We start from the raw sequence: 55813 nt of genomic DNA, 5'->3' as shown, positions 1-55813 counted from the left end.
CCACAGCGGCCTCGAGCGCTTCCTGCCGGCGGCCGAAGACGAAAACGAACGCGCCCTCCTCGATGAAGCGCTGAGCCGCAGCGCGGCCGATACCGGTAGCGCCGCCGGTGATCACGGCGGTCTTGCCATTCAGTCTGTTCATGTCATGCATCCTTGGAAACGAAAGCGACAAACAGGATTCTCCGGCTCTTGATTCATGAAGCCAATTGACTAAACATGCATACTTTTCATCTAGTTTTTAGATAGCCATGCTCGACAACGTCACGATCAATCAACTTCGGGCCTTCGTCGCCGTGTGTGATCAGGGAAGCTTTTCCGGGGCCGCACGCGAGCTGAGGCGTGCGCAGTCGGCGATCAGTCACGCGATCAACGCGCTCGAAAGCGCCTTCGATGTGGTGCTGTTCGAGCGCAACACGCGCAAAGCGACGCTGACGGCTGCTGGTCGCAGCCTCCTGCCTGATGCTCGCGGTGTGATCTCGCGCACAGAGGAAATGAAGATGCGCGCGGTTGCCATTGCTGAAGCTGGGGTCCCACAGGTCTCGGTCGCCGTGGATACCTACTTTCCGCGTGCGCATTTGATCGAATGCCTGCGCACCTTGCAGGCGGACTTTCCAACGGTTGCAATCAATCTGCGCATGACGACCATGCAGGACGGCGAGCGTTTGGTTCGCGAAGGCATGTGCGCGTTGGCGGTGACGATCACGGACGTGCCGGAGCTGAGCCCCGGCACCATAGAAAGGCAGCATCTATGTGATGCGCAAATGGTGACCGTCTGTGCGCCATCCCATCCACTGGCCTCAATCGCGGGGCCGATCCCGCGGGAGGAATTTGGCCGGCACATCCAGCTCGTCGTAACCGACAATCAGCCCGATGCGGACAAGACCCAACAGGGGGTCGCCAGCGAACGCCAGTGGCGGGTGAATGACCTCGGCGCGAAGCACGATCTGCTCAGGGGAAGCTTGTGCTGGGGGCACATGCCGCGCCATCTGGTCGAGGAAGACCTCGTGAAGGGAACACTTGTCGAACTCCAACGGCGCGCATGGCACATGCGCCCCCTCACGTTCATGGTCTCGCAGCGGCGCGGGTACTCGTTTTCCGAATGCGAGACACGGCTGGTCGAGCTTCTCGGCAATCGTCATCCTTCGCAAACGCTGGGAAGACCCAGGCCAGCGTAACGCACGGTCGCTGATGGCTTTGCTGGGAGACGCTGTCCGCACCGGGGCATGTGCACCGCCCTCTGAGCGCGGTCGCGACGACGCTCAGTGTCGCGACCGGGTCCAGCGACACCAGTCGTGGTGATCAAGGTTGCGCAGCAGATCGGCGCGGCGCCGTTCGCGGCGGTAGTGCGAAATCACGCCACACGCGGCCATCACCAGCACGATCAGGCCCACAGCCATACCCAACCACGATTGGTCCACGTCAACCTCCTCTGACACACCCGGATTGCCACCCGCCAGCGAAGACGGCTCGATCAACGAATATAGTTCGTCTCGACAGGATGTCTGTGCACCAGTCAACGTAGCCGTGCAAAACGAACACAGCACGAAGTCGCCACGTGGCGTCGCGCGAGGAAACAGAAAGCGCGGCCCAGCAAACCTATGCAAAGAGAGCCAAAGGTGCCCCGGGGCACACCATTCATTGCGCGGTGACTTGCCAGCGCAGAACCGGTTGCGTGGCCCCGCGCGGCATCACCCACGGGCCGTTCCGGCTGAAGTCCCAGCCCACGAAGCTGGCTGGATTGCTCATCTGTGCGGATGTGAGCCCGTTTGCTGCGGGCAAATGAAAGTTGGACAGTGGCTGCTACCGTGCCGCGGTCAACAGCGGCACAAGAAAGGCGCGCACAATAATGGGTCGCTTACCTGGCCCCAGAGGAGACAGTCATGTCGCTCGATCGCTATACCCTGCTCGGTCGTTCCGGCCTGCGCGTGAGCCCGATGTCGCTCGGCACGATGACGTTCGGCACTGAATGGGGCTGGGGCACCGACGAAGCAACGGCGCAGCGGCTCTTCGATCTATACGTCGACGCAGGCGGCAACTTCATCGATACGGCTGATCTCTACACGGAAGGCACGAGCGAGCAATGGGTCGGCCGCTTCACAGCGGCGCGCGCGATGCGCGAGCGGCTCGTGATCGCGACGAAGTACTCGTACAACGCGCAGCCCGGCAACCCGAATGCGGGCGGCAACCATCGGAAGAACCTGCTTCGGGCACTCGAAGGCTCGCTCAGGCGGCTCGGCACAGACTACATCGATCTCTATTACCTGCACACGTGGGACCGCATGACGCCCGCCGACGAAGTGATGCGCGCCATGGACGACGCCGTCAGCGCTGGCAAGATCCGTTACGTCGGCCTCTCGGACGTGCCAGCGTGGTATGCCGGTCGGGCGCAGACGCTCGCGGACTGGCGCGGTTTCGAACCGGTCGCTGCAATGCAGTTGGAATACTCGATGATAGAACGCAACGCGGAACACGAGTTCGCCGACCTCGCCACACACCTCGGCATGGGGCTCGTGGCGTGGAGCCCGCTTGGCATGGGCGTGCTGTCGGGCAAATACCGTCCGTCGCAAGACGCCCAGAATCAGACCGCTGTAACGGGCAGCGGTCGCCTGCAGACGCTAGGTACCGCGCCGCCGCCCGGATTCGACAAGCTATCCGCGCGCAACTTTTCGATCGTCGCCGAGCTGGAGGCAGTCGCGCACGCTGCGAATCGGCCGATGGCTCAGGTCGCCCTGAACTGGCTGTATCAGAAACGGGGGGTTGCGAGCATCGTCGTCGGCGCGACGAAGGCGGCGCAGCTCGAACAATCGCTCGGCGCACTCGACTTCGTGCTGGCGCCCGAGTTGATTGCCAGGCTCGACGCGGCTTCGGAGCCGCCCCACCCGTTCCCGTACTACATGTTCGCGGATGGTCATCAGGCGCGCATTCACGGACAGGTCGATGTGGCCGCACAACCGCCGAATCATGCCGACTTTCAGCGAGTGCCCGCGCCGCCGCCCGCCGCCAAGTGAGCAGCACACCGCGCGACAGGAAGCTAGACGGCGTGGGGCATCCGTTTCACCGGCGCCAACGCGCACTTACCGTCGCAACAACCACAAGAGCACTGACACCACGACCGAAATCACGATGCACGTGACGATCGGAAAATGGAAATCGATACCGCCGCGAACGATATGTATGTCGCCAGGCAGCCGGCCGAACGGGATGCGCGCGAACCAATGCCGTCCGAGGCCGGCAAGCAGGCACAGCACGCCCAAAATAACGAGGAAGCGGTTCATGGTGCCCGGTCACTCACGAAAAAAACCAATCATGTCGAAGTCCCCTATCAAGCATGGCTCAAGCGACCGCGTCCATTCTTCCCGGATCGCCTGCTGACAGCCGCGCCATCGACGCGCTCAAAGGAATGCGCCGCAGCCATCCCATGAGCACGCAGCACCTCGGCCAGCGAATCGCGCAAGAGTGCGATCGGCCGCACGAGCCGTCCCGGTAGCGGGTGGTGGACGAGCCAGACCTCGACGCCTGATTCGAAATCCGTGACATCGATCACCTGCAACACGTCGCGAAACGGGCTGCGCGCAAGCACTTCCGGCGAGACGATCCCGATTCCGAGTTGCCGCGCGACAAGCGATAGCTGTAAGTCGGAGCCGAAAGCCTCGACGGCGACGTTGAACGGCAACCCCGCCCGCGCGAGCGCGCGCGACAGCGCCGAGCGCATGCCGCAGCCGTCCTGGTTGAGCACCCACGGATGCTGCGCGAGGTATTGCAGCGTGACGGGCGCTTTCGGCAGCCCAAGCGAACGCGCCGCGACGACGGCAGTCGGCATGAAAGCGAGCCGCGTACCAACCAACGCCTCGGGCAGCGCGATATCACCGGGCATCAACACGACAGCGGCATCGACCTGCGCCAGTTCGACCGATTGCAGCAGACGCGGCGACCAGCCCGCCGTCACACGCAGCGTCAGCTTGGCGTAGGTGCCGCGCAAGCGGTCGAGCGGCTGTTCGAGCGCGAGGTCGGAGAGGAACGGCGGCACGCCGATGCGCAGTTCGCCTTCCGGCTCGCTGTCGGGGGAAGCGACGGCCAGCAGTTCGTCGACGGCGCCGAGCACGTTACGCGCAAGCAGGTAGACCTCCCGCCCGGCAGCGGTCGGCTTGAGCGGCTTTGCCTGACGGTCGAGCAGCGCAAGAGCCAGCGTGCTTTCGAGGCTCTGGATGCGGCGCGTCAGGCCGGGCTGGGTTAGATGGAGCCGTTCGGCTGCACCGACGATCGACCCACATTCAACGACGGCCACGAACGCCTGGAGATCACGCGTATTCAAAACAATCTCGCATAATCATTATCAAGATGTTTCAATTGTCGCATAACGAAGCAGCTTCTAGCATAGACCACAAGTCCTTCAACCGGAGCGTCGTCATGGACCGCCCCGCAGATCTTTCATCCTGCAGCGTCGGCCAGCCGCACGCTGAACGCGCCGACGAGCGCCAGGCCGGCCAGCTCACCACGCCGATGACGGTTTTTTTCGGCACTGCAGTCGGTCTCATCATCATCAACCTGTTCGCCGCGCAGCCGCTCACCGGCCCGATTGCCGCCACGCTGAATCTTCCCCATGCGCTCGGCGGCCTCGTGTCGATGCTGCCGCAGCTCGGCTACGCCACTGGGCTCGTGCTTCTCGTTCCGTTGGTCGATCTGATCGAGAACCGCCGCCTGATCGTGCGGACGCTGCTCTGCTGCGCATTGCTCCTCGCTGTGCCGATGTTCGCGCGTTCGGCGTGGGTGTGCCTTGCCGCGCTATTCCTCGCGGGCGCGACATCGACCGTGATCCAGATGCTCGTGCCGATGGCCGCGTCGATGGCGCCCGAGGCCCAGCGCGGCCGCGCCGTGGGCAACGTGATGAGCGGCTTGATGATCGGGATCCTGCTGTCGCGGCCGCTCGCCAGTGTCATCGCGGCTTGGGCCGGTTGGCGCGCGTTCTACGGCACGAGCGCGCTAATCAATGCGTTGCTCGCGGGTGTGCTCATGCGGCGCCTGCCCTACCGCGCGCCGCCGGTAATCACGCGCTACGCTGCCTTGCTGCGATCGCTCTGGACCCTTCTCGCGCGTGAACGCATCCTGCAGCGGCGCGCGATCTCCGCCGCTTTGGCGATGGCGGCGTTTAGCGCGTTCTGGGCGTCGGTCGGACTACTGCTCGCGCAGCCACCGTTCGAATTCGGCCTGCACGGGATCGCGCTTTTCGCGCTCGCGGGTGCGAGCGGCGCAGTCGTCACGCCGCTCGCCGGCCAGGCGGGCGACCGCGGGCACGGTCGCAGTGCGCTGCTGTTCGCGCACCTGTTGATCATCGCGGCCCTTGTGCTCATCGCCGTGGCGGGATCGGGCGGATTGGGCTTCGCTCCGCAGGCCCACCCCCGGCTCGCGATCGCGGCGCTCGTCATCGGTGGTGCGGCGATCGACACAGGCGTCGTCATCGATCAGACGCTTGGCCGCCGCGCCGTCAATCTCATGAATCCCGCCGCACGCGGGCGGCTGAACGGACTGTTCGTCGGTGCGTTCATGGTCGGCGGCGCGCTCGGGGCGGCGCTCTCGGGCGCCGGATGGGCTCTCGCGGGGTGGCGCGGGGTCTGTGGCGTGGGTGTTGCATTCGCGGGAGCAGCCTTTGCCTATGGTGTCGCGGGCCGCTCCAACCGGGTGGGAACCTGAGATCTGCAACGCGGTTGAACGCGCGTGGCCGGGCGCGAGCAATGCTTGTCTGCTCGCAAGAGGGTAGTGCTATGGGTGCATCATTTGGCCGCTATTGGGCCGCACTGCGTCCAACGATCGAGCGAGACCGTCATCTCGTATCGTGCTTGATGCAACAGGTATAGGCCGACCCTGAGCAGCCTTCGGTTCTCTCAAGAGTAGTCGCTCAGAGATGTTTCGATACTTGACGCGACGTTCTACTCGACTAAAGGTACTTGAATTTTATGATCTGCACTTTGCTAGTGAATCGGGCAGCTTTGAACTGAACACAACGCCATGCAAAGACACTCTCGATCTCCATCCTGAATGGAACGTGTTTCATAGTGGCCGATCCACCCAACCAGATCTTCAGGCCGGGCGCATTCCCGCCGCTAACCACGGAACCGTTCAGCCCGAAACGGACGCGCATCCGCACAGGTCGGTGCCCCGGTCATCATCTCCGCCAGCAGTCGACCGGTGACGGGCCCCAGGGTCAAGCCATGGTGGTTATGACCGAATGCAAACCACAACCCGCGATGACGCGGCGCGCGCCCAATGACGGGGCGCATATCGGGTGTGCAAGGACGCAGGCCGAGCCACGGACTCGCGTCGAGTCGCTCACCGAGACCGAAGCTCGGCCTGGCAATGCGCTCCGCGCGTTCGAGCTGGATGCCCGTCGGCCTCGCGTCACGCCGCGCGATCTCGACCCCCGTGGTCAGCCGCAACCGCCCTTCCATCGGCGCCACCACGTAGCCCTGCTCCGCGTCGACGAATGGCATCGACAGCATCTGGCGGGTAGGACGGTAGTGCATGTGATAACCGCGCTTCGCGCGCAAAGGAATGCGGTAACCAAGCGGCGCGAAAACGCGGTCAGACCATGAACCGAGCGCCACCACGACTTCTTTAGCGCTGATCCGGCCCGACGATGTTTGAACGCTCCACGCGCCCGCTTGCGCCGTTAGCGTGGCGGCGTCGCCGGTGAGCACCGTTCCGCCGCCCGCTTCGAAAAGACTCGCATAACCTTTAGTCAGTGCCCCGGGATTGACGATGCTTTTCGGGTCCTGCCAATGCAACGCGCCACAAAAGCCGTCCGCGAGGCCCGGCTCGCGCGCGGCCAGCGCCGCCGAATCCAGCACCGCGACCCGCAAGCCATAGGTCCTGACAGTCAATGCGGCGGCCGCCGCCTGCCGCGAAAATTCCGCTGGGGTGCGATAGGCGTCGATCCAGCCGCTGTCGCGAATGAGATGGCCGAGTTGCGCGCGCTCGATGAGCCGATCGTGTTCAGCTACGCTTTGCTGGATCAACGGCAACATGTCGCGCGCGGCGGCCATCAATCGCTCGGGCGACGATTCCCACCAGAAGCGCGCGAGCCAGCTCGCAAAGTGCGGCAACGCCCGATAGTCCCAGTACAGGTCGGTCGAACGATTCTTCGCATAGCGCAGCAAGGTGCCGAAATCGCGCGGAAAACCGTAGGGAACGACCGACGAGCTTTCAATCAGCCCCGCGTTGCCGAAGCTGGTCTCTTCGCCCGGAGCGCGCCGATCAACCAGTGCCACCCGGCGGCCGCGATCCTGCAACTGCAGCGCGGACGATACGCCGACAATCCCAGCGCCCAGCACTATCACATCGAAATCCATAAACTCGCTTCGCTTTTTCTATCAGGACTGGACGCCGGGCTGCCGCATTTTGCGCAGCGAGCCGGCGAGAAACCTCTGGCGCCGGCTCGTGGACTCGTTACTTCGCGATGATGTCGTTGTTGAAATACTTCTGCGAAAGACTGCTCAACGTGCCGTCTTTCTTCAGCGCGTCGAGCGCGGCATTGACTTTCGCGACCAGCGCCTTGTCGGCCTTGCGCAAGCCCCAGCCGGTGCCTTCGCCGAGCGTTGCCGGATCGCTGAGCGGCTTGCCGACGATCGCATACTCGTGGCCCTCGGGCTTGCCGAGGAAACCGTCCTGCGCAGTTTGCGCTTCCTGAACGGCAGCGTCGAGGCGCCCGCCAAGCAGGTCCGCGTAGACCTGATCCTGGTCCTGGTACGACACGACCGTGACGCCGGCATTCGCCCAATGAGCTTTGAGGAAATCCTCCTGCGACGACCCCTGCAACACGCCGACCCGTTTGCCTTGCAGACTTTTCACGTCGGGCAACAGGCCGGAGCCACGTCGGGCCACCATCACGATCGGCACGATATAGATCGGCTTCGTGAATTCAATCGATTGCTTGCGCTTGTCCGTGATGTTCATCGCGGAATTGATCACGTCGAATTTACGGGCTTCCAACGCGGGAATCAGTCCATCGAACGCATTTTCGACCCACACGCACTTCACGCCCAGCTTCGTGCAGACCGCATTGCCGACGTCGACGTCGAAGCCCTGCAGTTGCCCGCTCGGCGACTTGCTTTCGAACGGCGGGTAGGCTGCCTCGATGCCGAAGCGCAAAGTGTCCTGAGCCTGCGCGCCGACGGTCCCTAGCGAGCCCGCCAATGCAGCAGCGACGATAAGTGAAAGTTGAAGCTTCCGAAACATAAGAGGTCCCCTGGATATTTGGGCGACGACAATTGAGGGCATGCGCGACGGTTGACCGGCCCGCTCCGAGACATCGCATGAGGCAGATGACGCGCCGGCCTTACACGTGCTCTGGATTGACAGTCTATTCTGGACAGATATAAAAGCAAGCAATTTTCAAAATAAATGTCCAGACTGGACAGTTTGACTTAGAATCATCTGACCGCCGGAGCACCGGCACCGTTGTGGAGCGCAGTTCAATGATCCAGTCAGAAAACGCAATGCCCCTGATCGTCGACCAGCAAACCGTTCGCGAGGCGCTTCCTCACCTCGACGTGCGCAGCGTGCTGGCGCAGATGTTTCGCGCGCTCGGAAGCCACATGGCAGTGCAGCCTCCGCAGACGCTGACTCTTTTCCCGCAGAACGCTGGCGACTTCATCACATATCTGGGCGTGATGGCGGACGCGAAGGTGTTCGGCGCGAAGCTGTCGCCATACATCGTCACGCAGGCGAAGCCGATCATTACCGCGTGGACGGCATTGATGTCGATGGAAACGGGGCAACCGCTGATGTTGTGTGATTCGGGTCTGCTGACGATCGAGCGCACCGCCGGAGCGACCGCACTCGCGGTGCAGCAACTCGCCGCCGATCATGCGCGCCGGCTCGCGATTGTCGGCGCGGGGGCGGTCGGACAGGCTCATTTGCGCCATCTCGCGTCGACGCGGCCGTGGCAGTCGATCCGGGTGTTTTCGCCCGGGCTTGCGAACGACACCGAAAAACGTGTGCAGCTCGCAGCGCTCGATGAAAGAGTCTCCATCTGTACAAGGATCGAAGACTGTGTCGCCGACGCCGACGTCGTTGCGCTGTGTACCTCGTCCGGCACCCCGGTGCTGCACGAAAACATGCTCGACAAGCCAGCGCTCATCACGTCTATCAGCACCAACGTGGCGAACGCTCATGAGATTCCGCCCGCATGGCTCGCCGACATGGACGTCTATTGCGACTACCGCCGCACCACCCCAGCCAGCGCGGGCGAGATGAAGCTCGCTTCCGAATACCATGGCTGGCGTCCCGAAGCCGTGCTGGGCGATCTCGCCGAACTCATGTGCGGCGAAGCGATCAAACCGTCCTATCGAAAGCACGTGTTTTTCCGCTCGATCGGGCTGGGTCTTGAAGACGTCGCGATTGCCTATGAACTGTTCAAATATCTGACTGCTCGCGCGGGCACGTAAGTAACCCCCACGATCTTGCCGACGCGCCAGATCGCGCCATGCCGCCGGAGCAATGGCAAAGGGTCTTCGCCGACATGCGGGTCGTCGTGCCATCGAGCAGAAGTACCGCATCGCTCGTGGCAAAATGCCGAACGTTTTCGGACCTTCCATACCGACGCCCACCCAAGTGGACCTTCAGAAAGCTGCAAGCATCTCTCCCTATGCGAAAGCCCAAGACAACGGCCGCACGTCGGCTACTTCTGGACCGCTACAGCCGCGTCGCCGATGGCATTGCGCTGTTGTTTTTCCCGTACGTCGAAATCGTCATTCATGACCTGCAAAGTCAAACGATCGCCTACATCGCCAATAATCTGTCGAAACGCGAACTCGGCGACGACTCCGCGTTGGAAGAGATCGACCATTCCGCGGAGTCCGGTACCGTCGGGCCGTATGAAAAAATCAATTGGGATGGGAGGAGGATGCGGTGCGTCAGCACGGTGTTGTTCGACGATGCCGGCAGCGCTGTCGGCGTGATGTGCGTGAACTACAACATCGCCGTCTTCGAAGACATCAAACATGTGATCGATCGTGTGATCTCCGGCGCCGGCGTGGTGAAGCAGCCCGAAGAGCTGTTCAAGGACGACTGGCAGGAACGCATCAACACGTTCCTTCACACGTGGCTCCAGGAACGTCAGTTGGCGCTGAATTCGCTGACTCGCGACCATCGTCGCGAGATCGTCGAAGCGCTGTGGGCCGAAGGGGCGTTCAAGGGGAAGAGCGCTGCCAACTACGTCGCGAATGTGTTGGGGATGGGACGTGCCACCGTCTATCAGCATATTAGAGATTTGCGAGGCGCGGCGAGCTGATACGGGGCAGACAACACCGAAATCCACACGATGGCGAACGGCCATCCGCGCGGTCTCCCCGCCGTGCTGAAGCTGCCGTCGCGGCACCGAGTCGCGACACGTAACGACCATGCTCGGGTTAATCGAAGCGGGGCTCGGCGTCGCCGCCGTGCCGTCGATGGCCATGCCCGGACATGACCACCCGATCCTCACGAGTGTGCCGCTCGTCGAACCGGTGGTGAAACGACGCGTGGGAATCGTAAGACGGCGCGGACGGCCGCTCACACCGGCCGCACAGGAGTTTCATCGGACGATCATCGAGATGAAGCGCGCCGGAGCCGCAAGCGGTGATGCCGTGAGCAATAACGTAACGGCGACAGTCAAGACAGGAAGGAAGACCGCATCGTGACGTTTCAGACAAGCCTTCCCGTGGTTCCGCCTCAATGCGCCAGGACGGAATCGAGCCCGGTCGATTTCACTTCTGCCTGTACACCGGGTGAAGCAAGATAGTCGAGAAGCGCCTTCGCTTCCTTCGGATGCAGCGCACCGACGGGAATGCCGGCGGCGAAACGCGTGACGGACTGCAGAGACTCGGGAATCTTGCCGACGAACGTGGCGCCCTGGACGGGCAGCAATTCGCTCACCTGCTGGAAGCCGATTTCGTAGTCCCCGCTTGCCACCACCGACGCCACCGGAATCCGCGGGATCATCTTCGCCTTCGACCGGACCTGGTCCTCGATGCCCAGCTTCTTGAACAGCTCTCGCTCGATATAGACGCCGCTCGCACTGTCCGAGTAGGCGATCGACTTCGCCTGCAACAGGGTCTGCCTGAGACCCTCGGGGGAGCCGATGTCGGGCTTCGCCGCCCCTTCGCGCACGACCATGCCGATGCGCGAATCGGCCAGCTCTACCCGCGATCCGGGGATGACCTTGCCTTGCTTGATCAGCTCGTCGAGTGCGTAGCCGACCATGATGACGGCGTCCGCGGGCTCGCCGCGCTCGAGCCTGTTGGGGATCGCTTCGGGCGATTTGCCCATCGAGGGTCCGAGCGCGGTGTCGAGCGTGTTGCCCGTCTCGGACGCGAACCTCGGGCCGAGCACCTTGTACGCGGCGGTAAAGCCGCCGGAACTCATGACGTGCAGGTCGGCGGCCTGCACGTTCGCCGCAGCGGCCGAGCTTGCGACGAGCGCCGCCGCGCAAAGTTTCAGAAGCAGATTTCTCATGGTTAAGGTCGTGTGCGGTTGCGATGGATGCGGGGGAAGCGCATCAGTGCGCCGGCGTCAGCGACACTGCGCGGCGGCGATAGAGCGCGAACGTCGCCAGAAGCGCGCACGCTGCGGCGAGGCTCATCCAGTATCCGGGCGCGGCCTTGTCGCCAGTCATATGAATAAGCGCCGTCGAGATCGCGGGCGTGAAGCCTCCGAACACGGCCGTCGCGAGACTGTAGGCGAGCGAGAAGCCGGCAACGCGCACCTGCACCGGCATCACTTCCGTGAGCGCGACGACCATCGCGCCGTTATAGATGCCGTACATGAACGAGAGCCAAAGGAGGACGAGCAGCATGTTGACGAAGCTAGGCGCGTGAGCGAGCAGCGACAGTGCCGGGTAGGCGGTCGCGATCGCGAGCACCGTCATGGCGACGAGGAGCGGCCGGCGGCCGAGCTTGTCGGAGAGCGCACCGCCGACCGGCAGCCACACGAAGTTCGATACGCCCACACACAGCGTCACGAGCAGGCTGTCGGCGGTGCTCAGGTGCAGGACCGTCTTGCCGAAGGTCGGCGCGTAGACCGTGATGAGGTAAAAGCTCGTGGTGGTCATCGCCACCAGCATCATGCCTGCGACGACGACGGCCCAGTTCTGGACCAGCGTGCCGAATACTTCCTTCATGGTCGGACGATGCTGGCGCGCCTTGAACTCCTGCGTTTCCTCCAGATTGCGACGCAGCATGAAGATGAACGGCACGATCATGCAGCCCACCAGGAACGGCACGCGCCAACCCCAGGCTGCGATGGCCGATGCGCTCAGCCACTGATTGAGCGCGAAGCCGAGGCCCGCGGCGACGACGATCGCCACCTGTTGGCTCGCGGACTGCCAGCTCGTGAAAAACCCTTTGCGGCCGGGCGTGGCCATCTCGGCAAGATACACCGACACACCGCCCAGCTCCGCGCCCGCCGAGAAGCCCTGCAGCAGCCGTCCGAGCAGCACGAGCGCGGGCGCCAGGAGTCCGATCGTCGCGTAGCCCGGTACGAACGCGATCAGGATCGTGCCGCTCGCCATGATGGAAAGCGTGACGATGAGGCCCTTGCGGCGGCCGACGTCGTCGATGTAGGCGCCGAGCACGATCGCGCCCAGCGGCCGCATCAGGAAGCCGGCCCCGAACACGGCGAACGTCATCATCAACGAGGCGAACTCGCTGTGGGCGGGAAAGAAAACCTTGGCGATCTGCGTGGCGTAGAAGCCGAACAGGAAGAAGTCGAACTGCTCCAGGAAATTTCCGGCCGTTACACGGAAAACTGCGGCGGCCTTCGAACGTCCGGTCGAAAGGTTAGTCGAGGGGTGCATCAAGGTGTCTCCTGAAATCTTGAAAAGACGCGGTGGTCCGGCCGATTGTGGTTCTGGCAATATTCGCCCGGAGGCGGCAAAACGATAAGTGCAATTTTCGGAACGATTGATGTTATACCGTTATCAATCTCGGCCCCTGCCGTCGCCACCGAGCCGCGCAACGCGAGCACGGCGGCGACCGTCAGAGGCTTATCACTGCGTCGACATTGACGCACCTGTCCGCCTTTGCCAGGCGCCGTGCCGAACACGACGTTCATGCCCGAAAACGCATGGCTCACCGGCGTCACCTCCGACGATTCGCCGCCCAGAATCTTGAGCACGCTCTCCTTATGCCACGCGCGCTTGCGGGTGCGCCTCGCGCGCGCCGATACGCGCCGCGACCTGCGCGTCCGCCCGATTGCATCCACGCATCGGCCTTGAGTGCGCACTGGATCACTTCGCGCTGTGCTTTTGAACCGTTTTCTCGGGCTTCTGATGACGCATAGTTGCGCAAGAAGACCAAGAGTAGAAGTGCGATTTCTGGAATCATTGATGCATGGACGTTATCAATGCCCATGCATCGACCGGTTGAATCGCCAACGCATAGCGGCCTTTGGCACTCGGCCAATGACCGTAATGGCCGAGCTGCTGCCTCTGATCCGCCCTCATGAATGACCGGACCACCTCGTTATTTGTGGCTGAATTCCCAACGTCGCGACCGGCGGCAATGCTACGAAGACAAGTTATAGCGACAACTGGGCAGTGCTCCCATTTTTGATGGGCGGTTTTCATCGATAGAAATGTGCCGGTGCCTAGTTGCGTGCGCCGTGACCGCCGCTGTGGCCCCCGCCCTGCTCGAACTGAGTGCTGCGACCGTGGAACCCATGGTGAAAGCCGTCGCCATGGTCAAAGTCGTGGAAGCGGCGGACACCGCCGCCAAGGAATACGCATGGCTGGCCGCGAGACGGACAGCCGGCATAGAACTCACACGGATAAGCCGGATACGCCGCGCACGTGTTGTAATAACCTGGATCCGCGGCGCAATCTATCGCGCCGAGCAGCAGCACGGCAAAGAGAAACTTGGCCTTCATGAGGCAAACCTGCCATACCCCGTTCTCTCAATACTCGCCACCGCTATTCACAGCCGTTGGCATGGTGGCGTCGTCACCCGATGGCATATATTGCGTGACAGGTGGCGCGTTTTGCGTGTCGGTGCCGCTGTTATGGTCCTGGATGGCCTATCCGCAGCGGCTGCATCGATGCAATGAATAAAGTGTAGACCATTCGATCCAGTGGATTGCCTTCGGGCACCACGGATCAATAACAGCCGGTCGCGTCTGGTGAGTCCCGCGACCGGCTGAGATGAGGTCCTTCGTCTCGAACTTGAATATCGTCAATGGTCAGCGACTCGCTCCCTGGAGCCTCTTACCGGAGCGATGATCCCGAAAAGTCCATTGGTCTCCTTGTTAGGACCGGCCGAGAAGTACAGCGTGTCCGGGCTCGAATTGCGGCCGCCACCGAGTGTCAGAGTCCACAGACCGTCGATTGCCAGTGGATTGCCGAACTCATTCTCCAACTGATCGACGAAAGCGCCGTCATTGCCGAAGACATTGATTCGACCATCGCCGAAGTTGCCAATGAGAATCTTGCCGCTGAAGCGGCCGAACGCAAACGATGCACGGGCGATCCCCCATGGCGAGTCGAGCGTCCCTCGGCTTGCAAAGCGACGCAGCAGGTGGCCGTCGGTATCGAATACGTCGACGAATCCACGACCGCGTCCTGCATCGTCGTCGTGCTTCTCTTTGTTCTGCTTTGCGTAGGTGACGAAAAGATCCCCATCGATATTCGCGATACCGAACGGGGCATAGCCGGCAGGGATGTTCGGGTCGACGAAGCCGCCGTCGGTCGTCGCAGCCGTGAACTGGCCGTCTGAACCGTTCGGCCCAAATACATCGATCCGACCCGAACGGAAGTTCGTCGCAAACAGGAATCCGCCTTGCGCATTGACTCCGAAGACGAGCCCCTTGTAGACAGCCCCGCTGTCCGCGGAGGGATTGGAAGAGTTATCGACCGCGATCACGGCGTTATTCGGCGGATTCAACCCACCGGCCCAAGCGGAAATCGTGCCATCTTCAGTTGCGAAGATGAACACGGCCGGGATCTTGGTGCCTGGCACGAGAAACGCAGACGAGGGATTCCACACAATCCCGGTTGGCGCCGCGGGCGTGGGATTCGGTGGCGACTTGGGAAGGACGGGATGACAGGCGCCGCCCGGTATGACGTTGCCTGGCAGCGGGATCGCGACCTGCAGCGTCGTCACCTTGGTCCCCGCGCCGTCATATAGCGTGGAGCAGCCGGTGGCATTGTCGTTGATCCAGAATGGACTTCCTGCCGGACTAAAGGCAATACCCCAGGCGTTCTGCAGGACACCGTCGACTTTCGGGGCTGCGCCTGCCACGTTGGACACGAGCGGTGTGACGACATAGGCGTCATCAGCAGCGGCATACCCGATTGTGAAACCGGCGGCGAGCGCGATCGCAGCCGCCGCTTTGAGACCACGCGAGATCTGAGACATAGCTACCCTCCTCGTCACTGGCGAGACATCGCCGCAAGCTAAACGACCGCAGGAGTTCGAATATTCCCGCTCTACACGAAGAATTCCGAGCGGTGCGAAAGTCCGCACTGGATGCGCCACACTCACGCGACGCATGCGCCGGGAGGCGGCACGGAACTGAGCATCGTGCTGGACAACCTGCGGCACCCTTCAGCGTCGACAACGACGATCTATCTGCATAGCGATGAAGTGAAGCGGGCACGACAAATGAGCGAGTTCGGCAGGTGGCTAAAGTGCCTTGCTAAAACCCCCATCGTGCACTAAAAAACATCTACCTAGCTCGTATGTCTACTGGCCGCCCAGCCAATGCAGTGGGCGCCTCCACCTCAGCGAACGCGACAGTCTATGAGTCTTCTTGAGCTCAGAGGCGTTTCCAGACATTTCGGCGCCATTCAGGCCCTGATCGACGTGACGCTCAGCCTGGAGCCGGGCGAGGTGGTCGGCCTCATGGGCGATAACGGGGCCGGCAAATCGACATTGGTGAAGGTGGTCGCCGGTAACTTTCCGCCTTCGCACGGTGAAATGCTCATCGATGGAAAGCCCGTGCATTTCACCAAACCGATCGACGCCCGCGCGCGCGGCATCGAGGTCGTCTATCAGGACCTCGCGCTTTGCGACAATCTGACCGCAGCCGCCAACGTCTTTCTTGGCCGCGAACTGCGGATCGGGTTCGGACCTGTCCGCGTGCTCGATCACGCGACCATGTATCGGCGTGCGGGTGATCTGTTCAAGCAACTGAAGTCCGAGACGCGCCCGCGCGACCTCGTCAGGCAAATGTCGGGCGGGCAGCGGCAAGCGGTGGCCATCGCCCGCACACGCCTCTCTGAAGCGAGGCTCGTCCTCATGGACGAGCCGACCGCCGCGATCAGCGTCCGCCAGGTCGCCGAGGTGCTCGATCTCATCAAACGCCTGTCCGAACACGGCATCGCCGTCATCCTCATCAGCCACCGCATGCCCGACGTATTCGCCGTCGCCCACCGGGTGGTTGTCATGCGGCGCGGGCGCAAGGTCGCGGACAAGAAAACCGAGGAGTCCTCCCCGGAAGAGGTGACTGGTCTCATCACCGGCGCCATCGCCGCTGCCTGAAACTGCCTTGCATCGGAGCCCCACTTTGAACGACGCGTCGCGAAGGCCCCCCACAATGCCGCCATTGCTCGATGATCCACAGTCCGCGAGGACGCATACTCGCTGGTCGGGACTACTCGCAAGCCAGGTGTTCTGGGTCGTGCTGGCAACGATCGTCGCCTGTATCGCCCTGTCGATTGCGACCTCGACCTTCGCGACTTCCGAGAATCTGTTCAACGTTACGCGAAACTTCGCCTTCGTCGCCATCGTGGCGCTAGGAATGATGGCGGTGATCGTCACGGGCGGCATCGACATTTCGGTCGGCTCGACCATCGGCATCAGCGGTATCGTGCTCTCGGTCGTCATGAACGCGGGCTACCCGATCTGGGCCGGCATCGGCATGGGACTGTTGACCGCCGGGCTGGTCGGCCTCGTCAACGGCCTGCTCATCGCCTATCTCGGCATGCAGCCTTTCGTCGTGACGCTCGCGATGCTGAGCGTCGGCCGCAGCCTCGCACTCGTGATTTCCCGCAGCCGGACCATTTTCGATTTCGGCCCCGACGGCAGCAAACTCCTCACGCTCGGCGGCGGCGCGACGCTCGGCGTCGCCAATCCGGTGTGGTTCCTGATCCTGCTTGGGCTGTTGTTCTGGTTCGCGTTCGGCTGGACGCGCTGGGGCCGCTACGTCTTCGCGATCGGCGGCAACCGTCATGCGGCGACTCTCACCGGCGTACCGGTGCGCCGCATCGTTTGTAGCGTCTACGTGCTCTGTGGCCTCATGGCGGGCGTCGCGGCGATTCTCGAAGTCGGCTGGCTAGGCGCAGTCACGACCGGCCTCGGTACCGGCGACGAGCTGCGCGTGATCGCGGCCACCGTGGTCGGTGGCACCAATCTGATCGGCGGGGTTGGCAGCGCTTTCGGCACGATCGTCGGCGCGGCGCTCATCGAGGTCATCCGCAACAGCCTGATCCTGCTCGGCGTCGACGCGTTCTGGCAGGGCACTGTCGTCGGCAGCTTCATTGTCGTCGCGGTGCTCTTCAACCGGCTCGGTGGCGAGCGGCAAGGGGATTGAAATGTCTGTGGACGCACCGGCCGCTTCCGGACCGGTGCCGCGGGAGGCGGGACGCGTTACGAAGACTGTGTAAGCCGACATGGGTACCGCAGAGCCGGCGCCCAACAGGAGGAAGCCATGAAAAAACTGTTGATGTGTCTTGCTGCGGCTGGAGGACTCGCGATGCTGGCGTCCCCGGGCTTTGCGGCCGATAAGACCCTTGCGCTGGTCGTGAAGGGTCTCGACAACCCGTACTTCGACCTGATGCATCAGGGATGCGAACGGGCGAACAAGGAACTCAACAAGCAAGGCTACAACTGTTATTACACCGGTCCCGCGACCGCGGCCGACGAGAGCGCGCAAGTGCAGATCATCGACGACCTGCTGACCAAGGGCGTCGCGAGCATGGCGATCTCGCCCGCGAACGCGCCGGCCGTGGCGGAGGTGCTGCGCCGCCGCGGCGGATCGGTCCCGGTCATCACCGCGGATGCCGACTTGCTGCCGAAGGATGCGTCACTGCGCAAAAGCTATGTCGGCACCGACAACTACGAGCTGGGCGCCAAGCTCGGCGAGCAGCTGAAGATGCTGATGCCGAAAGGCGGCAATGTCTGCCTCGTGATGGGCAATCCGGCTGCGGAGAACATCAACCAGCGGGCCCAGGGCGCGCGCGATGTGCTCTCCGGGAAGAAGGGCATCGCGAAGCTCGCTGGCGAGAACGGGTGGCATGAGATCAGTGGCTGTCCGCTCTACGTGAACGACGACGCCGCGAAGGCGAATCAGATGATGCAGGACACGCTGACCGCCAACCCCACGGGTCTCGACGCCTTTCTACTGGCGGGCGGCTGGCCGCTCTTTGCTCCGCAGGCCTTTTCGCAGGTCGTCGCCCCAATCATGGACAAGATCAAGAACGGCAAATTCGTGATCGTCTCGGCTGACACGCTCGGGCCCGAACTGCAGGCGCTCAAGGACCGCAAGGTGAATGTGCTCGTCGGTCAGCGGCCCGAGGAAATGGGCTACCGCGCCGCGATGGTCATGCGCGACCTCGCGCAAGGGAAGTCCGTGCCTCCGGTCATTCACACCGGACTCGACGTCTGCACGTGGAAGAACGCCGACACTTGCCTGAAGCATTGAAAGCCGGCGACCACGGCGACGACGAAGCGGCTGAAAATGTGGGATTGCGCAGCCAGTTCGTCTGGATAGCAAGTAGTAAGCCCCGATCGTGCCTTGATTGTAAGTTGCGCCGTTGACGCCAGATCCTATCGGCGCACGGAGCATACTTCGCGAGTCCCGGATGAAATGGCCATCGAAATGGATGAGCGCGCTCCTGGCAGTCATCGTGGTCGCTGCACTGCTTGCCGTCCCGTTGCCTGGGTCGGTCAATCTTACGACGAGGATTGCCACCGTGACCTCGATCGAGCGACCGGATGCGGTGGTTTTCGACTACGTAACGACACCTGCTCACTGGCCCAGCTGGCACCCGTCTTCGCTATCGGTAAGAGGGGCGGTCGACCACTCGTTAAACGTCGGTGAACAGGTTGCTGAAGAATTCCGCGTGGCGGGTCGCCGGGGAAGCGTCCTGTGGACCGTTTCCGTACGGGACCGTCCGCACAAATGGGCCATTGTCGGCACGATAGACGGGAAGCCTGCAGGCACAGTGAGCTACGCGTTGACGCCCGTAGCGTCAGGAACACGATTCGTGCGCGAGTTCGTGTACCGCGCGCCGACACTATGGTTTGCGGTGTTGAATGTCCTGTTCGTTCGAACGCGAATCCAGCAGGAGTCCGACGAGGCAGTCGCGCGACTTAAGAAAGCGTTGGAAACAATGCCGTAGCCCGGATTTTTCCGAATCTTTTTGTTCGCACACATTCCACTACAGAACCTGGAAGGCGGCGAATGCGCCGCCCGCGAACACTTGCTGGGAGAAGATCTGCCAGATGCCGCCCACTCGCACGCCAATCATGCACATGTATTGGAGTGGATTCGCGCCAGCGCCGGGCACCGGGTAGCCGTTTGGAAAGCCGGGGATGTTGCTGTGCCCTGCGCCATACACCATGAAAGGAGCGGCACCTGCATGATTCGCGAAATCGCCGGCGCCAACGTTAGCATTCATTCCGCAGAGCTGCTGGGCCATGGTCGGGCCGACATGCGGGTTCGGATGTCCCGGGATGCTGGGCGAAATATGAGCGCCATAGATCACCCCTCCCACGTCCTTCATGCAAAAACTGCAGCCGGTAAACTGCGTCGTGACCATCACGTCGGAGCCATCGAGACGTGTACCGTCGATGGCGCCAAAGCTGGCAGCACCCGGCGGTGGCCCCGGATTTACCACGATTCCTCTACCGGGGACGGCAGTCCAGTGCACGGCGCGCACGCTTGCTGCGGAAAAGCCATACGCGCCTGCAGGAACCGGAAAGCCCGCGACGGGCACGAACATGTAGCGATCCTGGGCCGCGTCGTAGGTGAAGTAAAAGTTCACGAGATTGCGGTCTAGCGCATCCGGCGCATAGGCCGTCGAACCACGAACCATGATCTTGTTGTCCGTGAGAAACTGCAGCGGCGCAGCCGGGATAACCGTCGTCAGCAGATTTCTGCTGCCGTGGTCGCGCGCATGATGTGCATCCTCTACTATCCTGGCCTTCTGCAACAGACGGCGATACTCAGCTGCCAACAATCCGGCACCGAGCGTCGTGGCCCGATTTGCAAGCGGGTTGTTTCCAATGGCATGCCACAGGAGATAAATGGCGCGTCGCATTTCGCGCTGGGTCTCGTTACCCGCGTTGTGCACATTCTTCATCGACATCCCGTTTGAGAAATTCACGTAGCCGGGTTGATGTGCGTTGGCCGGGGGATAATGATTCTGAATATAGGAAGTGGCCAGAGCGTGCGCGCAGGCGTTCTCGGCGAAGGTTCCGATTGCCGAGGTTTGAATGAATCCAAGCGTGTCGTTGATCCTCACAGTCACGTCTTTCATGGCTATTCCCAAAGTGTCGTGTGCCGCAGCAATGGTCTCGCACCGATCCGTCCGCCCTCATGCATCGCCACGGTGATTCAAACCACGTGAACGAAATCCAGGTACTTGTCCAGGATGTGAAGATGATCGCTCGGCGTCTGGATATCTTCTGTCACGGCGATCATCATCCCGTCCCTACCCTCGCGCTTGAGGTTTTCGCTAACGGCGTCATGATCACTGCCGGTAATGGTCACCTTCGACGACCGCTTGATCCCGATGGTGGGATTCCGCTTGCCGGTATGAAACGCAAACGTGCAGAGATCGGAGGTTGGGCTAGGGGTGAAGACTTTCCCCTTTCGCGCCTGGAAGGCCTGCTGATTGACCAGATCCCCGCTGTGTTTGTTTTTGACGATGACATCGGCGTTGTGGTAGTCGAGCACATAGGTCGCCACGTCCGCGCATCCCACTGCATTCTGAATCTGGCTGATGTTGTGATATTCCTTGCTGCCCACGTTCCAGCCGGCGATGTAAAGCTCGTAGACCCTGTCACCGCCGATCAACGTGACGGCGCGCGCGAACAAAGTGTTTGTGCTGCCGCGCCAGCCCTGGGTTTTATGAACGCCCACGAGCCGGTCGGCGAGTACGCAGATAATCGCAGAACAGGTCGACATCGTGGGAAATGCGAGCGCAGTACCCTCCCCCGTCTGATCATCGTGAATCGACATCACGGTCCTGGTAACCGGCATGACGTTCTCCTCGATTCCCCCTGAATCTTCATCGCCGCGGGGCGGCTCGCTGCGTCAATCAGACTTCTCTTCCGCCTCGATCCAGGCTTTGGTGGGTCTGGTCCGGTTATCCGTCGCCACGACCCCCACGCATTCGAACTTGCTGTTCTCCTGTTCGAGGCAATTCTGCAGATTCTCGGCGTCCGTCGTCTTTGCATCGACCAGCATGCCGGGCGGGATAAAGCCATTCAGATTCTCAACCACCGGTTTCAGGGCTTCATAGACGAGGCTGTAGCGGTTTCCCTTTTTCAAGGCCAGGAAATTTTGCGGACCCAATAGAAAGTTCTTCGCCTGCTGTGATTGCAAGGACATGTTGTGCAGCGCGGCGTGCAGGCAGGCCGCCTGAAAACAGTATGTGACGAACTGCGAGCAGCTGATTCCCTTGCGACTCGAAAGCTTCACGCCCGTGATCCCGCGGTGCCAGGCGCGCACCGCGCGGACCAAAGAGTCGGCAGTCCAGGCTTCATCGGTCTGGTATTGATCTCCACGCCGTCCGAAGGGAACGGTCGCTTTCACGACCTGATTTTTCGTTTCTGCATATTTCACCATCGCAACCACCATGGGATCGTCACTGCGCGTGGCCCATCTTGCGGCGAACCACGCTGCCGCCTGCGCCACGGCGGAACTCTCGTAACGATAGACGAGGTACTTGAAGTCGTCGTCGGTGACTGCCAGCGCACCGACGGACTGCTGCACGACGCCCTGCAGGTTCCCCACGTCCTTGCTGTGGATGACGGTTTTTCCCCCGGCGTCAGCCACCCAGATCAGCGCATGCTTCGCTTCGTCGGCACTGTCGTCGTACTCGATAATGATGTCGCCGGCGGAAAAGTCCATATCTCGATCGGCTGATCAGAGCGGCCGTTGCTGTTGCGGAAATGTGTGCCTGAAATGGGTGCCTGAATTGCAGCGGCACCGTCATCGTATGCAGAGGTCGGCCTTGATCAGAATCGCCGGCTTGATCCCGCCACGCTGGACGATCTGAACCACGGTTGCACGCCCCTGCCCCGCCTCCGACGAATATTCAACGGGTTCCTCCACGACGACACCTTCGCTAGCATCGATACTGTGACGAAAGCGCACCGCCTTGCCTTCCTTGGTGGTGGTCACTTTGAATTTACCGTCACCGATGTCTGTCACGGAATGGGTAATCTGAAATCCTGAGCACGGCGCAGCCGTCCACGGTTTCGTGCCATAGACGAAGACCTGGTATAGAACCATTTCACCCGGGCCGGTTAGGGCGATCTCGGCAGGAAAGCCGTGCTCATCGTTGCTTTTTCCCAAGTATGTCTCCACCTTGCTGGAAACATGAAAACCTCGATTGGCGAAACAACCTGTGGCTTTTAACGGCGCGGATATGAGCTCGTTGCTGTACACCCCCGCGAGATGCATAAGATTGCCATCGGCAGATTCCCAAAGCATCTGCACATCCATTCCACATTTATCCTTCATCACCGTAAGCGGCACGAAGTGGTCAAAACTGTAGTTGCAGGGATAACTGAAGACTGTCTTTGGGATGGTGATGGTCAGCCCAAGTTTGTTGGGTGTAGACATGTCCGCCCCTTCCGCTGAGTACCACACGGCCCGCACTTAAGCCCGGATAAAAGGATAGGTAAACTGCTCCGCCCAATCAACAAGATCAGACGTTTGGGCGTCGGCGGCTGCGAAGGCGGCCAGAAATGCATTTTTCGCCTTCGCAGGCGGCATACGTTCCGCATAACTTATGCTTGTGCCGCCGGAACGAACGACAAGCGTGCGCGTATGCCGGGTCGGAAAAATGTTGCCAGTGCCCCCAAGGCAGCGACGCGTCGCGTTGCGCAAGCGGTATGCGCCGATCCGCCCGAGTCTTTTAGCCCTCGCGCCCCACCACGTCTTTCGGGCTGATCGTGTAGCGCAGCATCCTTTCGCGCGATGCTTCGAGCAGACGCGTCATCGCGGCGGACGCGGCCTCCGGTTCGCGCGCAACGATCCGGCGACGCACCGCGTCATGCAGCTCGATATCTTCGCTCGGCCGCGCCGCCTGCCGCAGCAGCATCTCGGACGACACCCGCAACGCCGCCTTGATCGCACTGCCGATCGTGATGAACATGCCGTTCTGTGACATCGCGATGATCGCCATATGAAATTCGAGCACCGCTTCGCTCACCGCGCGCACATCCGAATGCGCCGACGGCGAAGCATAGGCGCTCGCCAGCTCGCGGTAGCGGCGCTCGATCAGCTGAAGGTCGTCGTCGCTGCCGTGCCGCGCCGCGAGAAAGCTCGCGCGCGGCTCGAAACAGATGCGCATCTCGAAGATGTCCTCGACGATCTTCGAGTCGAATTGCGCATTGAGCCGCCACGCGAGCACATCACGGTCGAGCAGATTCCAGTCCGAGAACGGCAACACGCGCGTGCCGATCTTCGGCGTCACTTCGATCAGGCGCTTGCCGGTGAGCTGTTTGATCGCTTCGCGCACGGTCGTGCGACTCACACGGTACTCGGTGCACAACTCGCTTTCGACAGGGAGCAGATCGCCAGGGCCGAATTCGCCCGAGACGATCCTCATGCCGACGATCCGCGCAACCTGCGCGGTCATCGTCCCTACGACGGGCTCACGCTCGAACATCACCCCTCCTTCGTAGACTTCTCGTGCGAACCACCTAGCCGCGCTTTGCCGCGGTCGTGACGATCACGTTCCACGAGCCCGGCTTCAGGCGCGCCGTCAGTTTTTCGCCATCGACCGAGATCTTTTCGTTGGTCGCAGGCACGACCGTCAACGGCGCTTCGCGCGTATTCACCGCCTTCATGTTCGGGTGGTGAAGTTCGAGCGCGTGATCGAGCGTGCGCTCCACGCCGAGGCCGCGCAATTCGATGCTGAGGTCCATCTCGTCGGTCAGGTGCCGGTTCAACGCGAAGATCGTCGTGGTGCCGCTCGCGCGGTCGTCGACCACGGCGGCGCACAGGTAGGCGATCTCGGGAAAGCTCTCGGCCGCGTAGGCGGGCGATTCGATCACCGGCTTGAGCACGCGGCCGTGACCGAACTTCGACGCCTGCGAGAACGGATAAAAGATCGTCTGCCGCCACGCGGCTCCGCCCGGCTCGGTCATGATCGGTCCGATCACGTTGACGAGTTGCGCAAGGCACGCCGTTTTGACGCGATCCGCGTTGTTCATCATCGTGATCAGTGCGCCGCCGACCACCAGCGCGTCCTCGGCGTTATAGACCTCCTCGATCAGGCGCGGCGCGCTTGGCCAGCCCGGCTTGCGCAGATCGTTGATCGAGCGCGCCTTGTACCAGACATTCCATTCATCGAACGACAGCATGATGCGTTTGCTCGAATGCTTGCGCGCCGCCACGCTGTCCGCAACGGCAACGATCTCCTTGATGAACAGATCCATCACGTCGATGTTGCCGAAGAATTCCGCGGTCGAGTCGTGACGGTTCTCGAAGTACGTGTGCAAGGAGATGAAGTCGACCTGATCGAAGCAGTGTTCGAGCACGCGATCTTCCCACGCTCCATAGGTCGCCATGTCGTGAGTCGACGAGCCGCACGCCGCGAGTTGAATGGTGGGATCGACCGCGCGCATCAGCTTGGCGGTTTCGAGCGCGACGCGACCGTACTCGTCGGCGGTCTTGCGGCCGATTTGCCAGGGGCCGTCCATCTCGTTGCCGAGACACCAGAACTTGATGTCGTGCGGCTTCGCGTAACCATGTTCGTGGCGCAAGTCCGACAGCGCGGTGCCGCCGGGATGATTGCAGTACTCGACGAAATGGCGGGCTTCGTCCGGTCCACGCGTGCCGAGATTGACCCCGTACATGGGCTCGATATCGAGCTCGCGGCACCAGTCGATGAATTCGTTGGTGCCGAACTGATTGGTCTCGACCGAATACCATGCGAGATCGAGCCGCTTGGGCCGCTGCGCCTTCGGGCCGACACCGTCTTCCCAGTTATAGCCCGACAGGAAGTTGCCGCCGGGATAACGGACGATCGTCGGCCCGAGTTCGCGCGTGAGCGCCATCACGTCTTTTCGATAGCCACGCTCATCCGCGTCGGGGTGATCCGGCTCATAGATGCCGGTATAGACGCAGCGGCCCATATGTTCGACGAAAGTACCGAACACGCGCCGGTCAAGGTCAGCGACGACGAAATCCCGGTCGACGACAAGGCGGGAGGTAATCATTGTGATAGGTCCTGTGGTGAGGTCGCCTGCGCGTGCCGCCCGATGCGGCACGCCGGCTTGTGAGCTCGAATGGGTTCGGCGAGGTTCCGTTGAGTTCGGGACAGGCGTGCGGCCACTACCTGGACAGCAGCTTGTTGACGCGGTCTTGCGCATCCTGTTCGACGGCGGCGATCGGCTTGCCTGAGGTCAACATGTTGCTGACCTCGCTGCCGACGATCTCCTGAATCGCGAACTGACGCGGCACCGTGTTCGGCAGCGCATAGCCGATGGACGAGATCTCCTTGATGTCCGCGCGATGCGGCAACGCGTTGAACGCCGCGCTATCGATGACCGACTGCCGCGCCGGCAGATGCCCCGTGCGGGCCCAGTCGGCGTCGTGGTCGTAGAGGAACTTGAGGAACACGAACGCGGCGTGGCGGCTCTTGTCATCCTTCGCGCCGCCCTTGAGCATCACCCATGAGTGGCCATCGGCCCACACCGCTTTCTTCTGGAACAGGTTCGGGAACGGCACGACCTCATAGCCGTTGTTGGCGAGCGGCGAATCGGTTTTCTTCGACAGGTTGGTCAAGTCCTCGATCACCCATGTGCCGCAGATCAGCACACCCGCTTTGCCGTTCATGAACGCCTGATTCGCTGCACCGTAGTCGAGGTTCGGGGTGATGTCGCCCGCCTTCATCAGCCCATCCAGCAATTGCAGTGCGTTGGTCACGGGCTTGACGCGCGGATCGATTTTTGTCGGGCCCGACGGAAAGAGCGTGCCGTTCTGCTGATAGACCATCGTGTACAACGAACGCGTCTGCGCGGCGCTCTCGTTGGCGATCGGCATTGTGATGTACGGCAGACCGGTCTTGTCCTTGAACTGTTTCGCCTGCTTGAGCAGTTCGTCGGGCGTGGTCGGCAGGATCGGCTTGCCGCTCGCGTCGACGAGACCCGCCTTCCTGAACAGATTGATGTTGATATGCCAGAGCCACGAATGCGTGTCGAACGGCAACGCGTAGGTCTTGTCGTCGAACGTGACGCCGCGGCGCGCGTGATCCGTGAAGTCCTTCGTATCAATCCCCACCGACTTGAACCCGACGTCGAGCGGTTCGACGAGCTTGCGCTTCACATAGTCGCCGAGCACGGCTTCGTGCATGACCGAGATCGTCGGTACGTCGTGACTCAGAATGCGCGCGTCGATCTGCGTATAGTAAGGAGACCATTCGATGATCTGCGGCTTGACGACGATATCTTCCTTGTTCGTCGCATTGAACTCATTGACCAGCGTCGTGATGATTCCGCACTCACCCGCGGCCTTGCTCACGTCGTTCACATTGCCGTATTCAGCGTCGCAGGCGCCGAAAAAGCGCGACAGCGTAATTTCGGTTTTGGCCTGAGCGGGAGCCGCGAGGCCCGCCGTCAGGCTCAGCAAGGCAAGCAAAAGCGCACCGCGTACGAGCGATCTCTTCATGGTTGTCTCCTGTCGAATACTCGATGAGCCGCGTATTTCCGATCGACAGCGCGCGGCCGCTATGGATTACCGGCGTGACCGGTTCTTTTCAAGCAAGGCGCCGATGCCGGGAAACATCGGTGTGCCAGCGGTTCAGCGCACCGTGGTGCCCGCCACGGCGGCCACGATGTACTTCTGGAAAAACAGGTACAGCACGAAGATCGGCAGGCCGGCGAACACGGCTTGCGCCATCAGATAGCCAATGCCCTCGGACTGCGCGAAATTGCCTTGCGTCGACGCGAGGCCGATCGTCAACGTATACATCTCCGGCTTCGATGCCGACACGAGCGGCCACAGGTAGTCGTTCCACGCGCTGAGGAAGGTGAAGATCGCAAGCGTCGCCTGTGCCGGAATCGACAGCGGCAGCACGATGCGCCAGAACACCTTGAAGCGCGACGCGTTGTCGAGCAGCGCGGCTTCCTCGATTTCGACGGGGACGGCCTTGAAGTACTGGGTCATCAGGTACACGCCGAACGGTGACGCGAGCCTCGGCATGATCAGTGCGCCATAGGTGTTGTGCCAGTCGAGCGACGCGAACAGGCTATGCAGCGGAATCACGAGCGCCTGCTCGGGAACCGCGAGCCCGGCGAGGCAGATCACGTATACCCAGCGCTTGCCTGGGAACGTCGTGCGCGCGAAGCCGTAGCCGGCCAGCGACGCGATGACGAGCGTCAGCAGCGTCTGGCCCAGCGCGACGATCGCGCTGTTGATCAACCAGCCGCCGACGGCTGACGTACCGATGATGCTGGCGTAGTTCTGCAGCGTGAACGGTGGCGAGAACAGCACATCGGTATGCTGCTCCAGGAAGGCGTTCGGCTTGAACGACAGCGCGAACACCCAGACCAGCGGCGCGATCCAGACGAGCGCGAGCAGCACCACGGCGCCGAGCATCACGCGTTCGCCGAGACGGCCGGCCAACGACCCGCGCGAACGTTCGGGCCCAGCTGGATTCGAAGCGGACTGCATTGCGGCGGTACTCATGCGGGGTCCTTTCTGCGTACGATCCATGACTGCACGGCGATACCCAGCAGCATCAGTGCGAACAGCACCTGGGCCGCGGCAGCCGAATAGCCGAACAACCATTGGCGGAAGCCGGATTCGTAAATGAACTGGACGAGTGGTCGCGATGCATTGTTCGGTCCGCCGCCGGTCAGCAATTGCGCCTGACCGAACAGCTGGAACTGGAACACTGCTTCGATCACCGCAACCAGCGCAACGGTGCGCCGGATCGACGGCAGCGTGATCGCTACGAAGGTGCGCCAACGGCTCGCGTTATCGAGCGCAGCCGCTTCGTATAGCTCCTGTGGGATCTGCTGGAGCGCGGCAAGAAACAGCATCATCGGCAGGCCCACGATCCACCATACGGTGACGATCGCGATCATCGGCAGCGCCGTGGCTTCATGGACGAGCGGCACGTACTCGGGGATGTTGAGCGCGCGGCTGACATCGGCGAGCAGCCCATGGCCCGGCATCAATACCAGCTTCCAGACGAGCGTGACGATCGTCACCGACAGCACCGACGACCCGAAGAATATCGCACGCAGCGCGGCGCAAAATCGGCCCGGCCGATTGAGCACGAGCGCGAGCGCAAGACCGAGCGCGACGAACATCGGCACGGTCATGAACACGAAGTAGAACGTGTTGCGCACGGCGCCGCGAAAGATCGGATCGGACGCGAGGTCGAGATAGTTCTTCAGGCCGATGAACTCGGACGTGTCGCCGAGCAGATCGACGTTCTGCAAGCTCAGCCACCAGCCGTACACGAGCGGCACCACCAGCAACAGCACGTAGACGATCACGAACGGCAACACGAACAGCCCGTTCGACCAGGACGCGAGGGGATAGTTGAAACGGCGCCGCCGCGCTTTCGGCAGACCGGCCGTCAGCGGGCGATCAGCCGCCATGATGCGCGCTCCCGCTGGCGTCGAACAGGTGCAGATGGGCAGTATCGAGACTCATACGAAGCGGGTCGCCGGGCTGCAATTCGTACTCGCGCGGAATCTCGATGACGATCAGCTGATTGCTCGCCAGACTCACGTGCGCGAGCGAACGGTCGCCGAGCCGCTCGATGAATTCGGCGCGCCCATTGAGCGCGCCGGCGGCGTCGATCACCACATGCTCGGCGCGGATGCCGAGCGTGAGTTGGCCCGGCGGCAATCTGCCGGCGGCGATCGTGGTCGGCAGCACGACGTTGTCGACCGGCAGGCGCACGCACAAACGGCCGCCGTTTTCGCCGGCCGGTTCGACATCGATGAAGTTCATTGCTGGTGCGCCGATGAAGCCGGCCACGAAGCGCGTCGCCGGACGCCGGTAGATATCGAGCGGCGCGCCGATCTGCTCGATGCGGCCGCGGTTCATCACGACGATGCGTGTGGCGAGCGTCATCGCTTCGATCTGATCGTGTGTGACGAAGACCATCGTCGAGCTGAGGCGCCGATGGATCCGCGCCAGTTCGACCCGGGTACGCGTGCGCAACGCCGCATCGAGGTTCGACAACGGCTCATCGAACAGGAACGCTTCCGGTTCCTTGACCACCGCGCGGCCAATCGCGACCCGCTGACGCTGACCACCCGACAGTTGCGCGGGGCGGCGCTTGAGCAGCGCATCGAGTTCGAGCATGCGGGCGGCCTCGGTAATGCGCCGGTTGATCTCGCTCGCGACGACGCCCGAGTTGCGCAAGCCGAACGCCATGTTGTCGTAGACCGTCATGTGCGGATAGAGCGCGTAGTGCTGAAACACCATCGCGACGTCGCGCCTGGCCGGCGGCAGGTGCGTGACCTCGCGGCCACCGATGCTGATCTGGCCTTCGCTGACGGCCTCCAGCCCGGCGATCATGCGCAGCAGCGTCGACTTGCCGCAACCGGACGGGCCGAGAAAGACGAGGAATTCGCCTTCATGGATGTTCAGGTCGAGACCGGTGATCACTTCCGTCTCGCCATACCGCTTTGTCACGCCGTTGAGCTGAATGCCCGTCACCGTGCCTCCTTGGGTTATGTCCCGGAACTGCCGTCTCTTTCTGTATTTGTCTGCTTTGATATTATGAAAATATAGTAATTTCGAACGGTTTGATTCGTCCAATCCCTATTTCGATATTGATCTGTTCGGATTTGGTATCGGGATATGCTTATTGAATTGCCCATGCAATACGCAATTCGAAAGGAGAACTTGCCGTCCATGCGGCCGCGCTACCTACGCCAAAAAGAAGCACGAGGATCGTAAATGATGATCTGAATGCGTTTTGCGAAGTCGTTGGAGAGATAACTGTCCGCGACGCCGTCCCGAGGCCTAACGGAGTTCTATGTCCCAGATCGACTGGCTCAGCCACCTGCTGCAAATGATCACCGTCACCGGCCGGCTGGAGGTTCGCTGCGTCTACGGTGCGCCATGGCGCGTGGCCTGGGACCAGTCCGCGGCGCATGAGATTCCTTACCACGTCGTGCTCAAAGGCCGGGCAGTGATCGAGGATCCTGAGACACAGACGGCCACGGAGCTGGTAGCCGGCGATATCGTGCTGCTGCCTCACGGGTCGGCGCATGTGCTGCACGATGGCAGCGGACACACGCCCGGGCCTACTTGCGAACGCCATGATTCCGCCGGTTTGATGTTCAGCGAGAACAACGGCCAGGGCGAGCATCTGGACATGCTGTGCGGGCGTTTTCTCATCGGGCCGCCTCATGATCGGCTGATACGCAATTACCTGCCGACGAATCTGGTGGTACGGACCATGGAAAGTCATGGTGAAACGCGTATCGGGTCTGCTTCGAACCACCTGGCCAATTTCGTGGCACTGATGCGCGAAGAGTCCACGGGCGACAAGGTCGGTGGCTACGCGGTCCTCAACGCCCTTTCCTCGGCGCTTTTCACACTGGTATTGCGCGAGGCGAGCGAATCCGAACACGCGCCGGCCGGCCTGTTGGCGCTGGCCGGCCATCCACGATTGGCGCCAGCCATTTCAGCCATGTTCGCCGATCCGGCGCGGCCCTGGAACCTGCCTGAGCTAGCCGACTTATGCAGCATGTCACGCGCCACCTTCATGCGGCACTTTCAGGACACGCTGGGGCGCTCGGCCCTCGAGCTGCTGACCGAGATCCGGATGAGTCTGGCTGCCAACGAATTGAAGAAGCCGATGATGACCACGGAGGCCGTGGCCGAGTCGGTGGGGTATCAATCCGTATCGTCATTCCGCCGTGTGTTCACCGAGAGGATGGGCATGACGCCGGGTCAATGGCGCCGTATCGCCCGCAACGGTCAGTAACGGCAAGTCGCGGCCACGAATCGTCGCTTCGCGTTCTGTGTGCGACCCGATGAGGCGTTAGACGGGTCGGCGCCGCCGCTCATTCGCGCGAGCGACCCTCGACGCGTCCGTCCATACCTGCAGCCCGCAAACCTCGATCTCGACGAGACGAGATGCGCCGTGTCGACTTGATCCTTTTGGACATTTTATTGAGTAAATCCAGTCTCGAAAGCGGCATCGAGCAGGCCTAAAGTGAAGGCTCCCAAACCAAATGTATCAACGGCACCGACGTCGACTTCCCGCCGCTCGAGTAAGCCGCCTTGCCGCGCGCAAGGCTATCGGCTCGCCAGCAAGTTGGAATTACCGGATGGCTGGGCATAGAGCGAAAGCATCCGTGTACCTGAATCTATCCATCTACACACAGGACTTCTCATGAAAAACGAAATCACCATGACCAATCCCGTCATCGAATGCATCCTGAGCCGCAGCGCGGCCAAGTATTACGACCCCGCCGCGACCCTGAGCGACGACCAGATCCGCGAACTGGTACGAATCGGCACCAGTGCGCCGACATCTTTTCACTTGCAGAACTGGCGCTTCATCGCCGTACGCACGCCCGAAGCCAAGGCCCGGCTGAGTCCAATTGCGTGGAACCAGCCCGCGATCAAAGATGCAGCGGTTACTTTCATCGTCTGCGGCCAGCTGGTCGAAACCAGTGTGATACCCGAGCGTCTGGCACCACTGGTGGAAGCGGGCGTGATGCCGGCAACCATGGTGCCGGAGTGGGAAATCCCGGCGCGCAATCTGTACATGGCGTACCCGCAGCGACGGCGAGACGAAGCTGTACGCACCGCCACTTTCGGCGCGGCGGCGATGATCTATGCGGCCCGCTCGATGGGCCTGGGTTCGACGCCGATGATCGGCTTCGATGACGAAGCCGTGCACCGCGAGTTCGGACTGGCCGAGGACGAAGTGCCGGTCCTGCTGTTGTCCGTAGGAGCGGAGCGTCAGGGAAACTGGGCGCAAAAGCCGCGTCGTCCTGTGGCCGACGTATTGGATCTGGTATAGGCGCGGACCGAGCCGCCTCGAGTACAAACAGGGACCACGGCGCGAAGCAAATCAATGAGCGGTCCTCGCACGGACCTTTGCCGATCAGTAAAACCAGCAACTTGATAAGGACGACTACGATGCCAAGAACTACTGCTCTAACGCCGCAACAGGTACCTGCGGATTCCAGGCCGACGCTCGACGCGTTCACCAGAAACATCGGCTTCACCCCGAACATGATGGCGAGCTTCGCGCAAAGCCCGATCGCATTCAACGCATGGGCCACCCTGCTCGGTTCGCTGAGCAAGGCGCTCGACGTGAAGACGCGTGACAGCATCGGCCTCGCGGTCTCTGAAGTGAACGGCTGCAACTACTGCCTGACGGTTCACAGCTTTACGGCCGAACACATGGCAAAGCTGTCGGCCGATGAAATCATTCTCGCCCGCAGGGGCCACGCCGCGGATCCGAAGCGCGACGCCGCTGTCCAGTTTGCGCGCAAGGTCATCGAGGCCCGCGGCAAGGTCAGCGACGCCGATCTGCAAGCCGTCCGCGATGCCGGCTACACGGACGCGAACGTGATGGAGATCGTCGCGCTGGTGGCCATGTACTCGCTGACGAACTTCTTCAACAACGTGTTCGATCCCGAGAAGGACTTTCCCTCGGTTACGCCGGCCGGTTCGATCTGAACGCTAATCCCCCGTTTGCCAGCGCATTCGAACATGACGATAGACCACTCACAAGGAGATGGACGATGAAGGCGATCATTGTGACGGACCAGGCCGCGGGAACGGCCGGGATGCAGCTGATGGACCGGCCTGAGCCGGAGGCAGCGATAAACGACGTCGTCGTTCGGGTTCATGCTTCCGGATTCACCGGGGATGAGCTGACGTGGCCCTCGACCTGGACCGATCGCGGCGGCCGTGACCGGACGCCGGTGATTCCCGGGCAAGAGCTGGCTGGAGTGGTCAGCGCGCTGGGCTATGGCACGACGGGGCTGTCGGTGGGACAGCGGGTGTTCGGCATCACGGACTCGCATCGCAGCGGCACGCTGGCCGAGTACGTGGCAGTCGAGGCACGCAATCTCGCGCCGCTGCCGGGCGACGTCGACTACACGGTAGGCGCGAGCGTGGCGATGCCGGGCCTGACCGCGTGGCAGGGGCTGTTCGATCACGGTCGCATCCAGGCGGGACAGAGCGTCCTCGTGCACGGTGCGGCAGGCGCTGTCGGCTCGATGGTCACCCAGCTCGCACGTGAGGCCGGCGCCTACGTCATCGGCACCGGACGCGCAGCCCACCGGCAGGCGGCGCTTGACTACGGCGCGCAGGAATTCGTCGACCTCGAGAACGACGTCCTCGAAGACGTCGGATCGATAGATCTGGTTTTCGATGTCTTCGGTGGCGATATCGCGAAGCGGTCGGCTGGCCTGATTCGAGCCCGCGGAACGCTAGTGACCATTGCTGGCCCGACCGATGCACGTCCCGCCGACGGTCTGGCGATCGACTTCGTCGTCGTGCCTGAGCGCGCCCAACTGACCGGGATCATCGATCGTGTGCGTGACGGACGGCTGCGCGCGAACATCGGCAACGTCTCGACTCTCGACGACGCCGTCGCCACCTTCAATGGACCCAGGCGGACCCACGGGAAGACGGTTATCCGCGTTCGCCCATGATGGGTCCACGAGAAATAGTAAGCCCCGACATCCGTACCGGCGCATCAGCATTCCACCGATGAAGCGAAAGAGGAAAGCAATATGAAGCAGGCCCCCCAGATCGGCGACAGGATCACCGACAAATCAGCACCACCCGATGAGCGCATTGTCCGGAACTGGATCGGGCCGGACGCGTTCGAGCATTGGTCCGAGTTGCAGAGCTGGATCGCGGCATCCTACCCGGGTGTTTTCACGCCGGATTGGCTCTATGGCGGCAAGAAACGCGGTTGGTCGCTGCGCTACAAGAACACCAGGGCGTTCTGCACGTTGCAGCCGGCATACGGGCTGTTTTCGGTTCAGGTGGTACTGGGGCGAGCAGAGCGAGAGAAGTTCGAGGAGCGGCGTTATCTCTGGAGCCCGCAGTTGGTCAAGCTCTACGATGAAGCCCGAGCATACCCCGACGGGAAATGGTTGACCGTTGCGATCTCATCCGCGGAGGTTCGCCATGAGGTGATCGAGCTTGTGAGTATGAAGCGCCCTCCACTATCAGGCGGTTCGATGTCGCGCAAGTTCTAAAACCCGCGCCCACACTTTCGGCCTCGATTGCATCGACGTTAAGTGGCCACGAGCCCAACGCATCGAGCCGGGCGAGCGCGGTCTCGAGTGAGCCAATGGCCAGGGGCAGGCGGGCCGATCTTAAAGGAGATAGTTCTCGTGAAGGCAATCACTGTGACGGATCAAGCGGCGGGAACGGCCGCGATGAAACTGTCCGAGCGGCCCGAACCGGCGGCGGCGATAAACGACGTTGTTGTTCGGGTTCACGCGTCGGGATTCGTCGGGACCGAGATGGCGTGGCCCTCGACTTGGACCGATCGCGGCGACCGTGATCGAACACCTTCGATCCCCGGCCACGAGCTGGCCGGAGTAGTCACCGCTCTCGGCTATGGCACGACCGGGTTGTCAGTCGGACAGCGAGTGTTCGGCCTCGCAGACTGGTATCGAGACGGCTCCCTCGCTGAATATGTGGCGATCGAGGCCCGCAACCTTGTGCCACTGCCGGGCGATGTCGACTTCACAGTCGGCGCGAGCCTGCCGATCTCGGGACTGACCGCATGGCAAGGTCTGTTCCAGCACGGGCGCCTTCAGGCGGGTCAGCGCGTTCTCGCGCACGGTGCGGCCGGCGCGGTCGGGACGATGGTGACTCAACTCGCGCGAGAGGCCGGCGCTTACGTCATCGGCACGGGACGCGCCGCTGACCGTCAGAAGGCGATCGAGTTCGGCGCGCAGGAGTTTGTCGACCTCGACCGCGGCAGGTTGGAAGATGTGGGCGGAGTCGATCTGGTGTTCGATGTCATCGGCGGCGACATCGGGAAACGGTCCGCGGGTCTGGTTCGAGCCGGCGGAACGCTCGTGTCCGTGGTCGGGCCAGCCGAGGCGCGACCGGCCAATGGTCTCGCGGTCGACTTCGTTGTCGAGTCCGATCGTGCGCAACTGAACGAGATCGTCCAGCGCATACGGGATGGACGACTGCGGACGAACATCGGCAAGATCGCGACTCTCGACGAAGCCGTCGCCGCTTTCAATCCGACTGAGCGGATCAGCGGGAAGACGATCATCCAGGTTCGTCCATGAGAAGTCGCGGAAGGTCGAGCGGCGCTGCTCTGCACCTTGCCCCGCCATTCGTGCGCGCGGAACAGGAAGGTTACCGGCGGGCTTCCGTTGCCATGCGGACTGCAAGGCCTGCTAGCACTGTGCCCATCAACCAGCGTTGAAGCGTAATCCACGTCGGGCGGCTCGCGAGAAATCCGGCAATCGAACCAGCCATGGTCGCAATGGCTGCATTCACGCAGACGCTGATCAGGATCTGCGTTGCACCCAGGGCGAGTGATTGATGAAATACGCTGCCGTGCGACGGATCAATGAATTGAGGCAATAGCGACAGGTAAAGCACGGCGATTTTGGGGTTCAGCAGATTGGTGGTGAACCCCATCAGGAACAGTTTGCGGCGGCTGTCCACGGGAAGATCGCGGACCTGAAATGGTGAGCGTCCGCCGGGCTTGACTGCTTGCCACGCAAGATAGAGCAGATACATCGCGCCGCCAAAGCGGAGGGCATCGTAGGCGTAAGGTATAGCGAGAACCAGAGCGGTGATGCCGAATGCCGCACACAGCATGTAGAACACGAAACCAAGGGCGACGCCAGCCAGGGAGATAAGTCCAGCTTGACGACCTTGGCAGATGGAGCGTGAAATCAGATAAACCATATTCGGTCCGGGTGTAAGCACCATGCCGAGTGCAACGAGACCGAATGAAAGGAAATGACTTAGATTGGGCATCGAAAACTCCAAAGTTACGCGTATCGAAGGCGGCGAATTTTCATCCGTGATTTTCCACTAGCTTTGCGGGTTTCCGCCAGCACATGTTTGGCAAGACTCAAGAGAACGGATGCAGCGCCAGTTCGAGACCCAAGACGATGAGAAATAGGAGAAAGCAACGGCGGAAAGTTTTTTGGACTGATTTTCTGCCGCACGATCGAGCCCAACCACATTCCAGCGAGAGCAGGAACGACAGCCAGCAGCGACAAGCCGAGCTGATCGATCCTGAACGCGCCGTGGGCGAAGAGCCCTGCTGCGAGAGCAACCGTGGAGAGGGTGAACGAAAGGCCAAGAGCCTGCACAAGCTCGTCTTTTTGAAGACCCAATGACTGCACATAAGGCACGGCGGGAATCGTGAAGACGCCGGTGGCGCCGGTCAGCAAGCCGGTAGTCATGCCGATGACGGGCGAAAGCCAGGACTCGCGCCGTTGCGGGACCGAAAGTGTCGGCAAGAACAGCGCATAGGCCGCGTAGGCGATCAGCGCACGTCCCAGCGCACGTCCCGACCAGACGGGGTCAACGAATACCAGCAGTCGCGTGCCTAGGACGGTACCGATCACGATGCAGAGCATCATGGCCCATAGGCGTCGCGTGAGGCGGAGTATGTCTCGTCCGACTAGGATCTGCCACACGTTGGTCACGAACGACGGAATGATCAGGATGGCCGCCGCCGTAAGCGGCGACATGATGGCTCCGAGCACGCCCATGGCAACTGTGGGCAGGCCCATTCCGGTCACGCCTTTAACCTATCCGCGCCGATGCAAAGCCTGCTGGCGCATCTCGGTGGCGGACCGCAGACCGTAGCTGGCGCAAGGCCGGCTCATCGGCTTCGCGCGTTCACTGAGAGCAAGCTGCGCAGCTTCATCGAGCAAATACGCATCGCGAGGATCGATTCGCCGCGTGGTCACACGGCGGCAGACGACGCTCGGCGCGATGCCGCCTGAAAGCGTACGGCCCGCGCCCAGCGCCACCTCGTTGAGGGTGGCACAATCGTTCCCGCCAGCGCCGGCTCCCGCACGCAGCCGGCGATATTGAACGCGTCCACTGCAATCGACCACCGCTGCGGTGGCGCCCAGTTCCCAGGAGTTACCATGCCGCTCGCCACCGCCTCCGCACGGCTCGCCGCCGATGCCCCCAACTACCTCGTGGCCCTCAAAGCCGGCCGCCATGCGCTCGCTGGCGACGAGGGCCCGCACGAAGGCGGTCAGGATCGCGGGCCTGCCCCTTTCGAATTCGTGCTTGCGGGTCTCGCCGCGTGCACGTCGGCAACGCTGCGCATGTACATGCAGCGCAAAGGCTGGCCCGACGGCAGCATCGATGTGACCACGACTCTGCACGCCGATCAAGAGCGCAACCAGTACATCCGTCGCACCGTCGACGTTGATGCGCCGCTCGACGCCGCACAACGGGCCCGACTCGCGGAGATCTGCGAAAAGACGCCCGTCACGCTCTTCATCAAGCGCGGCACGCGCATTGACACCACGATGATCGAGCGGTGAAGAGTGGACGAACGGGTACTGCCGGTCAGTTCCCGTCATTGCTCTCATATGCTCGATGCGCTTCGGCAACTGACGTTTGCCTCTCAGTGTTGTCAGAACAGGGCGGCCGGCTGCGTACAGCCATCGGAGCTGCCACCATAGAGATGGACATACGCAACGGATTTCACCCTTCACGTTTTATCCAATCGTGCCGCGCATCGAACAAGATGAGAGCCGCATCGGCGACAATCAAAAAAGCGCGCGTCAATCAATGAGCGCTTGTCTGGGTCCATCAACGTTGGCTCATCAACTTCGCCGCGACATGCTCACCTTGCTTGTCGCGCCACACGATCGGGATTTCCCGTCGGATGGCCGCTATGACCTTCGTGCCGTGCACGAAGGAGCGGCCGAAAACGAGGCTGCGGATTACCTTGACCCGCCCGAGCCCGAACCGCCTCCGCCGTGACCGCCGCCGCCTGAACCGCCTGAGCCGTGACCGCCTCCACCCGGACCGCCTGAGCCGTGACCGCCCGCGCCCGAACTGCCTGCGCCAGACCCGCCTGCGCCCGAACTGCCTGCGCCGGGGCCGCCTGCGCCCGAGCCGCCTGCGCCGGAGCCGCCTGCGCCCGAACTACCTGCACCGTGACCGCCTGCGCCCGAACTGCCTGCGCCCGAGCCGCCTGAACCCGAACCACCTGCGCCTGCGCCCGAACTACCTGCACCCGAGCTGCCTGCACCGTGACCGCCTGCGCCCGAGCTGCCTGCACCCGAACTGCCTGCACCCGAACTACCTGCACCAGAGCCGCCTGTACCCGAACCGCCTGCTCCCGAACTGCCTGCACCCGAACTACCTGCACCGTGACCGCCTGCGCCCGAACTGCCTGCACCCGAACTACCTGCACCCGAACTACCTGCACCAGAGCCGCCTGTACCCGAACCGCCTGCTCCCGAACTGCCTGCGCCCGAGTTGCCTGCGCCCGAGCTGCCTGCGCCCGAACTGCCTGCGCCCGAGCTGCCTGCGCCCGAGCTGCCTGCACCCGAACTTCCCGCGCCCGAACCGCCCGCACCCGAACTGCCCGCACCCGAACCGCCAGCCCCTGAACTGCCAGCCCCTGAACTGCCTGCACTAGAACTGCCCGCACCGTGACCGCCCGCGCCCGAACCGCCCGCACTCGAACTGCCAGCACCCAAACCACCGGCACCAGAACCGGCCGCGCCTGGGCCCGAACTGCCTGCGCCCGAACCGGCTGCACCTGCACCCGAGCCGCCGGCACCGGCACCAGAACCGCGTGCGCCCGAACCGGACGCGCCTGCACCCGAGTTGCCGGCATTCGAACCGCCCGAACCCGAACCGGCTGTGCCTACCCCTGAACCGCCCGCGCCCAAACTACCTCCTGCGCGACTGCCTGCAGGCTGTCTTTGAACCAGTTGCAGTGAAGCAGAATTCCGAGAACCTGCGCCGCGAGTATTCGGAGAAGGCGCGCTGCGGTGATCGAGCGAAGCGGAAGACGCGCGTGGAGCGTGCTCAGCACTGGTAGTTGCAGATCCCCGCGCAGGAACTGACGATGATCGCGCGACATGATCGGACGAAGACGCTTGTGTCGTCGGCAATTTGGGTCCAGTGATCCCGCTCGCATGCCGCTCGATTGCTCTCACGTCCGGCGCCGAATGGTGGCGAGCTTGTGCAGCGGTATAGCTTGCCTGGTCGGGCTCTCGTGTGACCGACTGCGGCGCAGCAGGCTCCGGAGCAGTTCTAGCGCCATGATCGGACGGACCGGAAAACGCCGGCGGGGCGAGTTCAGCACCGCCAACCACGGTTGGGTGGGTGGGAGGCGACGGCGGTAGCGCGACATGCCCGAACCATGTCGTGTGTGGCGCTGGCGACGTGGTTTCGTTAATCCCGAGCGCCTGATCATCGTCGAACCGATCGATTTGCGCGACCACACCCATGACCGCGACAGCCAACGCGCTTGCCGACGCAGCCCAAAGCGCGAGATGTCGGCCACGCGAAGGCTGTGCGGCATTGATCTCTGCATCCGGGCTACCGGCACCCGAACCCGGATCGTTTCGCCTGGTCCTTCCATTCACTACGTTCATCTGCCGTCCCCTTTACGGAGTGCTCATCGAAATGAGCCGCGGTTCCGCCTGTTCGCCCACGGTTCCGTCACGGCAATGGGGAGCCGTGAACCCGCTTTTCTATCCTAAGCCTTTGAGCTATGGAAACGCCCGCCATCTTCGTGGCCGATCTTGACTGGCGGCTGGAAGCGCCGTCCGGCGCACCTCTGCGCGATCCCGGCACAGTTGGCGGCGACCCATGCAAGCGGAGCATTCGCTGTGCCTGTTCGGTCGCACCTCAATGAAGTTGTGAGATCGTCGCCATAGCATGGGCATACACGACTCAACCTCCGAGGCTTTCCCGGTATCCGAGCGGACTGAGCGAGCCGAGCGAGACCTTGTCCGCCTTGCGTCATGAGGCAGTTTGCATGCGCATCGCGCAGCGACGGTCACCTGAGCGTGACGGAGACAAACCGGCGAGCATTTTGACGCTGGATCAGCACCGATATCGCTTTCTTCGCCTTTTCTTCCACTGCACTCGCTTGCTCCCGGGATTCGATCAGCTCGCCATTGAACGACAGGACGATATCGCCAGCGCGTATGCCAGCGGTCGCCGCAGGTCCAGTCACCTGGTCCACCATCATCCCTTCCGGAAGATCATTCGCCCGCTTCTCGTCGTTGTTCAGCGGATGCATCGTCAAGCCAAGGCGATCCGGTGCGGCGCTTGCAGTTTGGGCCGGAGCGGGATTCGACGCTGCACCAGGGGCTTGCACGGCGCTCGGGGTTTCGCCGCGCGCGCCGACGATGATTTCAACCGTCATCGGCTTTTGGCTGCGGATCAGCGTGAGCGTCGTCTTCGTTCCGGGCTGCAGCCCGCCGGCATACTGGGCCAGCTCGGCCGAGCGAGCGATCGTCCTGTCGCCAATCTGTGTGATGACGTCGCCAGGCCTAAGGCCACTCGCGGCGGCGGGCGTACCAGGCGTGACGACGTTGACGAGCGCCCCGGCCGGCCGTTGCAGGCCAATGGCCACCGCCAGCCCAGGTCCGACGTCCTGAACCTCTACACCAGCAATGCCCGCCGGTCCGTTGCTCTGGGTTTGCAACTGCGCTCGCACCTTATTCGCCATGTTGATCGGAATCGCAAACGTCAGGCTCGGGTACCGCTCCGCGTCCGGATAAACCTGCACGTCGATGCCGATCACCTCGCCCACGCGGTCAAACAGAGGACCGCCCGAATTGTCGGGACTGGCGGCGACCTCGGTTTCGAAAAAGGGAAAATTGCTGCCGTCCGGCAACACTCGCGAAGTGGCGCTAACAATGCCAGTCGTAACGGTGTTCTGGTAACGGTCGGGCGATCCGATCGTCAGCACCTGTTCACCGACACGCACGCGCGACGAGTCACCGAGCTTGACGGCCGGCAGCGTCGCGGCATCGATCTGAATCACCGCAACGTCGCTATCTGTGTCGACGATCAGCACCTTGCCCTTGAACTCCCGCCGGTCCGTCAGACTGACCGTGACTTCGTCCGCCTGATCCACCACATGTGCGGTGGTCAGAATGAGGCCATCGGGGCTGACGATGAATCCGGAGCCGGTGCCCGTTGTCACGCGAGCAATATTGCGTTGCGGCTCCGGGGATTGCGGCGCGACGCCGCTGAAAAACGCGGCGATCGGATCGTGGGGCCCGATGTCCTCGGGGGGCGACGCGGAGGTTTGCTTCTCTGGCGCCGTTGCGCGGATATGGACTACGGCGGGCCCGTATCGCTCGACCATGGTGGGGAAGTCAGATGGCGTCGTGGCATTGGCCGGTGCAACCAACTTCGCGTCAGCAGGCTGGGGTGACGCGGTGCCGGCGGCGAGCGCAGCTGGCAAGAGGCACGGACAGCCGCCCAAAAGTCCAGCTGCCACCGCAGCATGGAGCAACGTGCGATTCAAGGTCCGGCGGAACACGGCGCCTCCGAGGCGGTCGTCATCGCAGCGTATCGAAGTCTGAAGCGACCAAGGGCCAACAGCGATGGCGAACAGAACAGACGCTGATGAATAATTTTATGCCGCTGGCGGCGCTCCGGTGTGACTCAGCTCACCAACGAAAGCAAGATCACCCAGTTCTAGCGCGCCAGAATATAGAGAATGACGTGAATGACCGAGACAGCTCGATACCACCCAAACCACCTACGAATTTCACGAGTCGCTTGACCGCGGACCGGTGCAATTTCGTACCTTCCTGACTAAAGCTTTTAGCCGTTGAGCGCTCCCGTCGCGCCGGGTTGTTTGCTCTTGCGGCGCAGTTCTTCCGTCGTTTCGCCTCCGCCGTCCGGCAGCCAGCCCGGCGGCTGGATCACGTGATTGATCGCGATCCACGGGCTCTTCGCGTTGACCATATCGCGAATTAGCGTGGCCCAGTGCTCGAACTCGACGACGAGCGGGTTGCGCGACGTGGTCGGCGTCACGAGACCGTAGCGGCACGGTTCGTCAGCGCGTTCTTCCACGTAGGTGCCGAACAGCCGGTCAAAGATGATCAGCACGCCACCGTAGTTCGCGTCCAGGTAATCGACGTTCGATGCATGGTGCACACGGTGGTGGGACGGCGTATTGAACACATATTCGAACCAGCCCAGCTTGGGTATGTACGTGGTATGCAACCAGCCCTGGTACATAAGATTGAGGAACAGCGTGAGCAGCACGACCTCGGGCTTGACCCCGAGCCATACCAGCGGCGCGAAGAACAGCGTCGAGCCGGTCAGTTTGCCGGTCAGGCCGAGACGGTAGGCCGTTGAAAGCGTCAACTGGTTCGGCGAATGGTGCACGGCATGCGTGGCCCAGAAGAAGCGCACACGATGCGACGCACGGTGATACCAGTAGTAGCAGAACTCCATTCCGATGAAGAGCGCAAACACCATGAGCGCGCTATTGACGTCGACCGTAAAGATACGATGGTCGTAGACGAAGCTGAAAACTGGCGTGGCGACCGAGATCGGCAGCAGTGATATCAGCCTGCGCGCGGCCAGGTCGAACAGCGAGATCCACACCTCGTGCCAGGCAAATGGTGAGGACGCACTCTTCCTGCGGCTCAGCACGACTGCCTCGATCAGTGAAACGACAACGACGACGCCGGTGACGACGAGAAGAAGTTTTGTGAAGGATTCCATGACGATGCCATATCGGGTGGTGGCGGGATGTATCGTCTGCGGTGACGAGGGGTCAGTGCATCGCATCGATACGCGCACTTTAGACAGGGTTCTCGTGACTGGCTACGCAAAAGGTATTTCACCGCGTGTCATGGGATTGGGGAGGCTTCTGGCGGGGGCTTCGGGGGGATTCACCCCCTAAAGGAAGGTCCGCGAACAAGATTTTCCCCGTGACGATCGCAGATCGGCGTTGCCCTTTCCCGGCAAGGAAAGGGCTTTACCAGGCCTTCCGCGGCGGCGGGTTCTATTGCTATTCACGCCGCCGAAACTCGCATCAAGCCTTCCATTCGTACGGCTGCAAGAGTTCTTCGAGCGGCGGCTGGGTGACGCTCGCGGTGTAGTTCGTCATCGTCGAGGCAGCGACCACGAGCACGACATCAAGCACCAGCGCCTGATCGAAGCCCGCCTCGGTGAACGCGGCGATGTCGTGGTCGTCGATGCGACCGCGCTTTTCGATCAGCGTGCGTGCGAGGCGCGACAGCGCCGCAAGCCTGGCGTCCTGGGGGAACCGGCGTTCGCGGATCGCCTGCACGTCGGCCTCGCTCAGGCCTTCCTTGAGCCCGAGGAATGAGTGGAAAGCGACCGGCCAGGCGGAGCCATTGGTCACCGCATTGGTGAGCAGCAGTACCTGCATCTGCTGTTCGTCGAGGTTGCCGCCGTGCGCCTGATTGAACACACCCAAGAGGGCAGTGATCAGCCTCGGTGAGCCCGCCATTTTGGCAGGCATATTGGGCACCATACCGAAGATCTCGGCGAGGCTGTTCAGCGCGGGCTTCGATTGTTCGGGTGCGGATTCGAGCGTATAGGTGGGAAAGTTGGCCATGGTATTTCCTTGAGGGTCGTGGTGTGTCGCTGAGAACGTTCAGGCGACATGCGCAGACTAGTCAGAGGCGCGAGTCCAGCCAATTACATGGCAGGTAATAAAACGAACCACACTATCCACGGGTCGCGCCGAGTCAGGCGATGTTCCGCCGCTTCGCCCTCGCTGACTTCGGGAGCACCCTGACCGAATCATTTCAACAAACTTACATCGCTACTGCACGATTATCGGCACTACCACCTGCGTACCTGTCCCCTTCCCCGGCAATATAAGTTGCACCCTTTTTGAACTAGACTTGGAAAATACGAAAATCGGAAACGGGAGTGTTAGCCATGAGTGAACCGTGCATCATCTCCGTTGCGATCACTGGCTCAGTTCCGCGCAAGAAGGACAACCCGGCTGTGCCGATCACGATCTCCGAGCAGATCGAAAGCACGCAGGAAGCGTATGAAGCCGGGGCATCGCTGGTTCATCTGCACGTGCGCGACGAACAGGAGAACTCGAGTTCCGACCGCGCGAGTTTCGCCGCACTTCAGGAGGGCATCCGCAAGCATTGCCCCGACATCATCATTCAGTTTTCGACAGGCGGCCGTGGCCGTTCGTTCGAGCAACGCGGCGCGATGCTCGACCTGCGGCCGGATATGGCGTCGCTCGCAACGGGCTCCGTCAATTTCCCGACTACCGTCTATGAAAATCCGCCGGACTTCGTGCGCGCGCTTGCGCAAACGATGCTCGACTACGATGTCAAACCCGAAATCGAAGTCTTCGATCTGGCGATGTTGTACAGCACGGCAGATCTCGTCCAGCAAGGGTTGCTGAAGTCTCCTGTACACATTCAATTCGTCATGGGAGTAAAGAACGCGTTGCCTGCGCGTCGCGAGATTCTCGAGTTCGAGGTCCAGCAACTCAAGACGCTATTGCCGGATGCAACATGGACCGCCGCTGGTATCGGACGTCATCAGTTGGAGGTCAATCATTGGACTCTTGAAATGGGCGGGCACTGCCGCACCGGTCTCGAAGACAATGTGCGCTGGGACAAGGACACGCTGGCAAAGAGCAACGCGCAACTCGTTGCACGGGTGGCCGCTTTGTGTGACGAATATGGCCGGCCGGTGGCAAGTGCGGCCAAAGCGCGTGAAATGCTCGCTCTTCCTGCGAGGTAGGCCGACGGGACGGGCCACTCGCTCCCGTCTGGCGTCCGCGTAAGGGGACGCTCGCGTGCTGGCAACCTCAAGAAATTCAAGACCTGGTCGACGACGCCAGGACGCGAAAGCGCCGCACTGACGAAACGAGTGCCCGGTACCAGTCATTCGACTGGCTCCGAGCCGTAGATATTCGCTCAATGCTCCAGGTTTTGCAGCGCGCCCGCATAATCGCGCTACGATACGCGTCGCACTTTGTCGAATCTCATCCCCCTCATGCTCGAACGCTTTCATCTCACCCTGATCCGCGAAGTGGACCGGCAGGGGTCGCTCACCGCAGCAGCCGGTGCGCTGCATCTGACGCAATCAGCGTTGAGCCATACCGTCAGGAAGCTCGAGCAGCAGCTCGGCACGCCGGTCTGGGACCGTGACGGCCGCAACCTGCGCCTCACGCAGGCGGGCCAATATCTGCTGTCGCTCGCCGACCGGCTGCTGCCGCAGTTCGAGCACGCCGAAGCGCGCATGAAGCAATACGCGAACGGCGAGCGCGGCACACTGCGCATCGGCATGGAATGTCATCCGTGTTACCAGTGGCTGCTGAAGGTCGTGTCGCCGTACCTCGCGCGCTGGCCCGATGTCGATGTCGACGTCAAGCAGCGCTTCCAGTTCGGTGGCATCGGCGCGCTGTTCGGCTACGACATCGACGTTCTCGTCACGCCTGATCCGCTGAATCGGCCTGGCCTAAGCTTCGAGCCCGTGTTCGACTACGAGCAGGTGCTGGTGGTGGCCGACGGGCATCGGCTGGCCAACGCGCGTTACGTGGAGCCCGAACAGCTCGTCGATGAAACGCTGATCACCTATCCGGTCGACACCGATCGCCTCGACATCTACAACCTGTTCCTGCGCCCCGCCGACGTCGCCCCGCGCCGTCACAAGACGATCGAGACCACCGACATCATGCTGCAGATGGTCGCAAGCAAGCGCGGCGTGGCCGCGTTGCCGCGCTGGCTCGCCGAGGAATACGCGGACCGTATGCCGGTGGTTAGCGTAAAGCTCGGCAAGGCCGGCATCGCCAAGCAGATTTTTCTCGGCACACGCGACGCGGATGCGTCGCTCGACTATCTGGCTTCGTTCGTCGAGTTCGCACGCAAGTCGAACTGGAAGGGCTCGAAGCCGCGGCGCTAGAGGTTGCATATCGCGGGTCACGCCCGGACCCGCGTTCCGTCATAGCGCGCGACACGCTTCCGCGCCCCGGCGACACGCATCGCTGCAATCCTGGCAATGCTGCGCCGGATGACGCGCGCATTCGTCGGCGCAGACGTCGCACAGGCGCGCGCAGAAGTCGCAGAAATCTTGCATGAACTGCGTGTCGCGCGCGAGGGCCTCCGACGTCAAGCGGCACAGCGCCGCGCAATCCATGTCGAGCCGGATGCATTTTTCCATTTCATCGATATGCCGCTCCGCGATGCACGCGGAGTAACACCGGGTGCAGGCGCTCGCGCAATGGTCGAGCGCGTCGATACAGTCCTGGGGGGTCATTGCGGTTCCTTGGCAGCCTCGTAGCGCAGTAAAACAGCAAGCGCCATGCCGTCTCGAGATCACACCGTGCGACGCGTGAGCATCGTGCGTATTTCGCCGATCGCGCGCGCCGGATTGAGCCCCTTCGGGCACACGTCCACGCAGTTCATGATGGTGCGGCAACGAAACAGCCGGTAGGCGTCTTCGAGATTCGTCAGTCGCGCGGCCGTGTCCTTGTCGCGCGAATCCGCGATGAACCGGAAGGCCTGCAACAGACCCGCGGGACCGACGAATTTGTCCGGGTTCCACCAGAAGCTCGGGCACGACGACGAACAGCACGCGCACAGAATGCATTCGTACAGCCCATCGAGCTGGTCGCGTTCCTCCGGTGACTGCGGGCGTTCGCGCTCGGGTGGCGGATCGTCGTTGACGAGCCACGGCTTGATCGAATGGTATTGATTGAAAAACGGCGTCATGTCGACGATCAGATCGCGGATCACCGGCAAGCCCGGCAATGGCCGCAGCACGATGTGCTTCGGCAGTTCCTGCATGTTGGTCAGACATGCTAGCCCGTTCTTGCCGTTGATGTTCATCGCGTCCGAGCCGCAGATGCCCTCGCGGCAAGAGCGGCGATAAGCCAGCGACTCGTCCATCACCTTGATCGCGCCGAGCACGTCGAGCAGCATGCGTTCGCCGTGCCCCAGTTCGACCTCGTATTGCTGCAGCCGCGGACGTTCGTCGGCGTCGGGGTCGTACCGGTAGATATCGACAGTTCGAAGATCGTTCATGGTCACTCCGATGGCGGAGCGCACGGACGCCCCGTCGCACTGCGAGCAGGCGCTCCACGCCCGCTCGCTGCAGAGGATGAGATGTGGGTCGTGAGGCATGCGCCGCGGTAAAGGCCGCGGCTGCGCGCGTCAACCGTCCTCGCCCACTTCCTGCGGCTCGGGCAGATCGGGGAGGTCTTCGGTGGTTGGCGGCTCCGGTTCGCCCGGCATGTTCGGCAGGTCCGTGTCGTCGTCATTGGCGGGCGTCTGTTGCACGGAAGGCTGCGTTGCGCTCATGGTCTGCTCCTTCAGGTTTCGTTCGATATGCCTGTCAGTGAGCATGCCGCAGACCCGCGAGCACCGCATTCGGCCAGGGACGCCAATGCGGCGCATCTGCGTCATGGGATCGGCATCGGGCGATTGGTTGCCGCTCTGTCCCGAGCGCCGCTTTCGAGTGCCAGCAAGCGGCCTATGAGCTCGCCCTTGAGCTGATTTAGCAGCGACAGCTCCCGGCGAGTCGTGTCGAGCGCATCGCGCAGCAGGGGCTCGTCGCTCCGCGCGAGGCTTCCTTCCATTTTGGCCAGCGCGGATGTTCGCACCCTGATCTCGGTGCTTACGTTGATCATCTCCGCCAGCACATCTTCAATACGTTCTGTCATCGTCTCCCCCAACCTTCGGGTTGTTTACCTTCACATTCGACGCGTAAGCCTCCTTCGAGCGGTGCTCCGTGAAAAAAGGCGATCACCCGGCATTGCGGCGTGATCGCCATTAAGCGCTTCTAGAGAAACGCTGTCCCCGAATCCGTAGGGGACGTCGCAGTATACGAACAGTATGTCGCGCCGTGCTATGTCCTTAAGTATCGGGTAACGGACACCCGGTCGGCCCCACACCCGTCCGCAACTCATGAGTTATCAACACGCGGTGCGTCTGTCTGTGCGCCGCGGGCGCGACTATCATAAAGGTGGGCACGCGCTTATCATGCCCTTCACGCGCTGCCCGGGTGTAATTCAGCGGCCGGCACAGGTAACGATGCCGGCCTTTTTGTGTCAGCGCTGAATCATCGAGTGGCCGCCAGCACGCGCACCGGAATCGACTTCGCACCCGGCACCTTGCTCTCCTTCGCGTAGTGCCAAAGCGGCAGCAGCGGATTGCATTCCGGGTAATAGCCGCCGATGCATCCCTGCGGCACGTCGAACGGAACGACGCTCAGCCCCTCGACACGGCGCTCGACGCCATCGTCCGCGATCGTCTCGAGGCCGATGCGGTCGCCGTGGGCGAGCCCGCGCTTCTCCATGTCGGCGGGATTCATCAGGATCACCATGCGCGAACCCTTGATGCCTCTGAAGCGGTCGTCGAGGCCATAAATGGTCGTGTTGAACTGGCTGTCGCTGCGCAGGGTCATCAAGCGCAGCGAATCGGGCTCACGCTCGGGCATGTCCGGATCTTCGCCGATCGAAGTCGGCACCATGAATTCGGCCTTGCCGCTCCTGGTCTTCCACTTGCGCTCGCGCGCGGGCAGCGGCCGTATCACGCCGCCAGGTGTCCACATGCGCGCCTCGAAATCAGCGAACATCTCGGGCCACGTCTTCGCCATTTCCAGCCGTACGCGCGAATAGTCGTCGCGCCATGCATCCCAGTCGACGCTCGAGCGCTCGCCGAGCGTCGCCTTAGCGATGCCCGCGACGATGAACGGCTCCGAGCGGATCGTCGGCGCGGCCGGTTCGACCATGCCATGCGAGCCATGAAAGTGCGCCGTGCTGTCTTCCATCGACACCGCTTGCGCGCCGCCCGCCTGCCGGTCGATCTCGATGCGGCTCAGACACGGCAGCAGGTACGAGCGCTGGCCGTGCACCAGGTGGCTGCGATTGAGCTTGGTCGCCACATTGACCGTCAGCCCGAGCGCGGCCCACGCAGGTTCGGTGCGCACCCGGTCGGGCACCGAGCGCACGAGGTTGCCGCCGAGGTTGATCATCGCGTTGACCTTGCCATCGAGCATCGCCTCGAAGGCCTCGACGATGTTCATGCCTTTCTCGCGCGGCGGCGCGAACGAAAACTGTTTGGCGAGCTGATCGAGCGGCGCGAGTTCCGGCTTTTCGGTGATGCCGACCGTGCGCTGACCCTGCACGTTCGAATGACCGCGCACCGGCGACGGCCCCGCGCCGGGCTTGCCGACATTGCCGCGCAGCAGCAGCAGATTGCACAGCATGCGCACGTTCTGCACACCCATCCGATGCTGCGTGAGACCCATCCCATAGTGGATCATCACCGCGTTCGCCTTCATGTATTCGTCGGCGGCCGCTTCGAGCGCGGCGCGCGGCAGGCCGCTCACGCGCTCGATGTCGTCCCAGCTCGCCGCGCGCGCGTACTGCGCGAACCCCTCGTAGCCGTTCGTATGCTCGCGGATGAAATCGACGTCGACGACGCGCGCGCCGCCCGTACTGACCGCACGATCGTCCGCTTCGATCACAAGTTTGCAGATCCCGAGGATCGCGGCGGTATCGCCCCCCGTCTTCACCTGATGGTATTGGGTGCTGATCTGCGTATCGGCGGGTGTGAGCATGTCGACCGGCGACTGCGGATTTGCGAAATGCAGCAGCCCCGGCTCGCGCAAAGGATTGAAGGTGATGATCGGCACGCCGCGTTTGCGCGCGTCCTGCAACTGATGCAGCATGCGCGGGCTATTCGTACCGACGTTCTGGCCGAAGAAGAACATCAGGTCGGTCTTCTCGAAGTCGTCGAGCGAGACTGTGCCGACGCCCACGCCGATCGCTTCCTTGAGCCCGACGCTGGTGCTCTCGTGGCACATGTTCGAGCTGTCGGGCAGATTGTTGGTGCCGTACATGCGCGCGAAAAGCTGCAACATGTACGAGGTTTCCAGCGATGCGCGGCCCGACGTGTAGAACACCACGCTGGCCGGGTCGAGCGTGCGCAGCTCGGCGCCGATCTCCTCGAATGCCTGCTGCCACGACACCGGCACGTAGCGGTCGGTAGCCGGGTCGTAGCGCAGCGGCTGGGTCAGCCGCCCCGCTTCCTCGAGATCGTGGTCATGCCACTTCGCAAGCTCGCTGACAGTGTGGACCTCGAAGAAATCCGGCGTTACGCGTTTGGCCGTCAGATCCCACGCGGTGGCTTTCGCGCCGCTTTCACAGAACTCGAAGGTATGCGGATCGGCGGGCTTCGCCCACGAGCAGCTGACGCACATGAAACCGTCGGGCTTGTTCTGATGCATCAGAACCTGGCTATCTTTCAGCGGCGCTTTTTCCCGAAGCAGGATCGTCGCGACCGCCTTGACGGAACCCCATCCACCCGATGCGTAGGGATATGCAGCGCTTTTGGCTTCATTGCTCACGAGTCCACCCGTCTGGTCAAAAATGTCACGTCATGATGGGTTAGCACGTCACGTTCCCGGCTACTGCGTCGAGGGGTACGGTGATTGCTACCCGTTTGCGAGGACGGGGAGGTGGTGGGCATGCTGACTGATCGGGATATCGTGACGCGTGCGGTATCGCCAGGAGCGTCGCCCGAAGAAACGATAGAAGGGATCGTCAGTGGCGAACCGGGCTGCTGCTACAAAGACGACGACGTCCAGGCCGTCAAGGACAGGATGGCGGACGCGCAAGTCCGCCGGATTCCGGTCGTCGATCCTTGCCACGCGCTCCGACGACGAAATTTCTTCAACGCTGGGGGCGATTTCCACGCCTTGCGAACCGGAGCGCTAAAGCGGCTATACGTGCCGGGCATTCAACAGCCAGCCATTCGACGGGTGCCGGCGTCGGCTGATCTATCCCCGGCGTACGTAGTGATCGGATACAACGTGGCGCCCGTCGATCCATGCGATCGCGAGTTCCGTCGCCTGGACGTGAGCGTCGTTCGGCTCCGCGAAATCGCCGTCGACGCCCAGCGTCCGCGTTTCGCCTGTCTGGTCGGTCACGATGGCTGACGCCCGATAGCGATCGCTGGGCCCGGGAGTGACGACTGATCGGATCAGCAAACCGCGGTACTTGGTAACGTGATCGGTTTTCATAGAGTCTCCCGGGAGAAAGTCTCGTTCACGAAGCACTGTCGTCGTCGCGCGCGTCGCGCACCTGTAGCACACCAGCCTCGATGCGCACCGGAAACACCGCGACGTCTTCGTAGGCCGGCGGAGCCAGCACCTTGCCGGTCCTGATACAAAAACGGGCGCCATGGCGAGGACACACCACTTCGTCATCCTCGACGGCACCGCCAGTCAGGATGCCGCCGTCGTGCGGACAGCAATCTTCGATCGCGTAGCAGACGCCATCGAGATTGAACACCGCAACCTGTGTGCCATCCACGTCTACGCTGCGCACCGAACCAGGCGGGAAATCCGTCATCGCCGCGACATCGACCCAGTCTGCCATGTCAAAGCATCCCCAATTGCAGACGGGCGGCTTCCGACATCCGCTCTTTCGTCCACGGCGGTTCCCACACCAGCTCGACCCGTACCGTATTGACGCCTGCCACCGAATAGACGACATCTTCGATCGTCGCCGGAAAGCTCTGCGAGACCGGACAGCCCGGCGCCGTTAGCGTCATGCGAATGGACACGCTGCCCGTACCGCCGTCGACGTCCAGACCGTACACCAGCCCCAGATCGTAGATGTTCACCGGAATTTCCGGGTCGAACACCGTACGCAGCGCGTCGATCACGCGCGAGCGCAGGTCTGGGTCACTGGGCTCCGGCCCGTCTTCCCGTTTCAGCCAGTCGAATGCGCTCATCGTGTTCACCTCGTTTCCTCCAACACATCATTCCGTCGAGATGGTGCCGCACTCGTCATGCAGCGCCGCATGGAGCGTGTGCCATGCGAGCGTCGCGCACTTCACGCGCGCCGGGAATTCGCGTACACCCGAGAACACGGCGAGCTTGCCGAGTTGCGAAGACGCGCCCGCTGGCGGCGCCGTCATCATCATGTCGTGAAACGCCCCGAAGAGCGCCTCCATTTCCGATTCCGTGCGCCCCTTAAGCGCTTCGGTCATCAGCGAGGCCGAGGCAATAGCAATCGCACAACCTACCCCATCGAACCCAACGTCCGTCACGACGCCATCCTCGATGCGCAGATACAACGTGATGCGGTCTCCGCACAAGGGGTTATAGCCCTCCGCCTTGTGATTCGCATCCGGCAGCCGCCGACGGTTTCTCGGTCTCCGGTAGTGGTCGAAAATCACTTCCTGATACAGGTCGCGCAGACTGCTCATTGCCCAAATACCTCCTGCACGTGCGCCATTGCCTTGACGAGTGCCTCCACGTCGGCCCGCGTGTTGTACAACGCGAACGACGCGCGCACGGTTGCCGGCACGCCGAAGCGCTCCATGACGGGCATCGCGCAATGATGGCCGGCGCGCACCGCGACGCCGTGCTGATCGAGAATCGTACCGACGTCGTGTGCATGCACGTGGTCGAGCACGAACGACAGAATGGCTGCCTTTTCGGCTGCGGTGCCGATCAGCCGCAGATGTGGCACCGCACGCATTGCATCGGTCGCATACGCGAGCAGCCCGGCCTCATGTGCGCCGATCGTTTCGGCGCCGATTGCACTCACATAGTCGAGCGCCACCGCGAGCGCGATCGCACCGCAAATGTCCGGTGTGCCCGCCTCGAACTTCCAGGGAATGGCGTTGTAGATGGTCTTGTCGAACGTCACCGAGCGGATCATATCGCCACCGCCCTGCCACGGTCCCATCGCTTCCAGTCTGTCCGCCTTGGCGTATAGCACGCCGATTCCCGTCGGTCCATACGCCTTGTGCCCGGAGAACGCATAGAAATCGCAATCGAGCGCACGCACGTCGACACGCAGATGTGCAACCGCCTGCGCGCCGTCGATCAGCACGGGCACGTCGCGCGCGTGCGCGACCTCGATCATCCGCGCGACCGGGTTGATCGTACCGAGCGCGTTCGATACATGCGTGATCGCCACGATACGCGTACGCTCGCCGATCATCTGTCGGTAGGCATCGACATCGAGCGCGCCGCTGTCATCGATCGGCACGACCTTCAACACCGCGCCCGTCTGCTCGCATACGAGTTGCCACGGCACGATGTTCGAGTGATGTTCCATCGCGCTGATCAGGATCTCGTCGCCGGGCTTCGCGAGAGGACGCACATAACTCTGCGCAACCAGGTTGATCGCCTCCGTCGTGCCGCGCACGTAGACGATTTCCTCCGCGCGCGCCGCATTGATGAAGCGCGCAATCCGTTCGCGCGCAGCTTCGTACGCGTTCGTGGCGCGCTGCGACAACTCGTGCACGCCGCGATGTACGTTCGCATTCGTATGCTCGTAATAATCGCGCTGCGCGTCGATCACGGCCGAAGGCTTCTGGGTCGTCGCGCCGTTGTCGAGATACACCAGTGGGTTGCCGTGTATCAGCTCGCGAAGAATCGGGAAGTCGCTTCGCCAACGCGCCACCGTATCGTCGTCCGGGATCATCACAGGTTCGATCGGTTTCATACCAGTCCCCGAATGCGCTCGCCTTCCGGCGTGCGCGCGAGCAGCATTTGCGTCAGTTTGTGGCGCACCGCCTCGATGCTCACGTGCTCCACACTGCTGCGCGCAAACGCCCAGATCAGCAAAGCCCGCGCAACCCGTTCGTCGATGCCGCGTGAGCGCAGATAGAACAGCTGGTTCTCGTCAAGCTGGCCTACGGTTGCGCCATGCGTGCACTTGACGTCGTCGGCGTGGATCTCCAGTTGCGGCTTCGTGTCGATCTGCGCATCGCGCGACAACAGAAGATTGAAGTTCGACTGATGCGTGTCGGTCTGCTGCGCGTGACGATGCACGATCACGTTGCCGTTGAATACGCCATGTGACGCACCGTCGAGCACCCCGCGGTAGTGCTCTCGGCTCGATCCAGCCGGTTTCTCGTGATCGATGCGCGTGTGATGATCGACATGCTGCCTCGCGGTCGCGACATACAGCCCGTTCAGCTCGGCGCGGGCATCCACGGCCTGCAGCCGTGTGTCGATCTGCGTACGAGAGAGTGCGCCACCGAGTGCGAACGAGTGCGACGTGAAGCGGCTCGCACGCTGTTGCGAGGCATCGACGTGCGCAATATGGAACGCGCTGCGTGCTTCATGGTGGACGCGGCAATGCTGCACGTCGGCCTCGTCGCCTGCCGCAATCCTGGTGACGGAATTGACCAGATACGCGTCGTCGGAGAAACCGGCAAACTGCTCGACGATCGAGCACCGCGAGCGATCATCCGCCAGTACCGTGTTGAAAGGATGTACCGCGAGACCCGCCTCGTCGGTGAGGAACAGCATGACGAGCGGCCCATCGATCGCACAGTCCGGCGGCAACAGGACCACGTAACCGTCGCTCAGAAACGCTGTGTTCAGGGCCGCGAAGCCATCGTGCGGTGCCTGGTGCTCAATGACGGCCTTCAGGCGCTCCGGTATCTCCCGGATGGCCCGCGTGAGACTGCCGACAAATGCGCCGTGCGGCAAAGACGGCATGCGCGACAGCTTCGGCATATGGCGGCCGTTGACGAACACGAGCCGACCCGCCGTCCTGTAGGGCACGAGATCGTCGACGATGCGCTCGACGTCCAGGTCGTCGCTGGGCCGCGGCGTGAAATGCCATGACCGCTTAGCGATGGTCGCCACATTCGTGTACTTCCAGTCTTCGAGCCGAGTGGTGGGAAAGCCAAGCCCTTCGAACTTTTCGAACGCCTCGCGCCTCGCGCTGCGCAACCACGGAAGTTCCGCGCCGGGCAGCGTACTCGACAGGGTCTGGAAAGCCTGATGGAGGTACTCGAGCGTCGGTTCACTCATTTGACGTCTACTCCTCGCGATCTCACGTATGACCGCCTCGTGTCAGTACGGGTCGGGTGGGCCGGAATGCGGCCCGTTCGGCGCATCCTCACCGAGCCATCCATAACCCTTGCGCTCCAGTTCTAGTGCCAGCTCGCGCGTTCCGGATTTCGCAATACGCCCCTTTGAAAGCACGTGCACGCAATCAGGCACCACGTATTCGAGCAGCCGCTGGTAGTGCGTGACCAGGACGATTGCGCGGTCCGGGTGGCGCATCTGATTGACGCCTCGCGCAACCACTTGCAGCGCATCGATATCGAGGCCCGAATCGGTTTCGTCGAGAATCCCGAGGCGCGGCTCCAGCACCGCCATCTGCAGCACCTCGTTGCGCTTTTTCTCGCCCCCTGAAAACCCTTCGTTCACCGCGCGATGCAGCAGGCTTTCGTCCATCTGCATAAGCGCCATCTTCTCCTTCACCAGTTGCAGGAATTCCATTGCATCCAGTTCGGTTTCGCCGCGGTGCGTGCGCTGTGCATTCAACGCGGCCTTCAGCAGATACACGTTGCTGACACCCGGTATTTCCACGGGGTATTGAAACGCGAGAAAAAGCCCTTCGCGTGCACGCTCCTCCGGCGCGAGCGAGAGCAGGTCACGGCCCGCATACCGCACGCTGCCACCTGTTACGCGGTAATGCTGATGGCCCGCCAGCACGTTGGCAAGCGTGCTCTTGCCCGAACCGTTCGGCCCCATGATGGCGTGCACCTCGCCCGCGTTCACACGCAGATCGACCCCGCGCAGGATCGGCTTGCCTTCTACTTCAACGCTCAGTTTGCTGATTTCTAGCATGACCGTTGTCCCT

Annotated in this window: 57 protein-coding genes and 2 pseudogenes (1 of these 59 running past the window's edge); 22 read left to right on the top strand and 37 right to left on the bottom strand. The window is 62.2% G+C overall.

What is annotated here, in order from left to right:
• Window positions 1–142 carry the beginning of an SDR family NAD(P)-dependent oxidoreductase gene (locus VSR82_RS32205; protein ID WP_429462790.1) on the bottom strand. 593 nt of this gene lie to the left of the window's left edge, so 142 of the gene's 735 nt are visible here — the first part of the coding sequence; its start codon is at window positions 140–142; its stop codon lies beyond the left edge, outside the window.
• A 106-nt stretch (window positions 143–248) separates the two neighbouring features.
• Between VSR82_RS32205 and VSR82_RS32200 the strand changes: the two genes are divergently transcribed.
• Complete coding sequence (locus tag VSR82_RS32200; RefSeq protein WP_429462791.1) at window positions 249–1175, top strand: LysR family transcriptional regulator; 927 nt, start codon at window positions 249–251, stop codon at window positions 1173–1175.
• 84 nt (window positions 1176–1259) lie between these two features.
• On the opposite strand, the gene VSR82_RS32195 is transcribed toward VSR82_RS32200, so the two are convergent.
• Entirely contained in the window at window positions 1260–1418 is a 159-nt protein-coding gene (locus VSR82_RS32195; RefSeq protein WP_410852552.1) for a hypothetical protein, read from the bottom strand.
• A gap of 462 nt (window positions 1419–1880) precedes the next feature.
• Between VSR82_RS32195 and VSR82_RS32190 the strand changes: the two genes are divergently transcribed.
• A complete protein-coding gene (locus VSR82_RS32190; RefSeq protein ID WP_498858383.1) occupies window positions 1881–3008 on the top strand; it encodes an aldo/keto reductase in 1128 nt (375 codons plus the stop codon).
• Window positions 3009–3074: 66 nt separating this feature from the next.
• Here the strand turns inward: VSR82_RS32190 and VSR82_RS32185 are convergent, their stop codons facing one another.
• Both VSR82_RS32185 and VSR82_RS32180 read right to left on the bottom strand, forming a co-directional pair.
• Complete coding sequence (locus VSR82_RS32185; RefSeq protein ID WP_429462793.1) at window positions 3075–3275, bottom strand: DUF2905 domain-containing protein; 201 nt, start codon at window positions 3273–3275, stop codon at window positions 3075–3077.
• 47 nt (window positions 3276–3322) lie between these two features.
• Window positions 3323–4312 carry a LysR family transcriptional regulator gene (locus VSR82_RS32180; protein WP_429462794.1) on the bottom strand — a complete coding sequence of 330 codons (990 nt, stop codon included), beginning with the start codon at window positions 4310–4312 and terminating at the stop codon, window positions 3323–3325.
• A gap of 95 nt (window positions 4313–4407) precedes the next feature.
• On the opposite strand from VSR82_RS32180, the gene VSR82_RS32175 reads away from it, so the two are divergent.
• Window positions 4408–5688, top strand: coding sequence for an MFS transporter (locus tag VSR82_RS32175; protein WP_498858385.1), 1281 nt, complete (start codon window positions 4408–4410; stop codon window positions 5686–5688).
• Window positions 5689–6098: 410 nt separating this feature from the next.
• On the opposite strand, the gene VSR82_RS32170 is transcribed toward VSR82_RS32175, so the two are convergent.
• Window positions 6099–7343, bottom strand: a complete 1245-nt coding sequence (locus VSR82_RS32170; RefSeq protein WP_498858382.1) for an NAD(P)/FAD-dependent oxidoreductase — start codon at window positions 7341–7343, stop codon at window positions 6099–6101.
• 97 nt (window positions 7344–7440) lie between these two features.
• Entirely contained in the window at window positions 7441–8229 is a 789-nt protein-coding gene (locus tag VSR82_RS32165; protein ID WP_410852548.1) for an ABC transporter substrate-binding protein, read from the bottom strand.
• A 239-nt stretch (window positions 8230–8468) separates the two neighbouring features.
• Between VSR82_RS32165 and VSR82_RS32160 the strand changes: the two genes are divergently transcribed.
• From VSR82_RS32160 to VSR82_RS32150, 3 genes and pseudogenes are all read left to right on the top strand, one after another.
• Window positions 8469–9440: an ornithine cyclodeaminase family protein gene (locus VSR82_RS32160; protein WP_429462797.1), complete on the top strand. Its 972-nt coding sequence runs from the start codon at window positions 8469–8471 to the stop codon at window positions 9438–9440.
• 74 nt (window positions 9441–9514) lie between these two features.
• Window positions 9515–10285, top strand: a complete 771-nt coding sequence (locus VSR82_RS32155; protein ID WP_410842503.1) for a helix-turn-helix transcriptional regulator — start codon at window positions 9515–9517, stop codon at window positions 10283–10285.
• An 88-nt stretch (window positions 10286–10373) separates the two neighbouring features.
• Window positions 10374–10673, top strand: a pseudogene (locus VSR82_RS32150) (LysR substrate-binding domain-containing protein); the annotation flags it as partial.
• A gap of 31 nt (window positions 10674–10704) precedes the next feature.
• On the opposite strand, the gene VSR82_RS32145 reads toward VSR82_RS32150, so the two are convergent.
• The 5 genes from VSR82_RS32145 to VSR82_RS32125 form a co-directional block, all read right to left on the bottom strand.
• Window positions 10705–11487, bottom strand: a complete 783-nt coding sequence (locus VSR82_RS32145; protein ID WP_410852546.1) for a substrate-binding domain-containing protein — start codon at window positions 11485–11487, stop codon at window positions 10705–10707.
• A gap of 43 nt (window positions 11488–11530) precedes the next feature.
• Complete coding sequence (locus tag VSR82_RS32140) at window positions 11531–12826, bottom strand: MFS transporter (protein WP_498858381.1); 1296 nt, start codon at window positions 12824–12826, stop codon at window positions 11531–11533.
• Window positions 12826–13146 carry a hypothetical protein gene (locus tag VSR82_RS32135; RefSeq protein WP_498858386.1) on the bottom strand — a complete coding sequence of 107 codons (321 nt, stop codon included), beginning with the start codon at window positions 13144–13146 and terminating at the stop codon, window positions 12826–12828. The genes VSR82_RS32140 and VSR82_RS32135 overlap by 1 nt, the downstream gene beginning before the upstream one ends.
• A 471-nt stretch (window positions 13147–13617) precedes the next feature.
• Window positions 13618–13896: a hypothetical protein gene (locus tag VSR82_RS32130; RefSeq protein WP_368585706.1), complete on the bottom strand. Its 279-nt coding sequence runs from the start codon at window positions 13894–13896 to the stop codon at window positions 13618–13620.
• A gap of 302 nt (window positions 13897–14198) precedes the next feature.
• Complete coding sequence (locus VSR82_RS32125; RefSeq protein ID WP_429462799.1) at window positions 14199–15380, bottom strand: TIGR03118 family protein; 1182 nt, start codon at window positions 15378–15380, stop codon at window positions 14199–14201.
• Window positions 15381–15470: 90 nt separating this feature from the next.
• Here VSR82_RS32125 and VSR82_RS32120 point away from each other — a divergent pair.
• From VSR82_RS32120 to VSR82_RS32100, 5 genes and pseudogenes are all read left to right on the top strand, one after another.
• Window positions 15471–15683: pseudogene (locus VSR82_RS32120) on the top strand (hypothetical protein); the annotation flags it as partial.
• 81 nt (window positions 15684–15764) lie between these two features.
• Entirely contained in the window at window positions 15765–16505 is a 741-nt protein-coding gene (locus VSR82_RS32115; protein ID WP_410852543.1) for an ATP-binding cassette domain-containing protein, read from the top strand.
• 55 nt (window positions 16506–16560) lie between these two features.
• Window positions 16561–17556 (top strand): ABC transporter permease, encoded by a 996-nt coding sequence (locus VSR82_RS32110; RefSeq protein WP_368585709.1) that lies wholly within the window; start codon window positions 16561–16563, stop codon window positions 17554–17556.
• Window positions 17557–17673: 117 nt separating this feature from the next.
• Window positions 17674–18666 carry a sugar-binding protein gene (locus VSR82_RS32105; RefSeq protein WP_429462800.1) on the top strand — a complete coding sequence of 331 codons (993 nt, stop codon included), beginning with the start codon at window positions 17674–17676 and terminating at the stop codon, window positions 18664–18666.
• Between the two features lie 160 nt (window positions 18667–18826).
• Window positions 18827–19366, top strand: coding sequence for an SRPBCC family protein (locus VSR82_RS32100; RefSeq protein ID WP_429462801.1), 540 nt, complete (start codon window positions 18827–18829; stop codon window positions 19364–19366).
• Between the two features lie 39 nt (window positions 19367–19405).
• Here VSR82_RS32100 and VSR82_RS32095 read toward each other — a convergent pair whose 3' ends face one another.
• The 10 genes from VSR82_RS32095 to VSR82_RS32050 form a co-directional block, all read right to left on the bottom strand.
• Window positions 19406–20506 carry a hypothetical protein gene (locus tag VSR82_RS32095; protein ID WP_498858380.1) on the bottom strand — a complete coding sequence of 367 codons (1101 nt, stop codon included), beginning with the start codon at window positions 20504–20506 and terminating at the stop codon, window positions 19406–19408.
• 77 nt (window positions 20507–20583) lie between these two features.
• A complete protein-coding gene (locus VSR82_RS32090; RefSeq protein ID WP_368585713.1) occupies window positions 20584–21231 on the bottom strand; it encodes a hypothetical protein in 648 nt (215 codons plus the stop codon).
• Window positions 21232–21285: 54 nt separating this feature from the next.
• Window positions 21286–22104 carry a hypothetical protein gene (locus tag VSR82_RS32085; protein WP_429462803.1) on the bottom strand — a complete coding sequence of 273 codons (819 nt, stop codon included), beginning with the start codon at window positions 22102–22104 and terminating at the stop codon, window positions 21286–21288.
• A gap of 81 nt (window positions 22105–22185) precedes the next feature.
• Window positions 22186–22821, bottom strand: a complete 636-nt coding sequence (locus tag VSR82_RS32080) for a hypothetical protein (RefSeq protein WP_429462804.1) — start codon at window positions 22819–22821, stop codon at window positions 22186–22188.
• Between the two features lie 295 nt (window positions 22822–23116).
• Entirely contained in the window at window positions 23117–23872 is a 756-nt protein-coding gene (locus VSR82_RS32075) for a FadR/GntR family transcriptional regulator (RefSeq protein WP_410851528.1), read from the bottom strand.
• Between the two features lie 34 nt (window positions 23873–23906).
• The gene (gene arfA, locus VSR82_RS32070) at window positions 23907–25427 is read right to left on the bottom strand and encodes an arabinosylfuranosidase ArfA (protein ID WP_429462805.1); all 1521 of its coding nucleotides are present in this window, start codon (window positions 25425–25427) and stop codon (window positions 23907–23909) included.
• 115 nt (window positions 25428–25542) lie between these two features.
• Complete coding sequence (locus VSR82_RS32065) at window positions 25543–26877, bottom strand: extracellular solute-binding protein (protein ID WP_368585718.1); 1335 nt, start codon at window positions 26875–26877, stop codon at window positions 25543–25545.
• A gap of 132 nt (window positions 26878–27009) precedes the next feature.
• Entirely contained in the window at window positions 27010–27897 is an 888-nt protein-coding gene (locus tag VSR82_RS32060) for a carbohydrate ABC transporter permease (protein WP_368585719.1), read from the bottom strand.
• A complete protein-coding gene (locus VSR82_RS32055) occupies window positions 27894–28820 on the bottom strand; it encodes a carbohydrate ABC transporter permease (protein WP_498858379.1) in 927 nt (308 codons plus the stop codon). The genes VSR82_RS32060 and VSR82_RS32055 overlap by 4 nt, the downstream gene beginning before the upstream one ends.
• Entirely contained in the window at window positions 28810–29892 is a 1083-nt protein-coding gene (locus tag VSR82_RS32050) for an ABC transporter ATP-binding protein (protein WP_429462807.1), read from the bottom strand. Before VSR82_RS32050 ends, VSR82_RS32055 begins: the two co-directional genes overlap by 11 nt.
• A gap of 322 nt (window positions 29893–30214) precedes the next feature.
• Here VSR82_RS32050 and VSR82_RS32045 point away from each other — a divergent pair, with 322 nt between their 5' ends.
• From VSR82_RS32045 to VSR82_RS32020, 6 genes are all read left to right on the top strand, one after another.
• Window positions 30215–31171 (top strand): AraC family transcriptional regulator, encoded by a 957-nt coding sequence (locus VSR82_RS32045; protein ID WP_368585722.1) that lies wholly within the window; start codon window positions 30215–30217, stop codon window positions 31169–31171.
• Between the two features lie 411 nt (window positions 31172–31582).
• Window positions 31583–32218: a nitroreductase family protein gene (locus tag VSR82_RS32040; RefSeq protein ID WP_429462808.1), complete on the top strand. Its 636-nt coding sequence runs from the start codon at window positions 31583–31585 to the stop codon at window positions 32216–32218.
• Window positions 32219–32337: 119 nt separating this feature from the next.
• Window positions 32338–32883 (top strand): carboxymuconolactone decarboxylase family protein, encoded by a 546-nt coding sequence (locus tag VSR82_RS32035; RefSeq protein WP_368585724.1) that lies wholly within the window; start codon window positions 32338–32340, stop codon window positions 32881–32883.
• 65 nt (window positions 32884–32948) lie between these two features.
• Window positions 32949–33866, top strand: a complete 918-nt coding sequence (locus VSR82_RS32030) for an NADP-dependent oxidoreductase (protein ID WP_429462809.1) — start codon at window positions 32949–32951, stop codon at window positions 33864–33866.
• A gap of 81 nt (window positions 33867–33947) precedes the next feature.
• Window positions 33948–34421 carry a DUF3788 domain-containing protein gene (locus VSR82_RS32025; RefSeq protein ID WP_498858378.1) on the top strand — a complete coding sequence of 158 codons (474 nt, stop codon included), beginning with the start codon at window positions 33948–33950 and terminating at the stop codon, window positions 34419–34421.
• A gap of 138 nt (window positions 34422–34559) precedes the next feature.
• Window positions 34560–35477 carry an NADP-dependent oxidoreductase gene (locus tag VSR82_RS32020; RefSeq protein ID WP_429463642.1) on the top strand — a complete coding sequence of 306 codons (918 nt, stop codon included), beginning with the start codon at window positions 34560–34562 and terminating at the stop codon, window positions 35475–35477.
• 70 nt (window positions 35478–35547) lie between these two features.
• Here the strand turns inward: VSR82_RS32020 and VSR82_RS32015 are convergent, their stop codons facing one another.
• Together VSR82_RS32015 and VSR82_RS32010 are read right to left on the bottom strand one after the other, a co-directional pair.
• Window positions 35548–36180 carry a LysE family translocator gene (locus VSR82_RS32015; protein WP_368585727.1) on the bottom strand — a complete coding sequence of 211 codons (633 nt, stop codon included), beginning with the start codon at window positions 36178–36180 and terminating at the stop codon, window positions 35548–35550.
• A gap of 14 nt (window positions 36181–36194) precedes the next feature.
• Window positions 36195–36947: a sulfite exporter TauE/SafE family protein gene (locus tag VSR82_RS32010; protein ID WP_368585728.1), complete on the bottom strand. Its 753-nt coding sequence runs from the start codon at window positions 36945–36947 to the stop codon at window positions 36195–36197.
• Between the two features lie 363 nt (window positions 36948–37310).
• Here VSR82_RS32010 and VSR82_RS32005 point away from each other — a divergent pair, with 363 nt between their 5' ends.
• Together VSR82_RS32005 and VSR82_RS32000 are read left to right on the top strand one after the other, a co-directional pair.
• Complete coding sequence (locus VSR82_RS32005) at window positions 37311–37718, top strand: OsmC family protein (protein WP_429462811.1); 408 nt, start codon at window positions 37311–37313, stop codon at window positions 37716–37718.
• 356 nt (window positions 37719–38074) lie between these two features.
• Window positions 38075–38827, top strand: a complete 753-nt coding sequence (locus tag VSR82_RS32000; RefSeq protein ID WP_498858377.1) for a hypothetical protein — start codon at window positions 38075–38077, stop codon at window positions 38825–38827.
• A gap of 1374 nt (window positions 38828–40201) precedes the next feature.
• Here VSR82_RS32000 and VSR82_RS31995 read toward each other — a convergent pair.
• The 3 genes from VSR82_RS31995 to VSR82_RS31985 all read right to left on the bottom strand — a co-directional run bounded on the left by VSR82_RS31995 (window position 40202) and on the right by VSR82_RS31985 (window position 43762).
• Window positions 40202–41701: a trypsin-like peptidase domain-containing protein gene (locus VSR82_RS31995; RefSeq protein WP_429462813.1), complete on the bottom strand. Its 1500-nt coding sequence runs from the start codon at window positions 41699–41701 to the stop codon at window positions 40202–40204.
• A 287-nt stretch (window positions 41702–41988) separates the two neighbouring features.
• Window positions 41989–42900: a sterol desaturase family protein gene (locus tag VSR82_RS31990; RefSeq protein WP_410851542.1), complete on the bottom strand. Its 912-nt coding sequence runs from the start codon at window positions 42898–42900 to the stop codon at window positions 41989–41991.
• A 313-nt stretch (window positions 42901–43213) separates the two neighbouring features.
• Window positions 43214–43762: a carboxymuconolactone decarboxylase family protein gene (locus VSR82_RS31985; protein ID WP_368585733.1), complete on the bottom strand. Its 549-nt coding sequence runs from the start codon at window positions 43760–43762 to the stop codon at window positions 43214–43216.
• Window positions 43763–44091: 329 nt separating this feature from the next.
• Between VSR82_RS31985 and VSR82_RS31980 the strand changes: the two genes are divergently transcribed.
• Window positions 44092–44922 (top strand): 3-oxoadipate:acetyl-CoA acetyltransferase, encoded by an 831-nt coding sequence (locus tag VSR82_RS31980; protein ID WP_429462815.1) that lies wholly within the window; start codon window positions 44092–44094, stop codon window positions 44920–44922.
• A gap of 255 nt (window positions 44923–45177) precedes the next feature.
• Window positions 45178–46086, top strand: a complete 909-nt coding sequence (locus VSR82_RS31975; RefSeq protein WP_368585774.1) for a LysR family transcriptional regulator — start codon at window positions 45178–45180, stop codon at window positions 46084–46086.
• Window positions 46087–46125: 39 nt separating this feature from the next.
• Here VSR82_RS31975 and VSR82_RS31970 read toward each other — a convergent pair whose 3' ends face one another.
• From VSR82_RS31970 to VSR82_RS31950, 5 genes are all read right to left on the bottom strand, one after another.
• Window positions 46126–46440 carry a four-helix bundle copper-binding protein gene (locus VSR82_RS31970; RefSeq protein WP_368585735.1) on the bottom strand — a complete coding sequence of 105 codons (315 nt, stop codon included), beginning with the start codon at window positions 46438–46440 and terminating at the stop codon, window positions 46126–46128.
• Between the two features lie 59 nt (window positions 46441–46499).
• A complete protein-coding gene (locus VSR82_RS31965) occupies window positions 46500–47207 on the bottom strand; it encodes a succinate dehydrogenase/fumarate reductase iron-sulfur subunit (protein WP_368585736.1) in 708 nt (235 codons plus the stop codon).
• A 129-nt stretch (window positions 47208–47336) separates the two neighbouring features.
• Window positions 47337–47483, bottom strand: coding sequence for a hypothetical protein (locus tag VSR82_RS31960; protein WP_368585737.1), 147 nt, complete (start codon window positions 47481–47483; stop codon window positions 47337–47339).
• 101 nt (window positions 47484–47584) lie between these two features.
• Window positions 47585–47845, bottom strand: coding sequence for a hypothetical protein (locus tag VSR82_RS31955; protein WP_368585738.1), 261 nt, complete (start codon window positions 47843–47845; stop codon window positions 47585–47587).
• Between the two features lie 398 nt (window positions 47846–48243).
• Window positions 48244–50535 (bottom strand): FdhF/YdeP family oxidoreductase, encoded by a 2292-nt coding sequence (locus VSR82_RS31950; RefSeq protein WP_498858376.1) that lies wholly within the window; start codon window positions 50533–50535, stop codon window positions 48244–48246.
• A 114-nt stretch (window positions 50536–50649) separates the two neighbouring features.
• Between VSR82_RS31950 and VSR82_RS31945 the strand changes: the two genes are divergently transcribed.
• Entirely contained in the window at window positions 50650–51126 is a 477-nt protein-coding gene (locus VSR82_RS31945) for a CBS domain-containing protein (protein ID WP_498858375.1), read from the top strand.
• A gap of 109 nt (window positions 51127–51235) precedes the next feature.
• On the opposite strand, the gene VSR82_RS31940 is transcribed toward VSR82_RS31945, so the two are convergent.
• From VSR82_RS31940 to sufC, 6 genes are read right to left on the bottom strand one after another with little or no spacing between them, the layout of a single operon-like run.
• Window positions 51236–51568, bottom strand: coding sequence for a Rieske (2Fe-2S) protein (locus tag VSR82_RS31940; RefSeq protein WP_429462819.1), 333 nt, complete (start codon window positions 51566–51568; stop codon window positions 51236–51238).
• A gap of 1 nt (window position 51569) precedes the next feature.
• Complete coding sequence (locus tag VSR82_RS31935) at window positions 51570–51926, bottom strand: SUF system Fe-S cluster assembly protein (RefSeq protein WP_429462820.1); 357 nt, start codon at window positions 51924–51926, stop codon at window positions 51570–51572.
• A 27-nt stretch (window positions 51927–51953) separates the two neighbouring features.
• Window positions 51954–52403, bottom strand: a complete 450-nt coding sequence (sufU, locus tag VSR82_RS31930) for a Fe-S cluster assembly sulfur transfer protein SufU (protein WP_429462821.1) — start codon at window positions 52401–52403, stop codon at window positions 51954–51956.
• Window positions 52400–53653, bottom strand: a complete 1254-nt coding sequence (locus VSR82_RS31925) for a SufS family cysteine desulfurase (protein WP_498858374.1) — start codon at window positions 53651–53653, stop codon at window positions 52400–52402. Before VSR82_RS31925 ends, sufU begins: the two co-directional genes overlap by 4 nt.
• Window positions 53650–54975 carry a Fe-S cluster assembly protein SufD gene (gene sufD / locus VSR82_RS31920; RefSeq protein WP_429462823.1) on the bottom strand — a complete coding sequence of 442 codons (1326 nt, stop codon included), beginning with the start codon at window positions 54973–54975 and terminating at the stop codon, window positions 53650–53652. The genes VSR82_RS31925 and sufD overlap by 4 nt, the downstream gene beginning before the upstream one ends.
• 42 nt (window positions 54976–55017) lie before the next feature.
• The gene (sufC, locus tag VSR82_RS31915; protein ID WP_429462824.1) at window positions 55018–55800 is read right to left on the bottom strand and encodes a Fe-S cluster assembly ATPase SufC; all 783 of its coding nucleotides are present in this window, start codon (window positions 55798–55800) and stop codon (window positions 55018–55020) included.
• Window positions 55801–55813: the final 13 nt, after the last annotated feature.

The organism is Burkholderia sp. JPY481 (assembly GCF_038900515.1).
Classification (GTDB): domain Bacteria; phylum Pseudomonadota; class Gammaproteobacteria; order Burkholderiales; family Burkholderiaceae; genus Paraburkholderia; species Paraburkholderia youngii.
Note: the sequence above shows the minus strand (reverse complement) of the source record. Positions and strands in the feature narration are given on the sequence as shown.

What these genes read in the sequence shown, in the direction of transcription:
- VSR82_RS32200 (WP_429462791.1), top strand. Translation starts at nt 249, where the DNA reads ATGCTCGACAACGTCACGATCAATCAACTTCGGGCCTTCGTCGCCGTG.
- VSR82_RS32190 (WP_498858383.1), top strand. Translation starts at nt 1,881, where the DNA reads ATGTCGCTCGATCGCTATACCCTGCTCGGTCGTTCCGGCCTGCGCGTG.
- VSR82_RS32185 (WP_429462793.1), bottom strand. Translation starts at nt 3,275, where the DNA reads ATGAACCGCTTCCTCGTTATTTTGGGCGTGCTGTGCCTGCTTGCCGGC.
- VSR82_RS32175 (WP_498858385.1), top strand. Translation starts at nt 4,408, where the DNA reads ATGGACCGCCCCGCAGATCTTTCATCCTGCAGCGTCGGCCAGCCGCAC.
- VSR82_RS32170 (WP_498858382.1), bottom strand. Translation starts at nt 7,343, where the DNA reads ATGGATTTCGATGTGATAGTGCTGGGCGCTGGGATTGTCGGCGTATCG.
- VSR82_RS32165 (WP_410852548.1), bottom strand. Translation starts at nt 8,229, where the DNA reads ATGTTTCGGAAGCTTCAACTTTCACTTATCGTCGCTGCTGCATTGGCG.
- VSR82_RS32160 (WP_429462797.1), top strand. Translation starts at nt 8,469, where the DNA reads ATGATCCAGTCAGAAAACGCAATGCCCCTGATCGTCGACCAGCAAACC.
- VSR82_RS32155 (WP_410842503.1), top strand. Translation starts at nt 9,515, where the DNA reads ATGCGGGTCGTCGTGCCATCGAGCAGAAGTACCGCATCGCTCGTGGCA.
- VSR82_RS32145 (WP_410852546.1), bottom strand. Translation starts at nt 11,487, where the DNA reads ATGAGAAATCTGCTTCTGAAACTTTGCGCGGCGGCGCTCGTCGCAAGC.
- VSR82_RS32140 (WP_498858381.1), bottom strand. Translation starts at nt 12,826, where the DNA reads ATGCACCCCTCGACTAACCTTTCGACCGGACGTTCGAAGGCCGCCGCA.
- VSR82_RS32130 (WP_368585706.1), bottom strand. Translation starts at nt 13,896, where the DNA reads ATGAAGGCCAAGTTTCTCTTTGCCGTGCTGCTGCTCGGCGCGATAGAT.
- VSR82_RS32125 (WP_429462799.1), bottom strand. Translation starts at nt 15,380, where the DNA reads ATGTCTCAGATCTCGCGTGGTCTCAAAGCGGCGGCTGCGATCGCGCTC.
- VSR82_RS32115 (WP_410852543.1), top strand. Translation starts at nt 15,765, where the DNA reads ATGAGTCTTCTTGAGCTCAGAGGCGTTTCCAGACATTTCGGCGCCATT.
- VSR82_RS32110 (WP_368585709.1), top strand. Translation starts at nt 16,561, where the DNA reads ATGCCGCCATTGCTCGATGATCCACAGTCCGCGAGGACGCATACTCGC.
- VSR82_RS32105 (WP_429462800.1), top strand. Translation starts at nt 17,674, where the DNA reads ATGAAAAAACTGTTGATGTGTCTTGCTGCGGCTGGAGGACTCGCGATG.
- VSR82_RS32100 (WP_429462801.1), top strand. Translation starts at nt 18,827, where the DNA reads ATGAAATGGCCATCGAAATGGATGAGCGCGCTCCTGGCAGTCATCGTG.
- VSR82_RS32095 (WP_498858380.1), bottom strand. Translation starts at nt 20,506, where the DNA reads ATGAAAGACGTGACTGTGAGGATCAACGACACGCTTGGATTCATTCAA.
- VSR82_RS32090 (WP_368585713.1), bottom strand. Translation starts at nt 21,231, where the DNA reads ATGCCGGTTACCAGGACCGTGATGTCGATTCACGATGATCAGACGGGG.
- VSR82_RS32085 (WP_429462803.1), bottom strand. Translation starts at nt 22,104, where the DNA reads ATGGACTTTTCCGCCGGCGACATCATTATCGAGTACGACGACAGTGCC.
- VSR82_RS32080 (WP_429462804.1), bottom strand. Translation starts at nt 22,821, where the DNA reads ATGTCTACACCCAACAAACTTGGGCTGACCATCACCATCCCAAAGACA.
- VSR82_RS32075 (WP_410851528.1), bottom strand. Translation starts at nt 23,872, where the DNA reads ATGTTCGAGCGTGAGCCCGTCGTAGGGACGATGACCGCGCAGGTTGCG.
- arfA (WP_429462805.1), bottom strand. Translation starts at nt 25,427, where the DNA reads ATGATTACCTCCCGCCTTGTCGTCGACCGGGATTTCGTCGTCGCTGAC.
- VSR82_RS32065 (WP_368585718.1), bottom strand. Translation starts at nt 26,877, where the DNA reads ATGAAGAGATCGCTCGTACGCGGTGCGCTTTTGCTTGCCTTGCTGAGC.
- VSR82_RS32060 (WP_368585719.1), bottom strand. Translation starts at nt 27,897, where the DNA reads ATGAGTACCGCCGCAATGCAGTCCGCTTCGAATCCAGCTGGGCCCGAA.
- VSR82_RS32055 (WP_498858379.1), bottom strand. Translation starts at nt 28,820, where the DNA reads ATGGCGGCTGATCGCCCGCTGACGGCCGGTCTGCCGAAAGCGCGGCGG.
- VSR82_RS32045 (WP_368585722.1), top strand. Translation starts at nt 30,215, where the DNA reads ATGTCCCAGATCGACTGGCTCAGCCACCTGCTGCAAATGATCACCGTC.
- VSR82_RS32040 (WP_429462808.1), top strand. Translation starts at nt 31,583, where the DNA reads ATGAAAAACGAAATCACCATGACCAATCCCGTCATCGAATGCATCCTG.
- VSR82_RS32035 (WP_368585724.1), top strand. Translation starts at nt 32,338, where the DNA reads ATGCCAAGAACTACTGCTCTAACGCCGCAACAGGTACCTGCGGATTCC.
- VSR82_RS32030 (WP_429462809.1), top strand. Translation starts at nt 32,949, where the DNA reads ATGAAGGCGATCATTGTGACGGACCAGGCCGCGGGAACGGCCGGGATG.
- VSR82_RS32025 (WP_498858378.1), top strand. Translation starts at nt 33,948, where the DNA reads ATGAAGCAGGCCCCCCAGATCGGCGACAGGATCACCGACAAATCAGCA.
- VSR82_RS32015 (WP_368585727.1), bottom strand. Translation starts at nt 36,180, where the DNA reads ATGCCCAATCTAAGTCATTTCCTTTCATTCGGTCTCGTTGCACTCGGC.
- VSR82_RS32010 (WP_368585728.1), bottom strand. Translation starts at nt 36,947, where the DNA reads ATGGGCCTGCCCACAGTTGCCATGGGCGTGCTCGGAGCCATCATGTCG.
- VSR82_RS32005 (WP_429462811.1), top strand. Translation starts at nt 37,311, where the DNA reads ATGCCGCTCGCCACCGCCTCCGCACGGCTCGCCGCCGATGCCCCCAAC.
- VSR82_RS32000 (WP_498858377.1), top strand. Translation starts at nt 38,075, where the DNA reads ATGACCTTCGTGCCGTGCACGAAGGAGCGGCCGAAAACGAGGCTGCGG.
- VSR82_RS31990 (WP_410851542.1), bottom strand. Translation starts at nt 42,900, where the DNA reads ATGGAATCCTTCACAAAACTTCTTCTCGTCGTCACCGGCGTCGTCGTT.
- VSR82_RS31985 (WP_368585733.1), bottom strand. Translation starts at nt 43,762, where the DNA reads ATGGCCAACTTTCCCACCTATACGCTCGAATCCGCACCCGAACAATCG.
- VSR82_RS31980 (WP_429462815.1), top strand. Translation starts at nt 44,092, where the DNA reads ATGAGTGAACCGTGCATCATCTCCGTTGCGATCACTGGCTCAGTTCCG.
- VSR82_RS31975 (WP_368585774.1), top strand. Translation starts at nt 45,178, where the DNA reads ATGCTCGAACGCTTTCATCTCACCCTGATCCGCGAAGTGGACCGGCAG.
- VSR82_RS31970 (WP_368585735.1), bottom strand. Translation starts at nt 46,440, where the DNA reads ATGACCCCCCAGGACTGTATCGACGCGCTCGACCATTGCGCGAGCGCC.
- VSR82_RS31965 (WP_368585736.1), bottom strand. Translation starts at nt 47,207, where the DNA reads ATGAACGATCTTCGAACTGTCGATATCTACCGGTACGACCCCGACGCC.
- VSR82_RS31960 (WP_368585737.1), bottom strand. Translation starts at nt 47,483, where the DNA reads ATGAGCGCAACGCAGCCTTCCGTGCAACAGACGCCCGCCAATGACGAC.
- VSR82_RS31955 (WP_368585738.1), bottom strand. Translation starts at nt 47,845, where the DNA reads ATGACAGAACGTATTGAAGATGTGCTGGCGGAGATGATCAACGTAAGC.
- VSR82_RS31940 (WP_429462819.1), bottom strand. Translation starts at nt 51,568, where the DNA reads ATGGCAGACTGGGTCGATGTCGCGGCGATGACGGATTTCCCGCCTGGT.
- VSR82_RS31935 (WP_429462820.1), bottom strand. Translation starts at nt 51,926, where the DNA reads ATGAGCGCATTCGACTGGCTGAAACGGGAAGACGGGCCGGAGCCCAGT.
- sufU (WP_429462821.1), bottom strand. Translation starts at nt 52,403, where the DNA reads ATGAGCAGTCTGCGCGACCTGTATCAGGAAGTGATTTTCGACCACTAC.
- VSR82_RS31925 (WP_498858374.1), bottom strand. Translation starts at nt 53,653, where the DNA reads ATGAAACCGATCGAACCTGTGATGATCCCGGACGACGATACGGTGGCG.
- sufD (WP_429462823.1), bottom strand. Translation starts at nt 54,975, where the DNA reads ATGAGTGAACCGACGCTCGAGTACCTCCATCAGGCTTTCCAGACCCTG.
- sufC (WP_429462824.1), bottom strand. Translation starts at nt 55,800, where the DNA reads ATGCTAGAAATCAGCAAACTGAGCGTTGAAGTAGAAGGCAAGCCGATC.